At 65.9% G+C, this 54799-nt stretch carries 66 protein-coding genes and 2 tRNA genes; 19 read left to right on the top strand and 49 right to left on the bottom strand.

Annotation, left to right across the window (positions count from 1 at the left end; genetic code table 11):
* Positions 1-72: 72 nt before the first annotated feature.
* The 3 genes from JHD80_RS06105 to JHD80_RS06095 are packed head-to-tail and all read right to left on the bottom strand — an operon-like array spanning position 73 to position 1948.
* A complete protein-coding gene (locus JHD80_RS06105) occupies positions 73-531 on the bottom strand; it encodes a hypothetical protein (protein ID WP_199085491.1) in 459 nt (152 codons plus the stop codon).
* Entirely contained in the window at positions 528-878 is a 351-nt protein-coding gene (locus tag JHD80_RS06100; RefSeq protein WP_465246500.1) for a DUF2958 domain-containing protein, read from the bottom strand. Before JHD80_RS06100 ends, JHD80_RS06105 begins: the two co-directional genes overlap by 4 nt.
* Complete coding sequence (locus JHD80_RS06095; RefSeq protein ID WP_199085490.1) at positions 875-1948, bottom strand: PGN_0703 family putative restriction endonuclease; 1074 nt, start codon at positions 1946-1948, stop codon at positions 875-877. The genes JHD80_RS06100 and JHD80_RS06095 overlap by 4 nt, the downstream gene beginning before the upstream one ends.
* A gap of 231 nt (positions 1949-2179) precedes the next feature.
* Between JHD80_RS06095 and JHD80_RS06090 the strand changes: the two genes are divergently transcribed.
* Both JHD80_RS06090 and JHD80_RS06085 read left to right on the top strand, forming a co-directional pair.
* Positions 2180-2602 carry a hypothetical protein gene (locus tag JHD80_RS06090; RefSeq protein WP_199085489.1) on the top strand — a complete coding sequence of 141 codons (423 nt, stop codon included), beginning with the start codon at positions 2180-2182 and terminating at the stop codon, positions 2600-2602.
* Positions 2603-2683: 81 nt separating this feature from the next.
* Complete coding sequence (locus JHD80_RS06085; protein WP_199085488.1) at positions 2684-3724, top strand: hypothetical protein; 1041 nt, start codon at positions 2684-2686, stop codon at positions 3722-3724.
* A 585-nt stretch (positions 3725-4309) separates the two neighbouring features.
* Here the strand turns inward: JHD80_RS06085 and JHD80_RS06080 are convergent.
* Entirely contained in the window at positions 4310-6019 is a 1710-nt protein-coding gene (locus JHD80_RS06080) for a site-specific integrase (protein WP_248311413.1), read from the bottom strand.
* Positions 6020-6113: 94 nt separating this feature from the next.
* Positions 6114-6188 (bottom strand) — tRNA-Gln (locus tag JHD80_RS06075).
* Between the two features lie 148 nt (positions 6189-6336).
* On the opposite strand from JHD80_RS06075, the gene JHD80_RS06070 reads away from it, so the two are divergent.
* Positions 6337-6413: transfer RNA gene (locus tag JHD80_RS06070), tRNA-Pro, on the top strand.
* Positions 6414-6524: 111 nt separating this feature from the next.
* Here JHD80_RS06070 and JHD80_RS06065 read toward each other — a convergent pair.
* The 15 genes from JHD80_RS06065 to JHD80_RS05995 all read right to left on the bottom strand — a co-directional run bounded on the left by JHD80_RS06065 (position 6525) and on the right by JHD80_RS05995 (position 18364).
* Positions 6525-7367 (bottom strand): DNA adenine methylase, encoded by an 843-nt coding sequence (locus JHD80_RS06065; protein WP_199085486.1) that lies wholly within the window; start codon positions 7365-7367, stop codon positions 6525-6527.
* Between the two features lie 416 nt (positions 7368-7783).
* Complete coding sequence (locus JHD80_RS06060) at positions 7784-8152, bottom strand: hypothetical protein (RefSeq protein ID WP_199085485.1); 369 nt, start codon at positions 8150-8152, stop codon at positions 7784-7786.
* Entirely contained in the window at positions 8130-8504 is a 375-nt protein-coding gene (locus tag JHD80_RS06055) for a hypothetical protein (protein ID WP_199085484.1), read from the bottom strand. Before JHD80_RS06055 ends, JHD80_RS06060 begins: the two co-directional genes overlap by 23 nt.
* A gap of 186 nt (positions 8505-8690) precedes the next feature.
* Positions 8691-8933 carry a hypothetical protein gene (locus tag JHD80_RS06050; protein ID WP_199085483.1) on the bottom strand — a complete coding sequence of 81 codons (243 nt, stop codon included), beginning with the start codon at positions 8931-8933 and terminating at the stop codon, positions 8691-8693.
* Positions 8930-9577 (bottom strand): M15 family metallopeptidase, encoded by a 648-nt coding sequence (locus JHD80_RS06045; RefSeq protein WP_199085482.1) that lies wholly within the window; start codon positions 9575-9577, stop codon positions 8930-8932. The genes JHD80_RS06050 and JHD80_RS06045 overlap by 4 nt, the downstream gene beginning before the upstream one ends.
* 123 nt (positions 9578-9700) lie before the next feature.
* Entirely contained in the window at positions 9701-10876 is a 1176-nt protein-coding gene (locus JHD80_RS06040; protein WP_199085481.1) for an SGNH/GDSL hydrolase family protein, read from the bottom strand.
* Complete coding sequence (locus JHD80_RS06035; protein ID WP_199085480.1) at positions 10876-11079, bottom strand: hypothetical protein; 204 nt, start codon at positions 11077-11079, stop codon at positions 10876-10878. The genes JHD80_RS06040 and JHD80_RS06035 overlap by 1 nt, the downstream gene beginning before the upstream one ends.
* 8 nt (positions 11080-11087) lie before the next feature.
* Complete coding sequence (locus JHD80_RS06030) at positions 11088-11444, bottom strand: hypothetical protein (RefSeq protein ID WP_199085479.1); 357 nt, start codon at positions 11442-11444, stop codon at positions 11088-11090.
* A 2-nt stretch (positions 11445-11446) separates the two neighbouring features.
* Entirely contained in the window at positions 11447-11911 is a 465-nt protein-coding gene (locus tag JHD80_RS06025; RefSeq protein ID WP_199085478.1) for a hypothetical protein, read from the bottom strand.
* A gap of 11 nt (positions 11912-11922) precedes the next feature.
* Positions 11923-12471, bottom strand: a complete 549-nt coding sequence (locus JHD80_RS06020; RefSeq protein WP_199085477.1) for a hypothetical protein — start codon at positions 12469-12471, stop codon at positions 11923-11925.
* Positions 12472-12572: 101 nt separating this feature from the next.
* Positions 12573-13487: a hypothetical protein gene (locus JHD80_RS06015; RefSeq protein WP_199085476.1), complete on the bottom strand. Its 915-nt coding sequence runs from the start codon at positions 13485-13487 to the stop codon at positions 12573-12575.
* Positions 13484-17101, bottom strand: coding sequence for a TipJ family phage tail tip protein (locus JHD80_RS06010; protein WP_199085475.1), 3618 nt, complete (start codon positions 17099-17101; stop codon positions 13484-13486). Before JHD80_RS06010 ends, JHD80_RS06015 begins: the two co-directional genes overlap by 4 nt.
* A complete protein-coding gene (locus JHD80_RS06005; RefSeq protein WP_248311412.1) occupies positions 17098-17481 on the bottom strand; it encodes an NlpC/P60 family protein in 384 nt (127 codons plus the stop codon). The genes JHD80_RS06010 and JHD80_RS06005 overlap by 4 nt, the downstream gene beginning before the upstream one ends.
* A 23-nt stretch (positions 17482-17504) precedes the next feature.
* The gene (locus tag JHD80_RS06000; protein WP_199085473.1) at positions 17505-18008 is read right to left on the bottom strand and encodes a DUF1833 family protein; all 504 of its coding nucleotides are present in this window, start codon (positions 18006-18008) and stop codon (positions 17505-17507) included.
* Positions 18008-18364, bottom strand: a complete 357-nt coding sequence (locus JHD80_RS05995) for a hypothetical protein (RefSeq protein WP_199085472.1) — start codon at positions 18362-18364, stop codon at positions 18008-18010. The genes JHD80_RS06000 and JHD80_RS05995 overlap by 1 nt, the downstream gene beginning before the upstream one ends.
* 71 nt (positions 18365-18435) lie before the next feature.
* On the opposite strand from JHD80_RS05995, the gene JHD80_RS05990 reads away from it, so the two are divergent.
* Positions 18436-18834, top strand: coding sequence for a hypothetical protein (locus tag JHD80_RS05990; RefSeq protein ID WP_199085471.1), 399 nt, complete (start codon positions 18436-18438; stop codon positions 18832-18834).
* A 5-nt stretch (positions 18835-18839) separates the two neighbouring features.
* Here JHD80_RS05990 and JHD80_RS05985 read toward each other — a convergent pair whose 3' ends face one another.
* The 27 genes from JHD80_RS05985 to JHD80_RS05855 form a co-directional block, all read right to left on the bottom strand.
* Complete coding sequence (locus tag JHD80_RS05985; protein WP_210339811.1) at positions 18840-22076, bottom strand: phage tail length tape measure family protein; 3237 nt, start codon at positions 22074-22076, stop codon at positions 18840-18842.
* 71 nt (positions 22077-22147) lie between these two features.
* On the bottom strand, positions 22148-22441 hold the full coding sequence (locus JHD80_RS05980; RefSeq protein WP_199085469.1) for a phage tail assembly chaperone: 294 nt from the start codon (positions 22439-22441) through the stop codon (positions 22148-22150).
* Positions 22442-22518: 77 nt separating this feature from the next.
* Positions 22519-22986: a hypothetical protein gene (locus tag JHD80_RS05975; RefSeq protein ID WP_199085468.1), complete on the bottom strand. Its 468-nt coding sequence runs from the start codon at positions 22984-22986 to the stop codon at positions 22519-22521.
* A gap of 117 nt (positions 22987-23103) precedes the next feature.
* The gene (locus tag JHD80_RS05970) at positions 23104-23352 is read right to left on the bottom strand and encodes a hypothetical protein (protein ID WP_199085467.1); all 249 of its coding nucleotides are present in this window, start codon (positions 23350-23352) and stop codon (positions 23104-23106) included.
* Positions 23353-23381: 29 nt separating this feature from the next.
* Entirely contained in the window at positions 23382-24572 is a 1191-nt protein-coding gene (locus JHD80_RS05965) for a phage tail tube protein (RefSeq protein WP_199085466.1), read from the bottom strand.
* A 19-nt stretch (positions 24573-24591) separates the two neighbouring features.
* On the bottom strand, positions 24592-25038 hold the full coding sequence (locus JHD80_RS05960) for a phage tail terminator-like protein (protein ID WP_199085465.1): 447 nt from the start codon (positions 25036-25038) through the stop codon (positions 24592-24594).
* 1 nt (position 25039) lies between these two features.
* Positions 25040-25645 carry a hypothetical protein gene (locus JHD80_RS05955; RefSeq protein WP_199085464.1) on the bottom strand — a complete coding sequence of 202 codons (606 nt, stop codon included), beginning with the start codon at positions 25643-25645 and terminating at the stop codon, positions 25040-25042.
* On the bottom strand, positions 25645-25977 hold the full coding sequence (locus JHD80_RS05950; protein WP_199085463.1) for a hypothetical protein: 333 nt from the start codon (positions 25975-25977) through the stop codon (positions 25645-25647). Before JHD80_RS05950 ends, JHD80_RS05955 begins: the two co-directional genes overlap by 1 nt.
* On the bottom strand, positions 25974-26546 hold the full coding sequence (locus JHD80_RS05945) for a head-tail connector protein (RefSeq protein ID WP_199085462.1): 573 nt from the start codon (positions 26544-26546) through the stop codon (positions 25974-25976). Before JHD80_RS05945 ends, JHD80_RS05950 begins: the two co-directional genes overlap by 4 nt.
* Positions 26547-26594: 48 nt before the next feature.
* Positions 26595-27122 (bottom strand): hypothetical protein, encoded by a 528-nt coding sequence (locus tag JHD80_RS05940; RefSeq protein WP_199085461.1) that lies wholly within the window; start codon positions 27120-27122, stop codon positions 26595-26597.
* Between the two features lie 58 nt (positions 27123-27180).
* The gene (locus tag JHD80_RS05935; RefSeq protein WP_199085460.1) at positions 27181-27606 is read right to left on the bottom strand and encodes a hypothetical protein; all 426 of its coding nucleotides are present in this window, start codon (positions 27604-27606) and stop codon (positions 27181-27183) included.
* A gap of 91 nt (positions 27607-27697) precedes the next feature.
* Entirely contained in the window at positions 27698-28999 is a 1302-nt protein-coding gene (locus JHD80_RS05930; protein WP_199085459.1) for a phage major capsid protein, read from the bottom strand.
* Positions 29000-29087: 88 nt separating this feature from the next.
* Positions 29088-30002 carry a S49 family peptidase gene (locus JHD80_RS05925; protein WP_199085458.1) on the bottom strand — a complete coding sequence of 305 codons (915 nt, stop codon included), beginning with the start codon at positions 30000-30002 and terminating at the stop codon, positions 29088-29090.
* The gene (locus tag JHD80_RS05920) at positions 29999-31384 is read right to left on the bottom strand and encodes a phage portal protein (RefSeq protein ID WP_199085457.1); all 1386 of its coding nucleotides are present in this window, start codon (positions 31382-31384) and stop codon (positions 29999-30001) included. Before JHD80_RS05920 ends, JHD80_RS05925 begins: the two co-directional genes overlap by 4 nt.
* Entirely contained in the window at positions 31381-33192 is a 1812-nt protein-coding gene (locus JHD80_RS05915) for a terminase large subunit (RefSeq protein ID WP_349237218.1), read from the bottom strand. The genes JHD80_RS05920 and JHD80_RS05915 overlap by 4 nt, the downstream gene beginning before the upstream one ends.
* Positions 33193-33195: 3 nt before the next feature.
* On the bottom strand, positions 33196-33765 hold the full coding sequence (locus tag JHD80_RS05910; RefSeq protein ID WP_199085456.1) for a P27 family phage terminase small subunit: 570 nt from the start codon (positions 33763-33765) through the stop codon (positions 33196-33198).
* Between the two features lie 164 nt (positions 33766-33929).
* Positions 33930-34280, bottom strand: coding sequence for an HNH endonuclease (locus JHD80_RS05905; protein ID WP_199085455.1), 351 nt, complete (start codon positions 34278-34280; stop codon positions 33930-33932).
* 73 nt (positions 34281-34353) lie between these two features.
* Positions 34354-35166, bottom strand: coding sequence for a hypothetical protein (locus JHD80_RS05900; RefSeq protein WP_199085454.1), 813 nt, complete (start codon positions 35164-35166; stop codon positions 34354-34356).
* A 358-nt stretch (positions 35167-35524) separates the two neighbouring features.
* Positions 35525-37096 carry a DNA primase family protein gene (locus tag JHD80_RS05895; RefSeq protein WP_248311416.1) on the bottom strand — a complete coding sequence of 524 codons (1572 nt, stop codon included), beginning with the start codon at positions 37094-37096 and terminating at the stop codon, positions 35525-35527.
* A gap of 215 nt (positions 37097-37311) precedes the next feature.
* Entirely contained in the window at positions 37312-37530 is a 219-nt protein-coding gene (locus JHD80_RS05890; protein WP_199085452.1) for a hypothetical protein, read from the bottom strand.
* On the bottom strand, positions 37527-37931 hold the full coding sequence (locus JHD80_RS05885) for a hypothetical protein (RefSeq protein WP_199085451.1): 405 nt from the start codon (positions 37929-37931) through the stop codon (positions 37527-37529). The genes JHD80_RS05890 and JHD80_RS05885 overlap by 4 nt, the downstream gene beginning before the upstream one ends.
* Complete coding sequence (locus JHD80_RS05880; protein WP_199085450.1) at positions 37928-38386, bottom strand: hypothetical protein; 459 nt, start codon at positions 38384-38386, stop codon at positions 37928-37930. The genes JHD80_RS05885 and JHD80_RS05880 overlap by 4 nt, the downstream gene beginning before the upstream one ends.
* Entirely contained in the window at positions 38383-39696 is a 1314-nt protein-coding gene (locus JHD80_RS05875; protein ID WP_199085449.1) for a DUF7146 domain-containing protein, read from the bottom strand. The genes JHD80_RS05880 and JHD80_RS05875 overlap by 4 nt, the downstream gene beginning before the upstream one ends.
* Positions 39693-40208, bottom strand: a complete 516-nt coding sequence (locus tag JHD80_RS05870) for a hypothetical protein (RefSeq protein WP_199085448.1) — start codon at positions 40206-40208, stop codon at positions 39693-39695. The genes JHD80_RS05875 and JHD80_RS05870 overlap by 4 nt, the downstream gene beginning before the upstream one ends.
* Entirely contained in the window at positions 40205-40456 is a 252-nt protein-coding gene (locus tag JHD80_RS05865; RefSeq protein WP_199085447.1) for a hypothetical protein, read from the bottom strand. The genes JHD80_RS05870 and JHD80_RS05865 overlap by 4 nt, the downstream gene beginning before the upstream one ends.
* An 11-nt stretch (positions 40457-40467) precedes the next feature.
* A complete protein-coding gene (locus JHD80_RS05860) occupies positions 40468-41043 on the bottom strand; it encodes a GcrA family cell cycle regulator (RefSeq protein WP_199085446.1) in 576 nt (191 codons plus the stop codon).
* On the bottom strand, positions 41036-41515 hold the full coding sequence (locus JHD80_RS05855; RefSeq protein WP_199085445.1) for a phage regulatory CII family protein: 480 nt from the start codon (positions 41513-41515) through the stop codon (positions 41036-41038). Before JHD80_RS05855 ends, JHD80_RS05860 begins: the two co-directional genes overlap by 8 nt.
* A gap of 103 nt (positions 41516-41618) precedes the next feature.
* On the opposite strand from JHD80_RS05855, the gene JHD80_RS05850 reads away from it, so the two are divergent.
* Positions 41619-41855 carry a hypothetical protein gene (locus JHD80_RS05850; RefSeq protein WP_199085444.1) on the top strand — a complete coding sequence of 79 codons (237 nt, stop codon included), beginning with the start codon at positions 41619-41621 and terminating at the stop codon, positions 41853-41855.
* Between the two features lie 39 nt (positions 41856-41894).
* Here JHD80_RS05850 and JHD80_RS05845 read toward each other — a convergent pair whose 3' ends face one another.
* Positions 41895-42149 carry a carph-isopro domain-containing protein gene (locus JHD80_RS05845; protein ID WP_199085443.1) on the bottom strand — a complete coding sequence of 85 codons (255 nt, stop codon included), beginning with the start codon at positions 42147-42149 and terminating at the stop codon, positions 41895-41897.
* Between JHD80_RS05845 and JHD80_RS05840 the strand changes: the two genes are divergently transcribed.
* The 13 genes from JHD80_RS05840 to JHD80_RS05790 all read left to right on the top strand — a co-directional run bounded on the left by JHD80_RS05840 (position 42148) and on the right by JHD80_RS05790 (position 51966).
* Positions 42148-42543, top strand: coding sequence for a helix-turn-helix domain-containing protein (locus JHD80_RS05840; protein ID WP_199085442.1), 396 nt, complete (start codon positions 42148-42150; stop codon positions 42541-42543). The genes JHD80_RS05845 and JHD80_RS05840 overlap by 2 nt on opposite strands.
* A 291-nt stretch (positions 42544-42834) precedes the next feature.
* Positions 42835-43182, top strand: a complete 348-nt coding sequence (locus JHD80_RS05835) for a hypothetical protein (RefSeq protein WP_199085441.1) — start codon at positions 42835-42837, stop codon at positions 43180-43182.
* Positions 43183-43527 carry a hypothetical protein gene (locus JHD80_RS05830; protein ID WP_199085440.1) on the top strand — a complete coding sequence of 115 codons (345 nt, stop codon included), beginning with the start codon at positions 43183-43185 and terminating at the stop codon, positions 43525-43527.
* The gene (locus JHD80_RS05825) at positions 43524-43835 is read left to right on the top strand and encodes a hypothetical protein (protein ID WP_199085439.1); all 312 of its coding nucleotides are present in this window, start codon (positions 43524-43526) and stop codon (positions 43833-43835) included. The genes JHD80_RS05830 and JHD80_RS05825 overlap by 4 nt, the downstream gene beginning before the upstream one ends.
* A complete protein-coding gene (locus JHD80_RS05820) occupies positions 43832-44566 on the top strand; it encodes a hypothetical protein (RefSeq protein ID WP_199085438.1) in 735 nt (244 codons plus the stop codon). Before JHD80_RS05825 ends, JHD80_RS05820 begins: the two co-directional genes overlap by 4 nt.
* A complete protein-coding gene (locus JHD80_RS05815) occupies positions 44563-44778 on the top strand; it encodes a hypothetical protein (protein WP_199085437.1) in 216 nt (71 codons plus the stop codon). The genes JHD80_RS05820 and JHD80_RS05815 overlap by 4 nt, the downstream gene beginning before the upstream one ends.
* Positions 44775-46922: a ParB/RepB/Spo0J family partition protein gene (locus tag JHD80_RS05810; RefSeq protein WP_199085436.1), complete on the top strand. Its 2148-nt coding sequence runs from the start codon at positions 44775-44777 to the stop codon at positions 46920-46922. Before JHD80_RS05815 ends, JHD80_RS05810 begins: the two co-directional genes overlap by 4 nt.
* Positions 46922-47758 (top strand): DUF6551 family protein, encoded by an 837-nt coding sequence (locus JHD80_RS05805; protein ID WP_199085435.1) that lies wholly within the window; start codon positions 46922-46924, stop codon positions 47756-47758. Before JHD80_RS05810 ends, JHD80_RS05805 begins: the two co-directional genes overlap by 1 nt.
* Entirely contained in the window at positions 47755-47886 is a 132-nt protein-coding gene (locus JHD80_RS29080; RefSeq protein ID WP_282568363.1) for a hypothetical protein, read from the top strand. Before JHD80_RS05805 ends, JHD80_RS29080 begins: the two co-directional genes overlap by 4 nt.
* Positions 47887-47891: 5 nt before the next feature.
* Positions 47892-48980 carry a DUF5131 family protein gene (locus JHD80_RS05800; RefSeq protein WP_199085434.1) on the top strand — a complete coding sequence of 363 codons (1089 nt, stop codon included), beginning with the start codon at positions 47892-47894 and terminating at the stop codon, positions 48978-48980.
* Between the two features lie 211 nt (positions 48981-49191).
* Positions 49192-50397 (top strand): site-specific integrase, encoded by a 1206-nt coding sequence (locus JHD80_RS05795; RefSeq protein ID WP_199085433.1) that lies wholly within the window; start codon positions 49192-49194, stop codon positions 50395-50397.
* A 437-nt stretch (positions 50398-50834) separates the two neighbouring features.
* A complete protein-coding gene (locus tag JHD80_RS29075) occupies positions 50835-50966 on the top strand; it encodes a hypothetical protein (protein ID WP_282568362.1) in 132 nt (43 codons plus the stop codon).
* Positions 50967-51051: 85 nt separating this feature from the next.
* Entirely contained in the window at positions 51052-51966 is a 915-nt protein-coding gene (locus JHD80_RS05790; protein ID WP_199085432.1) for an MBL fold metallo-hydrolase, read from the top strand.
* Positions 51967-51975: 9 nt separating this feature from the next.
* Here JHD80_RS05790 and JHD80_RS05785 read toward each other — a convergent pair whose 3' ends face one another.
* Complete coding sequence (locus JHD80_RS05785) at positions 51976-52752, bottom strand: DUF1499 domain-containing protein (protein ID WP_199085431.1); 777 nt, start codon at positions 52750-52752, stop codon at positions 51976-51978.
* A gap of 162 nt (positions 52753-52914) precedes the next feature.
* Between JHD80_RS05785 and JHD80_RS29260 the strand changes: the two genes are divergently transcribed.
* Positions 52915-54799: methyl-accepting chemotaxis protein (locus JHD80_RS29260; protein ID WP_199085430.1), on the top strand; the 1885-nt coding region annotated here is incomplete at its 3' end.

Raw genomic sequence — 54799 nt, 5'->3', positions numbered from 1 at the left:
GAATTTGGATTATGGAAGCGTAACAAAGGTTCTCTGGAAATCCACCTTAAAAGTATGAGCGGCCCCAGCAGCTTAGCGAGTATCTTTGGTACTGGCGATTTGAGCTCCGCTGAGGACTGACCTGGTTGCGACCGTATTGCCAGCGATCTGCCGCAGGATGATGATGCACTCGTGCTCGCCGGCTACCGTGAGCCCCTGACGAAGCTGTCGGCAGAGCCGGTCGAGACGGACGCGCTCCCCGCCCATCGGCTCGCAGTCGAAATGCCGCCAGCGCCGATGCTCGTAGAACAGGCACAGCCAGAGCTCGATGGCGGTGCCGCCCCATGAACCGGACTGTGCGGCTTCCTCCGCGCGCTCGTTCGCCCAGGCATGGAGATCGCCGAGGCCGAGCGCACGGGAGGTGTCATAGCCATCGAGGAGATGGGCGAGCCGGGCCGATTGCAGCCAGGTCAGCTCGTGCGGGATCGCGGCGAAGTCGCCGCCACGAACCCGGTCGAGCCAATGGTCGTCCTCGATCGCGAGCGGGCTCAAGCGATGATCCTGCCCAGAGCGCGTGCCGCTGCGGCATAGGCCGAGAGCGGCTTGTCCGGCCGGAAATGCTCGTCTCGCTCGATCGACAGGCCGAGGAACCCGCGAACCCCGGCAAGCTCGGCAAAGGCGATGTAGCCGATCTCCGGTGCGCCGAGCCCGAGATCGCAGAGGCCGAAGGCGATGCCGGGATCGTCCGGGTCGAGCTCGGTCAGGAGCCAGGTCGCGTTGGCATCGGGCGTGAAGAGCTTCACGACGGGCATCGGATCGACGTCCTCGCCCGCCGCGCTAGCCCGGCCGTTGGCGAGAAGGCGCTCGCGTTCGGCCGGGAGCATGAAGGGCGCGCTCACGCACGCCCTCCCGGCAGGAGTTTGAGCGGACCGCCAGCGGTCACGGCGGTGGGCTCGCTGGCTGCCCCGATCGGGCCGTCGCCAGCCCAGAACAGGTTGAGTTCGCCGTCGACCAACTGGAAGTCGCAATACCGCCGATAGAGCCGGGTCGCGTACTCCTCCTCGCCGGCCATCGCGATGGCGATGATGGTGTCCTCCAGCGTGATGCTGGCGAAGCCGACCTGATCCTCACCAGCCGCGTTGAGTTCGGCCTTGTAGCTGGCCACGGCGCTCGCAACGAGTGTGTTGAGCTGTGGCGCGATGACGACGAATCGGCCCTCGTCGTAGTCGCCGCGCATCAGCATGGCTTGGGCGAGCAGGTGCTCGCGATACAGCTGCTGGCACGGATTAGCCTTCAGCGTCGGCTTCCGTGCATCGACGAACAGCCCGGAGACGTCGGCGAGGTCGTCATAGCGCGGCCGGATCGCCGCCACCGGCTCCTGGCAGGATTCCGAGTACTTCATCTCGATCGCGACGAAGCCCCTGCTGCCGGCTGACGTCTCATAGCGGAGAAACACGTCGAAGGCGCTGCGGTCTCCGGTCAGCGCCGGGTCGCCGCGTCCAGGCGAGTGTTCGAACAGCACGGCCTGAACCTTGGCGCCCGCGAGATCGGGGAAGAGTTCGCCGAGAACGCGGCAGGCAAAGGACAGGTCGAGCTTGAGCAGGCCGAAGACGTTGAAGGCCAGGGGCATCGAGCTGAGCAGATTGCCGTAGAGCCGCGGCTCGTCGATCATTGCGGCGGGCTCGCGATAGGCGAGTTCACGGCGCACGAGCCAGGCGATGGCCGGCAGCATGAAGTTGGCGCCGGCTCGCGCGGCGGTGGGACTGATCCGGGAGCCGAGCTTTTTGCGCTTCGTGCCGACCTTGTAGCTGCCGATCGGCAATTCGCGATCTTGCCGCCAGATGCTCTGGAGGAGACGAGCGGCCGAGCGGAAGCGGTGGTCCAGCGGCTCGAAAATATGGTGCTGACGAAGGAGTGCCTCGGGCAGCAGCGGAACGTGGGCGAAGGTGTCGGGGAAATCGGATGTCACGAAGCCTCCAAGAGCGGGATTGGACGCCGGGAGGTTCGCCGAACGGCATATTTTGTTGATAGATCAGTGGATTAAGCCAATTTGCAGTCGACCTAACGAATGTTGCTGAGTTGCAACACAAAAAGAACCTTCACGAAACTCGTGCGGTTCGGACCCCCTAAATCTCTATATTGGTAGGCAGATGGTCAAATCTGCCCGCCGGGCAGACCATTTGCGTATGGAGACATACGCATGTTTGAGTTCCTTCTCAAGTTCCCCCTTACTCCTCCCGAAGACACGGCCAAGCCGCAACCCGGCGACCCATCTGCGTCGCCACCGAGCCCTGAACGTGAGTTGACCTTCGACGAGGTGCGCGAGCTGACCCAGCCGCCCCGGCCACCTTCCACGCCGGCCAGCACCTTCGCCCATCTGACGGACCCCGATGAACTGGCGCTGTCCCTGCTCAGCTTCCTCGACAAGCTCGATCTGAGCTGCCCGGAGATCAGGGCGCTGATCGCCAGCACCGAGAAGTCTTACCAGGGCGGTATCCTGGCGGCACACCTCGCGCCGAAGACCCACGTGGGAAAGCATCGGGAACGGCGCCGGAAGGCGAAGACGAGGCCTAAACAGCCTCGGCTGGCAAGCCTCTTCGATCCGTTCCCCTCGGACGACTGATCCCCCGTCCATCCAGCCGACGAAGGCCGGCGCTCACCTGGGTGCCGCGCCCGTCGTCACGCCCATTTCCGAGGACACCCTATGACTGACCAGAGTTCGTCGAAGAAGCCGACTTCCATCCTTCTTCCCACCTACCGTACGCTGTCAGCGGCAGAGCAAGCGGAGGGCTTGGCGCTGACCGCGCCGATGCGCCGCCCTGGCGCTCACCCAAACTGGCCACATCTGTCGATCGACCCTCCCTATGTCGGACCGCCCGCTCCGCGCCATCCGCGCGTGGTGGCGTGGATCGACAAGCATCACTTCGAGCCCGTGCCGGAGAAGCCGATGAAGCGTCCGGTGCTTCGGAAGGAGGTCTTCAAGATCTACCAGGCCATCGCCTTCGCCATGCGGTATCATGGCGTTGTCCTGAACACGCATCTGACGATCGCCTGGGGTTATCTCGGCGTGTCCGACGGCGAGCAGGCGGCTTGGATGTTGACGCGCTTCAATCACGAAGCCACCAAGTGGCTGAAGGTCGGCTATGTCGAGGGCGTGCAGAAGCGGCGGTTCGGTCAGCGCGCCAGTGCCGAGAGCTCCGAGCACTTCTACGTCTATGTCCATGAATGGGGCCGGCGCTACGGCCTGCACACCCACGAACTGGCCTTCATCCCGCCCGCGAAGAGGCAGGCGTTCGAGGCATGGGCGGAGGCTTGCCTGGCTCGGCTGTGCGGGCGGAAGTATATCCCGGCGCCGGCCCTGAAGATCACGGGCCGGGTCCGGGCCGACGAGTACGAACGCGTCTGGCTCTGCTGGAAATGGTTCCGCTACATCACGAAGACGCTCGACCCGGAGTACCGCATTCGACGCGCGGATGGGTCGCCGGTCGTGGTCAGGGCGCTCTTCCACCCGAAGGCGTTCTATGAAGGGGCCATGGTCAACTGTGACCAGCTGGCCTCCGGCTCCCGGAACATCTGGACCCAGGCCCAGGTCCGGGCCGGGTTCGTGGCGCGGCTCTATCAGCCCGATGTCATCGATATCTACGACGGCGCCGAAATGGACGAACATCGCTGGGCACATATGCAGGCGGTTGAGGACGCGAAGCGGGCGGAGTCCATCCGGGGGCTTGCTACCTTGAACCTGTGACGAACGGCGGGGCGCCGGTGTGGTCGATGGTGGCTGGCCGGCGCCCACGCCTCGAACGCCTGCCTCTTCGCGGGCGGGATGAAGGCCAGTTCGTGGGTGTGCAGGCCGAGGCGCTTGCCGATCTGGAACTGCAGTTCTGGAGGCCGAGGCGTGCCGATCTGGAAGCTGGTCGCAGGAAGGCTAACGAAGCCAGGGAGATAGGAAGGGCTTCCGGGACTGCCGATTGGGGCGGCATGCCTTGTCACCGAAGAGGGCCAGCGCGTTGAGAACAATCCGACACATGAAGCCCTGAACGGAGGTGTCGAGGGTGGAGTGCCTTGCCGGTGATGGAAGGGGTATTGGATGGGATTGGAGGTAGGGAAGGAGTGTCTGCCGGCAGTGTGGCACTGCCGGAGATGGCAGAGGAGGGAGGAGTGCCGGTGGAGGTCACCGGCTGTTGTAGGGGAGTGTGCGGATGGAGATGGTGTATTGGAAGGGGGGTATACGGAATATGGCGTCGAGCGTAGCCGTCTCACAGCGATCCGGCGCCTATTGAAGCCGCACTCACAGAGCGTTTATCGAATAAGGGCGAGCGCCTCGGGCGGATCAAGTTTCGTAGAGCGCTCCGAAGTCGACTTCGATATCGATCGTATCAATCGCGGCCTTCAGCTGCCCGAGGTCGGTTTCTTTCGTGTAGCGCGCCGTCTCGCCGGGCGTCGTATGTCCCGTGAGACGATCTACAATGGAGTCCGCTACGCGACCCTGGTGCAGGAAGGTCGTCGCGCTGTGGCGGAAGGAGTGGAAGTCACGCCCCTCTTCATAAACTTCGACATCGCGCCGATAGCGCGTGAACCATTTGGTGAACCCGTGGCCGAGCCGGCCATCGGCTCCGCCGGGATGGAGATTGGGGAAGATGCGGACTTGGCCAGCCTTACGCTGTTGCTCGACATAGCCGAGCAGCCCCAGCCGAATGAGTTCGGGATGGATGGGTACAAGACGCACCGCAGATTTGTTCTTGAGCTTTCGCGGCGGCTTCATGTTGATGTCGAAGAGCCAGATGCCCTGTTCCTGCCGAATATCCTCGACATGGAGTTGGCAGATTTCTTCCTGGCGAGCACCTGAGAACACCGCGATCAACGGCAGCCAGAATTTCTCGTCGCGAATGACGAGGCCGCCGGCCGTGGAGCGGCGTCCCTCGGATTTGCAACCGCTCCAGACAGGCGTCCTGAAGAGCTTTGCCAAATCGCTGCGGCGCCACATAGGCCGCTGGTCCTGAGCTCTTTGCTGGGCGGGGAATTTGAAGCCCGCGAAAATCTTGTCGGTCGCGGCGCCCTGAGGAATACTCTCATCCCAAAGCGAGGATAACGCCGAGACATGGCGTTTGACCGTGCGGATCGACAGCCTTTCCGCTTTCCCGCCGCTGGCGGCATCGATCTCAAGGATTTCCGCTGGAGACTTCCTGGCGTAAATCGCTGCCTTGCCATAGTCCGCGGGCAGCCGTTCCAATTGATCCTTGAACCGGGCGGCGTCCTTGCGCTGATAGGCGCTCAACGGCCGATCCCCGCAAATCGCCTTGAACAGCTCGTAGCTTTTCTCGTTCTGCCCGGCAGTCTGGTTCTCCCAACGACGCAGCTGCTTCTGCTTCGTCACGAAGGCCGCTGCGACGACACCGAAAAGAGGCTGACCATCGGCGGTCGTCGTCTCTTTCGGCGGTAGCGGCGGCGGATTGAATACGGCCTCGACCTTGCGCGCGAGCAGCTTGTCGCGCGGCTCGAAATTGAAGTCGCCCGCATATCGGGCCTGGACCGCTTCGGCGAGATCGATGCCCCCACGCATCAGCGATTGTGCCAGCTGCCGGGTTTGCGTCTCGTCCAGCTGACCTTCGAGCTTGTGCTTGCGCATCATCGCCTGGGTTATGAAGGAGACGCTGCCAAATTCGTTGGCGCCGAGATCGGCTCTAGCCTGGGCGGCGATCTGCCCGAAGTGCTCGGCGCGGCTTGTGCGTACCTCTTCAGGAATCCTTCCGAGCCTTAAGCGCAACTTGTTCTCTTCGGCCAGCACATGAGCATAGAAATCCTGCACGATTGCCGCGAGTTGGTCGTCTGTCAGCATCGGGTTGTCGCGGCTTTCCTCGAAGAGCGATTCCGCCGCTAGATATAGACGGCGCGCCCTGATCCCGGCGAGGTGCAATTCCGAGGTCCGCAGCGAGCAGGTAATCTCGCGCCGCCCAAAGCGCGGGCGCAGATCGAGCGGGATTACGCGGCGAAAATGGAAGATTCTGTTGCGCTGGACGACGTTGCGAAGGAGATGCGCCAAAGCGGTGCCCTTTGTAGCAACCGGGTGGGCAAATCGCGTTGCCGCCCCGGAAAGGGCAGAGAAACCGCTGCGATGACAGTGCTTTAAGAGAAACTGGCTGGGGCGGGAGGATTCGAACCTCCGCATGGCGGTACCAAAAACCGCTGCCTTACCGCTTGGCGACGCCCCAATGTGGGGCGCCTTCTAGAACGCGGCGGCGCGGCACGCAACCGTCAAGCCGCCTCGCCCTCGCCTGCGCCGCAAGATTTCCTCCACAACCTGCAAAGAGCCTGTTGCGCCCGGGCCGCGTGCTGGCTATAAGCCGGCCACCAGCGGATCGGAGTGTGGCTCAGCCTGGTAGAGCACCTCGTTCGGGACGAGGGGGTCGCAGGTTCAAATCCTGCCACTCCGACCAAAATTTCCCGGTACATTTCAAGTATTTGAGACAATGGCCCTTCGGGGCCTTTTTCTTTGACCGACAGAAATACCGACAGTTTCGGAATCAGATCGGCCGTCCCCATCAGCCTCAGAGCAAGGAAGGCTGTCGATCGGGACGGAGCTGCAGACCGGCTGGCATGATGATCAGCTCCCGGGCCTCGGTCGCAGCGCCATCCGTGATCGTGTAGGTGAGGCTGACTTCCTCGAGCGCGAACGCCGCGAAGATCTCGCGGATGTCCGGCGTGTCGTTGATCGATAGAACGAAGGCCCCTTTCAGCCGGGCAAGCCGATTCGCCAGCCGGCGAAAGGAGGCGCGGTCGAAAACGCCGGCGCCATAGTCTCCCTCGCAGCCGTGATACGGCGGGTCGAGGTAGAACAGGACGCCAGGCCCGTCATAGCGATCGATGAAGGTCTCGAAGGGAAGATTCTCGATGATGACGCCGGCGAGCCGCTCGGCGATATCGGCCAGGAGGGGCGCGAGCTTCGTGACGTCGAAGCGCCCGGGCAGTCCCGGCGAGACGCCGAAGCTGCGACCGACGACCTTGCCGCCGAAGGCAAGGCGCTGCAGGTAGAGGAACCGCGCTGAGCGCTCAAGATCGGTCAAGGTCGACGGGTCGACCGAGAGCAGCCGCTCGAAATCCCGGCGGCTGGTGAGCTGGAAACGCAGTGTATCCATGAAGGCCACATAGTGGCGCTGCAGGATGCGGAAGAGCGTTGTGACATCGGCCGAGACGTCGTTGATGATCTCGGCCTTCGGCACGGCGCCGCGGCGGAGGAACACTCCGCCCATGCCGACGAACGGCTCGGCATAGCTCTGATGCGGGATGCGCTCGATCAGCGCGACGATGCGCGCGGCGAGCTGCTTCTTCCCGCCGATATAGGCGGCGGGCGGGCGCACCGGCATAACGGTGCGGAACTCATCGGGAGGCATTGAGAACGATCCGGGAACATGCAACCGTCTGCGTGCGCGCCGGCGCGCACGGCGGGTTGCCTTCACGGAAGTGGTCAGGCATCGCGGGACCTTCTGCCAGGTCGAGCCCGCGGCAAGTCGGCCTTGTGGCCGATGAGCCCCGCCGGCAAGGCCGGCGGAGAAAAGAGGCTTTGGCCCGGTCATGATGACCATTGCCAATATGCGTACGCACCGCGTGCGTTCGATTTCGCTGTGGTGCTCAGCCCCGTGTAATCACCATGTCGATATCTGTGTGGATGGGTGGGACGAGACCCTAGAGATCCCGCAGCTCGGCAACGGATATCGCTGCACGAAATGCGGACGCCGCAATCCTGCGAGCCGTCCCGCGTGGCATACTCGCGACGGAAAGCCATTCGGGACACTTTGAGGCGAACTCGCTAGGAGGAACGCCGCCGCGGCGCACAGCGCTCGATCGCCTCGCGGACATGCTCGAGCTCGGAGCCGTTGGCGTCCTTCAGCTCGCCGAGGCGGGAGTTGGTCTTCACCTGCTCCGTGTTGATATCGCGGAGCTCGCCGAGGACCTGCCGCAGCAGTTCGCAGGCCGTACCAAGCATGCCGACGATTTGATTGGCCTGGATCGTCAGGCCGAGCGGGTCATGCCCCTGCGGCGCAATGTGCCCGTCCTTCTTGTTGTCCTTCGCCGCCCTCAGCGTCATAAAGATCGCCAGGATGATGACGACGACGCCGGCGGCCAGCTGCAGTAGCGGGAAGGGTTTCAGTATCTCAGCGCCTGCGAAATCCGCCATCTCTCACCGCCCGGTAAACGGAGATCAGCTCTCCGAGTGTCAGCATTCCTAGGAGCGGCACGAAGATCGAAACCTTGCCCGAGAGCATGCTGTCCCAGACCAGCGGGACCATCAGCATTGCCCAGGCGAAGGCCCCGACGAAGGAGCCGGCATAGCGCATTAGCGGCCCATAGACGGGCAGCTTTCCGTTGGCGAAGAGCGCGATCGCGCGCATCGAACCGATACAGGCGAGCGTCACCGCCATGGCTTCCTCACTGGCACCATTCTCCGCGAGGAGGCGAAGCGTCCCCCGGTCGAGCGAATCGCCGGGGAGCGCTAGCGTGAAAGCCATCAGCAGCAGGCCGCCCGCCATGATCCATTCGAATAGGCGGTTCGAGCTGTAGGGGCCGGCCGACGGCCGGGCGGGCGCGATCAAGCGCCCGGCCTCCAGTCGCAGACGGCCACCCCCACCGCGTTGTTGGCCTTGTTCTGTGCGATCGTCTCGTCGGTATCCTTGATCGACCAACGTACCGGCCGGAACTGATCGCATAGGGCGGCCCTAGTCTCGCCGCCACCCGTCGTCGTCGCGCAGTTTGCCGGCAGCATGGCCAGCATCAGCAGCGCGGCGGGCACCCTCGCCTTTCGAACGGATATCGATGGCATTGCGCAGGTCCTCGGTTTCGGATTTCGATTTCTGATCGCCGCGGCCCTTGACGTAGATGCCGAGCGCGACGACCAGGCCGGCGCCGATCGCCGCGGCGACGCCGGCGAGACGGGCCCAGAGCGACGAGAGCAGGTTCATGACTTGGCCTTGCGCCAGGCGATCCACCCGGTCAGGCCGATGATCGCGAGCGCCAGCGCAATCCGGACGACGTCGCCGCTCGTCAGCTCGGCCTGCTGCGAGGTCAGCGTGTCGACCGCCTTGCCGAGCGGTTCGAGAGCCAAGGCGGCGCCGATCGCCGAGCCGCCGGCGGCCGTGGTGACGGACTTGGTCGCGGCGGCCGATTCCGTTTCGAGCGTGTAGGGCGGTGCCGATTCGACATCGGCAGCGAAACGCTGCGCCTTTGGGAACTGCGAGAAGGGCAACTGCCAATGCGGACCGTCCTTGAACGACTTCCAATCTCCGCCCCACTCGATCGGCACGCCCTCGGCCTTGGCCGCCGCCTTCATAATCGGCGCGAGCTTGCGATAGAGCGGCCAGTCCCAGGAGATCTTGCCGTTCTCGTCCGCCGGCGCGATATCGACGGCATGGCCGGTCAGGTGCCGGCTGTTCATCGTCGTCGAGGCGCCGCTGGCGACGAGCTCGCGCTGTCGCTCGATCGAGCGCAAGCCCTCAACGACGCGGAACCGCATCGGCGAGGCCTGCGCCGCGCGACGAACGACTGCGACCAGGCGCGGGTGAACACCGACGAGCTTCTGCTCATCGGCCGGGGTCAATGCAAACATGAGGATACTCCGGGCACAAAAAAGCCCGCTCGAGGCGGGCGGGTCAGTCGATAATGGGGGCGTTTTCCGCCATATCGAGGAAGGCCGCCGCGCAGGCGAGCCAGACGATGCCAAGCCAGATAATCAAAACAGCAGCGCACTCACGAGCGCCTGCGCCTCGTCGGCATAGCCGGGTTCGGTCTCGTGGATAGCGTCGCGCATCAGTCCGATCGCATTGGCGTTCGAGAAGCTGACGAAACGCGCCGCGTGGTCGACGACGACACATCCATACGTCGATCCAAGCCTGATAAGTGCTTGGCGGTAAGCCTCGCGCTGCTCATCCGTGCCGTAACCGCCCACGTTGGCGAAGGTGGCGATTTCCAGCACCACATCGGCGCCCGCGGCCTTCGCCTTCGTGATGATGTCGAGGATGTTGGCGGTATAGGTCGCGACATCGACATTGGTGTTGAGGTCGTTAGAGCCGAGCTGGATGATGACAAGATCGGGCAGGATGACCAGCAGGACATTGGCCGCTGCCCAGGAACCGTTACCGGATGTATGGAACGAAGAGACCGTGCCAAAGGCGCCCCCGTTTATAACGTCGATCGCAGGGACGGCGCTGTCATAGGTCAGCATGCCGCCGATCGAAACGAAGCTCCCCCCAGTGCGCTGGATGTTAAAGGCATGGGCGCCCTTCGCCACAGTGACCGTATTCTTCAGGTAGCCATCAGTCGGCGAATTGCCGCTCAGCGTGGCCAGAGTTGCTCCGCCATCAGCGTTGATCGTAAAGGTGCCGTCGCCCGACCGCTGCTTGTAATAGGTTTCCAGCGTGTCGCATTGCCCCTCTGGCGTGAACGTGAGGGAGTTTGTCAGGTTGGTTGCGAAGAAGTTGCCGCCGAGCGTCGCATTGCCCCCTGTCCAGTTCGCTAGGCCAGACAAGCGCGGATCATACGCGATCTTGATCGCCGGACTGGCGAAGGCGTTCGTGCCGAACCACGCCTGACGATTGGCCGGAATACCCGCTGCGTTGAGCTGCCTGACGACGTGAGCGATCTTGGACCGAGGCTCCGCCGCAGTGGACCACGTATTGGCCGAACTCGTGCCAGCGCCATTGCCCACAGTCTTGCTGTCCCCGATGAAGACCACTCTGGCTCGGCCCAAGCCGGCGCGTACCTTCGCCAGCGCAGCCTGCCATTTGCGCAGATTGCCAGGCTTGCGGAAATACACGTCAACGGGCGAGCGCGCCGCAAAGCCGTCGACGTCATGGCCCAGCCGATATGTGAGATCGCGCGTGGGCAGCAGTTCGATTTCGCCAGCCATCAGGAGGCCTTTCCAATGAGATTGGAGCGGGAGCCATCCGGGTTCAGGCCGCTCAGGATGATGTAGGGTCCGTTGGTGGTCTTCGTGCGCAGCGCGACATAGCCGCCCGGCACAGTTCTGCCCTGACGGCCCCCGTTCAGCGCTCCGGGCGTGCTGAAGACGCCGCGCCCCTGGACAGGCCCGGGTTTCGAGAAGATCCGCATCGAGCGGCCTACTCGTAGAACTCGATCGAGCCCCGGCAGATGGCCGGTGCACGCAGGACGAAATGCGTCGGCGGCGTCACGTTGTCGGGGAGCATGGGCGGAATGCGTCGCGCCGCCGGGTTGAGCGTAGAGCCGCTGCCATCGATGGTGGAGGCGGTCGGCAGTACGAGGTCGGTTACATTCGTGCCGATCTTCATACGGAAATCGCCGTCGAAGCAAAACACGGCGAAGCGCTTGCCGGCGGGGATCGGCACCCGGCGGATGACATCGGCGGCTAGGACGATATCCTCGACATAGTCGCAGACCGGCGGAGCGAAGGCGGCGCGGTTGGAGCCGTCCGGCCAGTTCTCGATGAATTTCGTCATGGTCAGGTCAGTCCTTTCGCGAAGGTGAAGAATGAAATGATCTCGGCCGCGCTCATCAGCTTCGTGCCGATCTCCATGGTCAGCGGCTGAGCAAGCGAGAATTCGGCCGCGCCGGCTACGATGATCTCGGCTTCCTCCCTTTGCGGGCCGGGAAGCTCGGCGAGCAGGTCCGCAAGGCGCTGCGGGATCGCGGTGAAGGTCACGGCCGCGAGAGCTTCGGGTTGCGTGATCAGGCCTCGCAACCAGAGCGCCCTGAAGAACTGAAGTCGCGAAACCGCGATCGGCGCCAGGTCGATATTGCGCTCTTCGGGCAGGTCGACGACGGAGAAGCCCAGCGCCCGCAGATCTTCGTCGCTATGCAAGGCGATGAAGTCAGACGGATACGTCACCTTGTCCCAGACGAATTGCGTACCCTCGCGCGCCCGCAGCACTTCGGTGCCGCCGACGGTCTTCGTGATCCCGCGCATGATGATTTGTCCTAAGAGATTGTGATCGTGGCCCAGCCGGCCGAGCCGGCCCCGGCCGAGCCGAAGATGCCGCCGTTCTGGCCGCCGGAACCGCCGTATCCGACGACGACGGTCGAGACCTGGCCGAAGAGCCGGGAGCCGATCGCGCCGTCCAAAACCGTGCGGATGACGCGGCCGCCATAGCCGCCATAGCCGCCCTGAAAAAATTGCGGAGAACCGCCGACCCCGCCGGGCGCGCCGCCAGCCGTGATATTGCTGTCACCGTTGAGGCCAGTGCCGTGCACGCCTTGTGTGCCGCCCGAATAATTGTTGGCACCGCCGCCGCCGCCGCCCGTCGCCATCAGCGTGAAGCCCGACAGGTCGATATAGCTGTTGCCGCCCTGATTGCCGTCAGTGCCGGGGAACGAATGCCCCTGATAATCCTGCGTGACCGCTCCGCCGCCACCGCCACCTGCGGCGGAGAGGTCGAACACGATCTGGTTGAATTCCGGCCAGGTGAAGCTGTAGCTGCCCGGCCCGAAACTCAGGGTCTGCGGAACGACGTTCTTCGTCGGTCGCACGCCGCGCGTGCCGGGCATATTGCACCGGACCGGATGGACGATACGACGCGACGGCGGCAGGAAAACCTCGCGCCGCCGGATGACTGCTGGTTTCGCGATCATCACAGATGCGACGCCATGAGGTGTACGAAGCCCTCGTCGCAGAAATAGTCGATGAACCACCAACCGGCATAAGCCGAAAGCGAAGGGGCGACGCCGTTCGAGAAGTAATAGCCGCCGGCATAGGCGAGAGAGCAGCCGCCCGGCTGAAAGACACGGATTCGCCCGGTCTGACCGACCGAGAAGTTTGCCGGGAAGGCGAGAACGTGAGCCCCCGTCAACTGAACCTTGAAATTGAAGCCGAGAGCGAGATCGGGCGCAATCGCGTAGTTCGCGACCAGCGGAACATAGGCCGCAGCGGCGAAAGCGGCATCCGCCTTGACCAGCTTCGCGGCCTTGCCGCGATATTCTGCGACGCTCGCATCGCGGTTGACCGGCGTCGATCCGTTCGCTCGCGTATAGGAAATGACGCGCCAGGCGCTGCCGCCGAGCGCGACGGCGACCGCGCGATCTCCGGTCGCCGTCGGTAGGTTGGCGCCTCCGGGCAGATCGATATCGGCGCTCTGGACAAGAGTGAGCGCGCCAGTGAATTGCAGGAAGCGAAGCGTCCCCGCCGTAGCGGTGCCGAAGCTGCCGATATCGGCCGTGCCGGTGATGCGGACCGAGTTGGACCTGACCTGCGCGAGGTTGATTGACGGGGCCGAAGCCGCATCGATCTCGCCCCCCAATCCCATGATCGGCGCATTCCCGGCCGGATCGAACTGCATGAAGACGATATCGTCGGCACCGTCATAAAGCTTCAGCCGCCAGGGCTCCGACGAGGTATCGAGCCAGATCATGCCGGCCTGCACATAGACCGGCCGACCGGGGCCGGAATGGTTCGTGTTCTGCGCAGTGCGAAACTGGTTCAGGCGGTCGGCGAGCTGCGTGCCGGATGTCAGCTCCGGGACGATCGTCCCGAAATCGAATTGACTCATTCCTCGACCCTTCCATAGCCTTTCGCGACGAAGTCGACCGTGCGCGCCACCGCACCGCCCGCCGCATTGAAGAAGCGCAGGGTGAATCCGGTCTCGTCTTTGTCGGTGATCTCTTCCCGGTCCCCCGACGCCCGGTCCTGCACCGCCAGCGCGACGCCCCGCAGGCTCTTGAACGGCGGCGTGAAGTCGATCCTGAGCCCGCTCGTCGTCACCAGCAGATCGTTGCCGGCCTCGACCCTGTCCGGCATGTCGACATCGACGGAGAGCCCGCGTACGACCGGCGTGATTGCGTGAGTGATCGTTCCGGTCAGCACGGCCCGGAACTCGAAGGCGCGGGCCGTCAGATCGGTGATGACCAAGGTTTCCCAAGCCGACCAGTTCCCGAGCGCGGGGTTGTCGTTGGTCATCCGGTACTCGACGCGGACGGCCCATTGTGACGGGTCCGCGCTCGCCAGCGCCTCGACCTCGACGAGCGTCGCCCAGGACGCCATGACGTCGTCGAGCGATGCACCGAAGGCATCGACCGTCGGCGTCAGCCGCGAAGTGTAGACGGCGCCGAGATCGACGCTGCCGGCGAAGGTATAGGTGCCGCTTTCGACCATGGCGCCGCCGGGCGCGGCGAGTTGCAGGAAGCTGCCCGACGCTTCGACGCCGGATTTCGCGCCGGCGAAGCCGGGCGATTCGGTGATAACCTCGACCTCGTTCACCGATGCCAGCTGCGCGATCGTCGAAGTGATGATCGCCGGCGTCGCCGAGAACTGATCCTGCCGGGTCACGGCCTTGATCAGATAGGTGCCGACCCGGTTGGGTATCTGCACCTGCGTACCGCTGGCGCGCGGCACGATCGTCCCGGCCGAGCCCCAGGTCACGCCATCGAGGAGAGGCGAAAAGCGGATCTCGAAATGACTGAGATTAAGCTGCGTGACCTGATCCCAGATCAATGTCGCAAGGTCCGCCAGCGATGAGATCCGGAAACCCGTCACGTCCGGCGGCGGAGCATTCAGTCCCTGAAACACCACGTTCAAGCGCTGCTGCCATGCCGAGGGCGGCAGGCTGACGAACAGCGCGCGGACACGGAAGCTGTAGGTGCCCGGCGCTAGCTCACCGGTGTCCGTCGCAGCCTGCGGCACCGGCACGGTGCGCAGCGGTCGCCAATCGGAATGAGCGACGCTGTCGTCGCGGATCTGGACCTCGTAGCTGGTCGCGAAGCCGGTGCGCTGGACCCGCCAGCTGACGCGCGCCTGAGCGCGGATATCGGCGCCGGTCGTGAACAGCTCCTCGGATACGACGAGGTCTGATGGGGCCAACGCCTGCACATCGACGGGCGCGCTGATCTGGCTGTCGAAGATCGGGATGGTGCCGGTGTCGGCCTGCCCGATTTCCGGGGCGTCGTCGACCATCGTCACCGTAGCCGTCATGTCCGCGCCGGGCTCGATCCGTAGGATACGAAGCACCACGCTTTCGCGGCCGATCTCGCCGAACCCGACCATAAGATCGCCGACGGCGGGCAAAACCGCGTCCGCCGAGAGCAGGATGGTCTGATGCTCACCGGGAATATGGGCGACGTTGTGCAGGACACTGCTGCCATCCGCCAGACGAAAGCGGGCGACATAGTTCTTGTCGCCTTCCATCGCGACCCATTCGTCGAGCGTCACCTCGAAGCCATGAACGGCTGTGACCCGGGCGCTGATCTGTCCCCAGAGCGGGATGTCATGGGTGACGCGCACACGATCGCCCCGCGTGCAGACCAGATTCTCGAAATCGACGGTGAGCTTGTAGAGTTCCGGCCGCAGGCGAACCTGCGCGATGTGAAATCGACCGTGTTTCCAGATCAGGTCTGGATTGGTGATGCCCGGAAACTCGATTGCTTCGAACAGCGTCGCATTAGCCTTGGTGTAACCATCGTCATAGACGACGCGCTCGTCCTGCTCGAAGTTCTTGGTCTCGTTCAGGAACTTGACCCGAAAGCCGTGCGGCATCCGCCGGTACTGACGACTGCCCGAGAAATCCCGCGAGTTGCGCGGCGAGAAATGCTGGACGATCGGCAGGTCGTCGCGATCCCAGATCACGGACCATTTTCCGTCCGTGAACACCCGAACGGCGCGTCCTGCCGCGCAGATTTCGTCGAGCAGCGAGGTCACCGAGGCCGCCTGCTCGATCACCTTGTTATAGGCGAAGCCCTTGGCCCGGCAGTATGTCGCCCAGCTCTGCAGCGCGGCCAGGTCGATCCGGCTATCGGATACAGGCCGCGCATTCGGCGCGCTTTGCAGCACATGCCGAAAGAGATCGGCCGGATTGTTTGACAAGGTGTTGCCAACCCAAGCCGCGCCATTCCAACTCGTCACATAGCTACGCACCAGGCCGTTCAAGGTATCGATGGCGCCGTTAAGCTGCGACGACGCGAGAATCCGGATGGCCGTGACGGCGATCGGCTTGCTGAAGCGGAGCGGGTACTCGTTCCGGCTCGAACGCATCGCTGTGATCAACAGCGTTTCGACGGCGCTGGAATTGACGTTCAGCCCTTTCGCCGAGGTTCGTTCGGCCATCATCTCGTACTGGCCGCGTGCGACCGGCAATCGAAATCCGCGGCGGAAAGCATCCTTGCGGTTCTCATAGGCCTGCGTATCGAGCGCGACGATCCAGCTTCCCGACCCGACAGGCCGAAAAGAGAAGCGATAGCTCACCGCCATCGGCAGCTGCGCGCCATTCTTGTTGTAGGTGGCGTAGAGGCCGCCCGGAAAGGTTACGTCCCAGCTGAGCTCGTCGACATCGGCCGCGCTCGTCCGCGTAACCGGTTTGCCGTATTCGAGCTCGACGTTGAGGGCTTCCTCGAAAGCCTCCTGCGGCATCAGCGTGATGCCGGCATCGCCGGGATAGCCGAGGCGGGTCTCGATCTCGACGCCGTTATATTGGCTCAGCGGCGTCGAGCCGATCTTGAGATCGGAAATATCGACCGGGCCATAGCCCCAGACGAACAGCATGCGCAGATACTGATCGTCGCCGATGATCTCAGTGTACGGCTTCGCCGCATAGAGCGGCTGCATGCGGTGGAAGCCAAGCGTCGCCGGCACGGTGCCATAGGGGCTCGCTCCATTGCGCCCGCCACCGATCGAGTAACGCTGCTCCGGCTCGACCTCTTTCTTCGGCTTCGGCGGCGGAAAGAGTGCCTGCACAAGAAGCGCGCCGCCGACCGAAATCGCGGCTCCCAACAGGGACGCGCCCAGCGTGCCGGCAGCAAAGGCCGACCCCAGGATTGGCGCGGCCCAGCCTGCGGTCACGACAAGAGCCAGAACCGCAACGGCGATCATCAGGATCTGACCAAGGCCGCCTTTGCCGCCTTGCGGTACGGCGACCAGCGTCACGGTATGGCCGGCCTTGGGCCGCACCCGGCCGTGCAACTCCGGCGGGATCAAATCGCCGTCGATGGTGACGTGCAGGCGGTGCGGCAGTCGCTGAACCGGCAGGGCCGCGATCATCTCCGCGATCGAGAGCCCGGCGGGCATCCGCACCTCGACGCGGGTAGAACGCAGCGGATGCAGTGCCGCGACGACACGAACGCTATCGGCATCGCCAAGCACTTCGCCATGCAGCGGGCCGGTGATGATGTGACTCACGCGCAGGCCTCGTGCCGGAAGAAGCCAGCAATGCGCCGCCGGAGCTTGCCGGTCGTGAAGGGCTCGATCACCGACTCGCGCTCCGGAACCATGTGTAGGACGAAACCCGGCGCGGCGACCAAGCCGATATGACAAGGCACGCCGCCTTCCAACATCAGCACGCCGTCGAGCGTGCAGGCCTCGCTCTGCGCGACTTCCCGCCAGGGCGATGGCCCGAGCCGGCCGTCGATCAGTTCCGCTATGGCGACCCTGTCTGCCGCGGTGACGTAGGCCTCGCTGAAGCCCGGCAGCTCGATCGTAAGGCGCTGGCGATAGACCAGCGCCAGCAAGCCCCAGCAGTCATAGCCCTGCGGGCCGCGGCCCTTATCGGCCCACGGCAATCCGACGAATTCCGAGAGGTCCATCAGAATAGGCCCGGGAAGCTCGCGGGGTCGAAGGTGCCGGACGGATACGGCTCGGTCGCGAGCGCGTCGATCGCCAGGCTGATCGTGACCGCCACGTCGTCATACTCGGCATTGACGAGGTCGAAGGGCGGGAACTCGATTTCGACGTCATCCGGCGACGACGCGAGGACGATCTCCATCGCGACTTCCGCCGGCGTCGTCGTCGACCGCAGCAAGGCCACGAGCTCTCGATCGACATTGTCGATCGAGAGCTTGGCGACGGGCGCGGCATCTTCCTTGTCGTCGGGCAGCACGGTCGTGAACGGCAGGGCGACATAGCGCAGGCCACGGCTCATCATCCCGTAGACCAGCGGCTCCTGCTGGATGCGATAGCCGCTGCTGCACAGCCGGGCCGGGCCGTCTTCCAGATCGGGATGCGTGATCGTCAACAGCACGACCGGCAGCTCGTCGGTTTCCTGAGCGTTGATGGCCCGCAAGAATTTGAGCGAGACGGTGCGTGCCATTACGGCATGACCTCCAGGCTGAGCATGATCGTCCAGGTGTCGAAACCGTAGTCGCCCTCGTCAGGCAGATTGTCGCCGAAGCGCACGAGGATGGGAGTCTCGGTCTGGGGGTCGGGGAAATAGAACGGCAGGACGCCATTCATCAGCGTCAGCTCGACGAAGTCGCGGAACACGAGCGCCTGGCCGGTCCTCATGGTGATCGCGCCGGAAAGCTTCGACGGCACCGCTGCCGAACGACGCCGCACCTTCGCCGGGCCGGTATCGTTTCGCGAGCGCAGCCGGCCATCGCCGGGCGTACGCTTGTAGCTGCCGGCATTGAAGCGCGCCGGCAGGGAAGCAGGCCAGACTGCGTACATCAGACGAACGCTCCACTAGCCAAAAGAGGCCCGTCTAGGCAGATTGAATTCCGAGGAGCCTGGGCATCATCATGAAAATCTGCGCTGCATGTTTTGTTGGAATCGTACTGGCCGGATGCGTGAGCACGCCTCCACGCGAGGAACGTGTCTGGGTTAGAACCGATGGCCAGAAGGGCTCGGAAGTGCCGGCGCTCGCGCAGCAGTTCGAAATCGACAAGACGGTTTGCCTCGGCGAGACGCAGAAGACAGCCGTAGGCATGGCGCCGATTTACTATCAAGGCGTCGCCGGCGCGATCGAAGCGAATCGCATCGAGGCCCAACGCGGCGAAGCACTGGAACAAGTAATTCAGGGATGCATGGCCCAAAAGGGTTATGTCTATGTCCCCAAATCGCAAGCCGAAGAGACCGCCAAAAGATTTCGGGCTTCGGCTGGAGCCCGGGCAAACGCCGAGGCAAAGCGCATCCGCTGACATAGTCACCGCCTCGTGAGAGCCGGCTGCATGCCGAACGTGGTGCGGGCCGCGCGGTTAGAACTGGTGCCTGGCGTGGCCAACCGATCCGCGACGGCCTCGTCGATCATCACGAGGAGATCCTTGCCGCCGCTTTCGTTCTTGCGCTCTTCCTGCCGGACCTGAGACCCAGGCGGCGCCACCACCTGCACATTGTTGACGATCGGCGCCGGGCGCTGCGCGGGCGCGTTGCTGTTGGCACTCGGGGGCAGGTAGGACTGGGGCGGCACGTAGCCTCCGCCCGCATAGCCCGGCAGGCCGCGGCGGATGCTCTCCAGCGCATGCACGCCGATCCGACTGGTCGCGGCGGCATCGAAGACGTATTCCCCCCGGTGCACGATGCCGGCCGGATCATACTTGCCACCATGGCCTGTATAGCCGCCATCAGCGTAAAGGCCGCCAGTTCCTGATGAGATGGTCGAAGTCACGCCTCCGCCGCCGATGCCGAGAGCCCTCCCGAGCAGGCCAAAGATGCCAGTGCCGAAGCCGCCGCCGGTGCCGCCGAACGCTTTTCCGAAGAGATCATTGATCGCCATGTCGATCAGCTTGTCGGCGATCCGATTCAGCGTGCTCTGGAAAGCCTCACCGGCCGATTTGCCGGCGCGCAGATCAGAGATGAACCCCTTGAGGGCATCCTTGCCGATATCGCCGATTGACCTCAGCGCGTCCTGACTATTCTTCAGCAGCTCCTGCTGGCGGGCGAGATCGCCATAGCCGGCCGCTGTCCTCTGGATCGAAGGCAGCAATTCGGACGCCAGAGCAGTGCCGCCTTGCTGAACAGCCTGATTGTAGAGCTCCTGAAACTTCTGCGCCCGCGCGATCTCCTCGGTCGACATGAACAGCGTGTCGCGGGTCGCCTCCAGCTGCTTTTGCTGGGCCGCGAGGCTGTCATTCGCCGTGAGGATGATCTCGTTATAGGCCTTGGTCGTCGCGATCTGATTATCGTTCGCGAGGATCGATGCGGCGGAGGAATTGCCGGCCCCCTGGCCGCCAAATCCGCCCATCCAGCTTCGGAGGTTGGCGTTGTAAGGCGCCCACGGCGATGCGCCGCGCTGATCATAGAGCGCCGAGGCTGCCCGGTCCTGCACCTCGCGCGGCGCGGACATCGCGTTCGGATACTGCTTGAGATCGATCCCGGCGGCCGCCGCGATATCGCGCCAGGTCGAATTCGTGATCTGGTAATAGCCCTGTGCGGTCGACGGGCCGGTTATCGTGCCGGTCGAAGGATTATAGCCGCCGTTCGGCCCGACCGCGCGCTGATAGACGTTCTGGTTGTTGCTCTCGTAGAGGCGCACAGCCGCGAGGAACTCTTCCTTCGTGAAGCTCCTCTGACTGGCGTCGACCGTCTCGCGCTGCGCGCGCAAGCCGTTTGCCATCGTGCCGGCAGTCGGAATGGAGACCGAGCCGCCGAACCGCTCCAGATTGTCGCGATAGCGGAACTGAGCCTCAAGGCGCTCGCGCTGGTAGGGCCGCAGTCCGGCAAGGGCGACCTGATCCTGAGACGAGCGAAGGGCGTCGCGGGCCTCTCGATTGGCCTGCGCCTGCATCTCGTTGATCTTGCCGACGATGAGCAGCTCGCGCTCCTTCATCTTCACGGCGTCGCCGGCGACATCGAGGTTGATGCGGGCGATCTCGACCGCAGTCCGCTCCGCGAGCGTGCGAGCGCCGATCGCGCGCACGGTCAGATCATTGGTCTGGCGCTGGCGCTCGCCCGTCGTCAGCATCGTCTTGCTGGCGTCTTCGAGCAGCTTCGACCACTGGCGCCATTCGTCGAGATCCTGCACGCCCGGATTGAGCTTGATTGCCTCGTCGAGCTTCGCCCGCTGTGCCACGATCTCGCGCATCGTCTTCAGGTACGGGTCGAGGCCTTCGACGATCAGCCCGGCCGCCAGCGAGGCGCTATCCGCCTTCGCGCGACGCAAAATGATCTCGCTGCGTTGACGCTCAAGCTCGACGATCGCCTCGAGGGGCCGGATCTGCTGCTCCAGCAGTCGCAGCTGATTGTTGACGCCGAGGCCGGTCGAAGCCTGCAGGCGGTCGCGCTGCTGCTGCAGGGAGGCGAGCCGCTCCGCGTCGGTCGGGCCGTTCAAGGCACGCCCGACCGCCCCCGCGGCATTCGAGGCGCTCCGCGTCACCGCATCAAAAGCGCGGGCGAAAAGATTGGTGCGCTCAGTCGCACCCTCGACCTGTGGCGCGAAGGTGCGCAACAGCGCCGTCTGCGCGCCGAGCATGTTGCCCGCCGCCTGCTGGTCCGCGATCCAGCGACGGGAGGATTCCGACAGCCCACCGAGCTTGCCTGCGAGCGTTTCGGCGCCGCGCGCGGGGTCAGAAAAGGCAGCGGCCAGCTCCTTCGCCGCATCAGCGTTGCCGATCCCCTGAAAGGCCGCGTATTGGCGGGAGAAGTCCGTCAGCCCGGGCAGGCGCGTCGGATCAACCTTGCCGGTCGCAGCATAGGCTGAGAGCATCTCGCGCGCACTGGCGACGCTGACCTTCGCGGCAGCGGCCTCCGCATCGGCTACACGGTTGATGCCCGCAACCGTGGCGCCAGAGGCCGCGCCCACTCCGAGGAGGGCCTTCTGCACTTCCTTCTGGGATTCGGCATAGGAATAGGCGGCATAGGCCGCACCGGCGCCGATCGCCGCCCCGGCCGTCGCCACGCCAGCACCCGACAAGGCGAAGCGCAGCGCGCCGCCGCCAACCTGGCGCAGGAAGCCGCCGATCGAGCCTTCCGTCGACATGAAGATATCGGCGACTTGCGCGGCCTGAGCCGCGAAGACCTGCATGGGCGCCTGGCCCATGGCGAGCTGCGTGCCAATGTCCTGAACCTGCCGGCCGAGATTGATGAGCTCGTGCCGGGCAAGGCCGGTCTGCTTGTTCACGTTCGCGGCGGAGGTCGCGAAATTGTCGTTCGCGTTCGCTGCGGTCTGATAGCGCGCCTTGACCAGGTCGACGACGCGCGCCGCTTCCTCCTGCGTCGCCAACCCGCGACGGAACGCGGCATCGGCAGCCAGGGTAGCGCGCTCGATCTCTTTCTGTTGAGCGATGACGGGATCGGTCGAGGCGCGCAGCTTCTCCCATGCACGCGCCGTCTTCGACATCCCGTCCTGCTGCGTCGTCATGATCCCGAGGCTGCGCTCGCGCGCCGCGGTCGCACGGTCTTCGGCATCCCGAATCCGGTCGACGGCAGCCTGCGCCGCCTGCATCGAGCGCACATAGACCGCAGAGCCGGCTTCGGCTCCGCGTGCGTCGATCGTCAGGAGGGAAACAACCTGGCTCATGCCGAGGGGTCGCTTTCGGGGTTGGGGTTGGCCATGGTCTTCAGGAACAGGTGATCAAGCATCTCAAGGATCTCGATCTCCCACGGAGCGAGGCCGGCGCGGGTCAGACGCTGAAAGGCGTCGATCTCCGGCCAGCTGATGGCGAGGGGCCCGAAACCGGAGGAGCCGCGACGGCCCGACAGGCGCCGGAATGCCGACCACAGATAGAGCCCCTCCGGCGGCAGCTCCGGAACCGCGAGATCGTCCTCGATCTGGCGCCGCCGCTCTGCCGTGCGCGCCCGCGCGAGCAATCCCTCAAGATGCTCGCGCTCGGAAACGCCTTCCTTGTCGCGAACATCGAGGCGGAAGGTCGCCTCCGCGAAGGCCGTCAGGCCTTGGCGGAGGTCCGCGTAAAACTCTGCTCAGAGACCAGAAAATCGAGGCACTGCGCGTAGACCCAGCCGAGATCGGGATCGACGAAGATGTCGATCGCGGCCTTTTCGCTATAGGCGATCGGCGCCTCGCCGGGCTTCAGCGTGACAGGTGTCCAGTCGACGATACGCGCCGCGACCCATTGCACGTTCTCGCGTCGCGCTTCGTCGACGGAGCGTTCCTCGGGCTTGTATTTCCGCCCGTTGATCTGGGCCATTTCGATCTGGCGATTGCGATGCAGCGTCTCGCGGTTCTTCGCCTCGTTGAAGGCGATCGTCTTCGGGTGGCCAGGGCCGGCGAAAGTGATGCGCCAGCCGATCGGCGTCGCCGAACCGGGAGCGAGGATATCGAGCACGGCCGTATCGGCTGGGATGAAAGCCGAAAGGGCGACGGGCGCCGCGGCGCCGGGTTCCTTGGTGGTCATGGTCGTGATCCTTGTCGGAGGATGGCGGGGCGGCGCCGACACACCGCCCGCCTGTCGCGCGACACTCGCCGGGGCGAGCTTGGCCGCTGTCGGGCGGGATAGGCGCCAAGGGGGCGATCAGGCCTTGTCGACGACCTTTTCGGCAGCCTTCTGCGCCGCCGCGGAGGCGCGGGCGGCGGTCGACGGATCGACGTCCGCCGAGACCGTGACATCGATCTTCGGGCGGCCGGTCTCGCTGATGGCGATGGCCGGAAGGTCGTCGACACGCGACGGCCAAGTGACCGCGAGGCCGTTCTGCCGCGCAGCGACGACGGCCTCGTGCAGGCGCGTTGCAGCGCCCCGCACGTTCTCTTCGTGGTTGGTCATGCAAAGCTCTCCTTCGGGTTGTGCAGCGATCAGGCCGCGGAGGTCTGGTAGACGACCGTCGAGTCGGAATAGGCGCCGCCGCGCTCATCCTTGCCGATCAGCAGGTTGATCTGCTGCGTCCGGCCGCCATCGGCGCCGAGCTCCGATTTCGCCATGCTGGCGAGCGTCAGGTTGCCGACGAAGAAGGAGCAGAAGTCCTTCGGCTCGCCCTCGTTCTCGGTGAAGAGCAGATGCAGCGAGAGCTGATCCTCGTTCAGGAACTGCTGCACGCGGCTGATGTCTTTCTTCAGGGCCGTGATCGAGCCCTCGACCGTCGCCTGATTGGTGAAGACGTCCGGCGTCACCACCGAGCCGACGACCGGCACGCCGGCGGCGTTCAGGTTGATGTTGAGGTTGAGGGAGGTCACTTCGAGGATGTCCTCGGAGCCCAGGCGGATCAGCGCCTCGACCGCGGTCATGCCGATCGACGTCGTCGCGACCGGCGCGGTGAAATAGGGCGACTGCGCTCCCGTCATCGCCTGCATGTCGCGCCCGACGATGCCGAAGGTGAGCTGCGCCATGCCGTTCGGGCTCATCTGCAGCTGCATCGAGCCGACCCGGTTGCCGAGGAAGACCTCGGAGCCGTCGATATCGATCTCGCGCTCCTCGATCGCGAAGGAGCGCGGCGTCGTGCCCATGATCAGCTTCTTCGGCCGCGCGAAGGTGATGTTGGTCTGCTGCGCGACGGTGGTGACAGCATCGGCGACAGTCATCACCGTGGCTGTGAGGCCGACGACACGAACGTTGCGGCCGTTATTGTCGACGCCGCCCGCGGTGAAACCGCCGAAACGTCCGACATCGCCGATCCGGACGCCATCCGTGATCCACGAACCAGTGCTGCGCGTGAAGGTCTTGCCGGCCGAGTCGGCAGCGACACTGAGCCCGGCCAACGCAAGCGGGGCATCGAAGGTGCCGCGAAAAGCCGCTTCGATAAAGTCGTCATAGCTCCCGAGGGAGAGGTCCGCGACATATTGGCCGGCGACCGAGCGCGAGCCATGACGCCCGCGTGTGATCTGGCCGTCCCGCCGGACCTCGTTGGAGCGGATCGGCTCCTTCGTCAGGTTGATGCCGCCGCTGTTGGGGCGGAACACCTTGGAACCGGAAGCGCCATCGGGAAGCACCCCGAAGTTCGTCTCCGGCTTATAGGCCACAAGGATATTGCGGCCGGACTGATAGGCCATGGGAAATCTCCTCTGAGGTTCAGGCGCGGCGCCAGAATTGGAACGGGATCGAGACGGTGACGGCGAACCACATGCCGTCGTCGCTGCTGGAATCCCCGCCCGAGATGCGCGGGGTCCAGGTGCGGATGCAGACGCCGGGCTCGGCGTCGTAGAACTGCTGGACGCGGAAGATCTCGCCGAGCTGCCCGGCGAGGCTGTAGGCCGTCGCCGTGCCTTCGCCGTCCGGCACGAAGACGGTCATCATGATGATGCCCTCCTCGACCACGACATGATCGCCGGGAACACCGACACCTCGAATTTCGGCGCCGGTCGAGGACACCTCGGCATAAGCCCAGGGCGCCGGGTTGCCGCCGACGCCGATGACGTCGGGCCGGGCCTCGTTCGGCCAGCCGATCGGCAGTTCAACGGGGCGCATGGCCGCAACCCGCGACCGGATCGCGGCGACAGCACCGGCAAAATTCGCCATGTCAGTAAGCTCGGATGACCAGCGCCGGCCGGCGCATGTCGGAGGCCGCGGCGCGCTTCGAGACCTTCACCGAAGCTCCCGCGACAGGGCGATAGGTGAACTTGATGGAAGCGACATTGCCGAAGCGGCGCCGCACGACCTGCTCGGCCTGCTGGTAGACCTTGTCCGAGCCGGGCAAGCGCATCTTCTGCTTTCCCATCTCGATCTTCCGCGCATAGGGCAGGGGGTTGAGGATCACGACCTCACCATCGGACGGCTGCCAGGTCCGGAGATCCCGGACCGGCGCGCCGTCGACGAAGAGCGTGTGCGAGAGGCGGTATTCGCCGGAGAGCACAGGCGAGAACGCAAAGAGCGATTCCATCGCGAACTGCACGACCTCGGCCAAGCGCTGATAGTGGTATTCGATGACGCCGAAGGGCTTCACCGCATCTTCCGGCGCGCCTTCCTTGCCGTCGACGAAGCGACGGAAGCTCGACGGGCGCGGCTCGTCCCGCATGACCCTGGCGTGCTCGCGCCGGGCAAAGGCCGCAAGGTCTGCGGAGGTGGCCGCGACCGCGCGCACGATCTCGGCGCCAAACTCGACGCTTACGGAGCGAATGCGCGCCATCACATGCCCCGCAGGTGCAGCTCGACGCGCACGACGGTATCGTTGAGCTCGATCAGGTCCGGCGCCTGCACGCGGTACCAGCGCTGGCCGAAATTGACGCGGTCGCCCGCCTTGACGGCGAGCCAGCCGATCGGGCCAAGCCAGGTCGGTGACAGGATCGCGAGCCGATCGCCCTGCTGGATCGAGCCGACCAGTTCCTCCGGCTTGAAGTCGCGGGCGAAGCCTCGGCCGACGCCATCGGCGAGACCGCCGCCGGCGCGCACGAGGCGCATCGTCCGGCCGTGCTGCGCGAGCTGCCGATCGAGGGCGGCAATAGCCTCCTCCGGTGTCACGGATACACTCGAAGCGGCAGAAGCAGCGCCGTCACCGCCCGGTTCGAGCGATCATTGAAAGCGGTCGAAGCTTCCCATTCGGTCGACCCGATGCCTTCGACGACCTCCTTCCGGATTCCGGTACCAGCCCGGGCAGCGCTCCAGAGATCACCCAGCATCAGCTTCAGCGCTGGGACCACTTGGGGAGGCAGGTCCTCGGCCGCGTGGCCCGCTTTGTACCGAATGCGGACCGCGCCTGGTCGACAGGCCGATCGCGGCCAATGGAAACCTTCACGAGGATAGAGCGACGTCTCATGCAGCTCGACATCGGCGAGGCTGACCGAAGCTGAAACTCCGGAGGCATCGAGATAGTTGATGCTCTGCACCTCCGAGACCGGACCGCACAGCAGCTCAATGGGCCAGCCGTCTGGAAAAGCGTTCCCTTGCCATTCCAGGACCTGCTGGCCGAGCGAAAGCCCGAGCCAGCCGTCCGGCCCGTCAATCTGCGCCGTCACCGCCGCGATCAGTCCCTTGATATCGTCGTCGCGGCCGGCTCCGGAGATGATGAGGTGGCGTTTGGCCTCCTCCAAAGTCAGGACCGGCTCCGGCCGCTCGACGACGATAGTCCTGGGCATCGATCAGGCCTTCTTCGCCGGCCTCTTCGCGAGCTCGGCCTCGGCCGCGGCGATCTGCTGCTCGAGGTCCTGCAGCTTCGCCTCAGCATCGGCAGCCTTGGCATTGGCTTCGCCCTCTCGCGCCGCGGCCGCTGCAATCTCGCCGGCGATAGCCTGCAAATCCGCTTGCATCTCGGCCAGCCGCGCGGTGTGCTTCGCCTCGAGCTCCTCGGCCGTGGCAAGGGCCTCGTCCCGCCGCTTCTCGGCCGCGGCGATCTCGTCCGAGATGACGCGGGCCCGCTCGGCTTCGACCCGGGCGGCTTCGGCTCGCTGGCGCTCTTCAGCCTTCACGACCGCCCGCGCGCCGGCCTGGGCGGCTTCGTACTCCGCCCGGGCCTTCTTGGCCTCCCAGGTGCCTTCGGGCAGCAGGCAGTTGGCCTTCGTCAGACGCTCGATCTGCGCCTGGTCGTCGCCCGGGAAATATTCGCCACGCGCCAGCGCAGCGCCCCCGACCGTGGCCCGGCAGGGGGAAATCACCACATGTTTCGTCATGGAAGAATCCTCGTGAGAGGCGCCGGCGCAGCCGGCGCGCTGATGCTGCGGACGGGGCTCAGACCGGCGGATTGGGCGTCGGCGCGTAGCGGGCGCTGGCGAGGATGGCGACGGCCGAGACGAAGGCATTGCCGGTGTTGTTGGCCGGCGTGATCGTCAGGCGGACGTAGCGCTTCGGCCCGACATAGCCGATCTTGCGGACCTTATCGTCATCGTCGAACTTGAAGCCCGCCAGCGCCTCGGTGCCGGTGAGCTGCGCGTCCGGCACGTCGGCGGCATCCGACAGGTTGGCCTGGTCGCCATGCTGGACGAGCACGGCGAAGGTGGCGTCCGCGTCGACCAGCTGGCCGAGCAGGATGGCGAACATCAGCTGCTCGTAGCCGAGCCGGTCGATGATCTGCGAAACGATCGGCGTATTGTCGGCGATCGCCGCGGCCGGGCTGATCGCCCGCTTCAGGTGGACGTTGTTGGCGAGAGAGCGCATCGGCTCTTCCTCCTCGATCGAGATTGCGGGAAAGGCAGGGACGCCGGGCGGGCCCGGCGCCAGGCGCGGCGAAAGCGCGGGCGCCGGCCGATCAGGCCGGGATATCGAGGCCGACGAAGGGCGAGACCTCGTAGCCGTTCTCTTCCTTGATCGGCGCCTTCATCCAGGGCGCGCCGTCGACGTTCCAGAAGATCTTGATGACCGTCTTGTTCGAGGTGAACTTGACGTGCTCCGAGGCCGCGACGAAGGGGCCGGCGCCGTCCTTGATCAGGTAGTAGGTCCAGTCGACGAGGATGATGTCGCCCTTGATGCCGAGCAGCGGGGCCCGGTTGTTCCAGCGCACCGGATAGCCGAGGAGCGTGCCGGCGAAGCCGTCGACCGCCCCGGGCTTCCAGATGTAGTGGCCCTCGGGATCGGTCATCGTCGCCAGTTTGGGCAGAGCGCCTTGCGGGATCGACCAGACCGGCGTGCCACCACGCATCAGCAACACTGACACCATGTTGAGCAGGTCGGCATAGGTGACGGTGTTGGCATTTGCCCGGTTGATGAACTTCATCGCGCCGGAGTTGATCGCGCCCAGCGGCTGATTGACGCCGGTGCCGCGCAGGAAAGCCCAGTCCTCGGCGGCGTCGACCGCGCCGGAAAGCAGGTTGCGGATGAAGGTGTCGGAAGCCTGCCAGTTGCGCAGCAGCTTGTCGGTGACGGTGACGAAGCCCGCGACCTCGTGCGGCGTCAGCGTGATCTCGCTGAGCTTGGCATCAGTCTCCGGCTTATCGTCACCCTCGCCGATCCATTTGACCTCGACGCCGCCGAACATGTTCGACGGATTGGCGCCGGATTGATCGAGCGCCGGCAGGGTGACGGACGCATCGGGCGGGCTGCCGGCCGGGATGACCTGGGCGCGCGGGCGCACCAGCGCATCCTGCGGCGCGACGCGCATGATCTGGTCGCGGAACTGGCGGGGCACCATGAAGCCGCCCTGCGTGTCGTTGTCCATGCGCATCTCGGCGCGCAGCATGCCGTTGTCGTCATGCTCGGCGCCGACCCCCTGGACGAAGGTCAGGCGCTGGTCGTCGCGGTTGAACCGGACGGAGGCCATGAACTCGCCGAAGCTCTCGAATTCCTTCTTCGCTTCGTTCGGCCGGCGCGCCGGCGGCTGCACGACATTGCCGCGGGCGGCGGCCGGAATGACGGCCTCGAGCGCGGTTTCGGTCTCCTCGAGACCAGCGAGCCGGTCGATCCGCGCGTCGAGCGCCTTCTTCTCCGCCTCGAAAGCGTCGAATTTCTCCTGCTCCGCGGCGGTGAGATCGCGATCCTCATTCTCCGCCGTCTCGATGATCGCGCGCATGTCCGCGACCAGCTGGTTGCGCTTGCCGCGCAGTGCCTTCAGCATGGTTAGCTCCTGGTGCTGAATACCGGACACAAAAAGGCCCCGCCCGCGCCGGCACGCGAACAGAGCCGTGACCGCCGGTCGGCGGGTATTACGAAGTGGCGAGCGCGCGCTTGCGCTGCTGCAGGGCCGAGCGCCCGGACGGCGCCGGCGGCTTCTCGACGCCATAGAGCGAGGCGCCGAAGCGCTGCAGGGTTTCCTCGAGCGTGCCAATGCGATCGGCCATGCCCTCGGCGACGGCCGCCTCGGCATCGACCATGTCGCCCTGGCCGAAGCCATCGCGGACGCGCTTGGCGCTGACGTTGCGGTTGCGGCCGACTGCCGCGACGAAGCGATCGTAGGACGCGTCCACCTTGGCTTGGATGCGAGCCCGGGCATCATCATCGAGCGGCCCATAAGGGCTGGCCGCCGTCTTGAATTTGCCGGCCGAGATCAGCGTCTTCTTCACGCCCGCCTTCTCCATAGCGGCACTGACATCGTCGTGGACGCCGAGGATACCGATCGAGCCGACGGAGCCCGACGGCGTCACCACGATCTCGTCAGCCGAAGAAATCGACCAGTAGGCCGCGCTCGCCGCTGTGGCGTTGACGTGCGCGACGATCGGTTTGATGCCGCGGGCGGCGTGGATCATGCTCGACAGCTCGTCCGTGCCGCTGACCATCCCGCCGGGCGAATCGACGTCGAAGACGACCGCCTTCACATCCGGATCGCGCATCGCGGCCTGGAACGACGAGGCCAGCGCCTCGTTCGAGACGCCGCCGGAGATATCACCCATCAGGCTCATGCGGTTGGCGATGACGCCGCGGACCGGGATCAGCGCGACGCGGCCGACCTTGCGGGCAACCTCGCGTTCGGCCTTGACCGGAATGCGCGCCGCGACCTCGTCGACGGAGAATTTCTCGCCGGCGGCTTGCCGCGCCAGGAAATCGAGGATCGCCTGGAGCTTGGCTTCCTGCAAAGCCCAGCGCTCTTCCCAGACCGCCATCAGAATATGAGCGTATCTCATTGCGCGGCCTCCTTTGGCGGGACATCCAGCGGCGGCGGCGCAGCCGGCGGCGGATCGGGCGGGTTGATCGCGCGCTCGATCGACTGGACGTTGTTCGAGACGAAATAGGTGTCGCCAGCCGGTCCGATGCCGGGCATGTCCTCGAGCTTGGCGATGCCGTTCGGGTTGATCGCGCCGAGCTCGAAAATCGCCTTGTAAAAGGCAGCGCGCGCGGCCATGTCGCCGCGCAGCAGGGCGTTCAGGTTGAACTTGACGTAGTAGCCCTGGCCGAGCTCTTCCTCGGTGAAGAGCTTCCAGTTGAGCTCCTGCTCCCAGCAATCGATCCAGGGATGGATTGTCTGCTGAACGAAGCCGATCATCAGCTGCTCGACGCCAGTCCCCCAGCTGGTGGACTTCTCATGGCTCTGCAGCAGGACGAGCGGCACGTCGTAGATGCGCGCAAGTTCGGCGATCTGGAACTCGCGCGAGCCGAGGAACTGGGCATCCTCCGGCGGGATCGTCGTCGAGACGTATTTCATCCCCTCCTCGAGGACCTTGACCCTGTGCGCGTTCTCCAGTCCGCCCTGCTTTTCCAGCGTCGCGCCGGCATCGCTCCGGCGATCCGAGCCGCCGGCGGGCACGTTCGGCACACTGCCCTTCCGGGCCGCCAGATTGCCTTGGGCATTTGACGACAGCCGGCCCGGATGCATCAGGAAGCCGCCTGATTTGGCGTCGTTTGCGAAGAATTTCGCGCCGAATTCCTCCATGGCCAAACCCATGCCGACAGCCTGCCGCGCCAGCGCGATCTGCGAATGGCCACGATACCCGTCCTGCGAAAGGTCCATCAGGTGGATGACGTTGTCGTGCGGCAGCTCGTAGCGGCGGCCGTTGATCGTCGTGTCGTAGACCAGCGAGCCGCCGGATCGCCGCGGCGTCGTCATGTTCGGCATCAGCGGCCAGATATTGACTGCCTGGCCGCGGCCATTGCGCTCGATCTCGGCATAGCCGTTACCCCAGAGCAGCGCGTGGCCTTGCAGGGTCTTCCGCAGCGTGCGCGACGACATCAAGTCGTTGGGCCGCAACCGGATGCGATGCGAGAGCGGATGATCGTCGACCGGGATCGCCTCCCCATCCTCCCCCTTCCGGAATATGCCGACGGGCACATGCGCGATCGGGTTCGCGATACGATTGACGCAGGCGTAGACCACCGGCAGATGAAGCGCCGTCAGCTCCGAAACGGTGACGCCGGCCTTCGTCTTCGCGCCGAGCATGCGGACGAACCAGCCGTCCCCCCGGCTGACTTCATCGGCCGGGCCGTAGCGATCGGATGCGGCCGACAGCCCCGAGCCCAGGCCGATCGCCGCGCGCAGATGCTGCCAGCGGGACAGGCCGGCTTCAGTCATGGCGCATAGTCCTCGACCTCGATTTCAACGATTCCGCGATCCTCGTAGACGGACGGGCCCTCGCCAGGCTCTTCCATCGTGAGGTATGTCGCCATGACGGAGGCGATCACGCCGTCGATCTTGTCCTTCGACCCGTCCTTGTCCGGGACATAATTCAGGTTCGCGTCGAAGCGGATGCCGCAATGGCGCACCATCCAGTCCAGGACCGGGTGGCCGCCATGGTCGAGCAGCTTCTGATAGACGCGCCGCTCGAATTCCTTGGTTGGCTCGCCGAGCGTCCGGTGTCCCTGTCGCAGGTTCACCAGGAACGGCTCGCCATCGATCTCGACCGGGACGCCATCCTCCTGCAGCATGATCTGCAGCTGGTTGACGCCCCAGGCGTCGAAGGCCAGGCGCGTGACATCGAACATCGCCATGCCCTCGAGCACGGCGTCGGCGATATAGCGTAGGTCGATGACAGCGCCCGGAATCGTCCGAAGCGCGCTCTGCTCGACCCACGATTTCCAATTGACACGCCGGTCCTGCTCCTGGCGCTCCGCGAGGGTGTCCTCGGGAATCCAGAAGAGCGGCAACAGCTCATAGGCGCCGCCCTCGACGAGCGGCTCGAACAGCCAGACCAGCGAGCTCAAGTCCCGTACCGACGAGACGTCGATCGCGCCGACGCAGCGCCGGCCGCGGAAGCGCTCAGCACCTTTTCGCCAGGCATCCCGATCGGGAGCGCAGGCGCGCCAGACCTTCGCGGAGATCCAGCTCGAGATGTGATCCACCCACTGGTTGAGGTGGTAGCACTTGAACTTCGCCTCGAGATGCGGCTTGCCCCTCGCCTTCGCCGCCTCGATCCGCATGTAATCCAGCGTCGGCGTCATGCCGAGCGAGGGATTGGCCTTGCGCCAGGTCGCCTCCTGCTGCCAGTCGTCCTCCGGATCGGCGCCGAAGAACACGATCAGCGCGTAAGGATCGTCCTTCACGCCGTCGAGGATTTCCATGCTCTCCTCGAACCAGTCGTAGCCGACCTTGGCGCTCTTCACGCCGGCGGTCGACGCGTAAAGCTCGATCGGCTGCAGGCGGGTGCCTGTGCCTTCGCGCAGCGTGTCGGCGAGATCGCGCGAAATCCATTCGTGGATCTCGTCGCCGAGGATCACGGTCGGCGAGCGGCCATGCTTGCCGTCCGGCTTGCCCGAGAGCAGCTCGCAGAGGCCGCCGGTCTCGGGCACGAAGATCGACTTCGCCTGGTTGATGACCCGGCGCGAACCGTCCGCGCCGACCATCACGCCGCGCGAGACCTCGATCATGTTCTTCATCTTCTTGAACGGGACGCGACCCTGATTCTCGTCGCGTCCGAAGACGAAGGCCTGCGCCCCGTGCACCTTCTCGAGCACGAAGAACAGGACGCCCAGGCCGGCCAGGAACTCGGATTTCCCGTTCTTGCGGGGAATCCAGAGATCGAGCCGCCGAAAGATGCGGACCCAGGCAAGCCGCGGCTCGGCCGTCGTCTCGTCCAGGATCTCGACCGGCTTCTTCCAGCCGACCAGCAGCCGGACCGTGATGGCCTGCCACTTGAGCAGGTTGAACGGCTTGCCGTGGAAGCGGTCTTCCGTCAGCCGGAAGATTGTCGGCCAAGCGGCGACAATCTTGTCGGCCTTTGCTGCGTCGAACCAGGCCCCCGGTACCGAGGCAGCCCTTCGCCATCCCGAGATGGCCCAGCGATAGGCCGGATCGTCCGCGACGGCGAGAAGCCAATCGGGAAGAGGATGCAGGGCCTCCGGAGCGCCGACGGCGATCGCGGCGGCCGAGGCGGCGGCTTCCACGGCCTAGTTCAGTTTCCCGGGCGGCGCCGAGTCGGCCCTGTTCATCAGGTCCATCGGGTCTTCCATCGCTGGCCGCGGCGGTGCCTCGGCACCCGATTCCGACGGCGCGCCCGGCTCCTCCTGGAACAGATCGCCCTGCTGCTGCGACCGATTGAACGACTGGACGCGCAACAGGTCCTGATCGAAGAGCGGCGACAGGCCGAACTCTCGAGCCTTGTCCCTGATCGTCGATTCCGCCGCGGATCGAACGTCCAGCATCGGGTTCGGCCGCAGCCAGGTGTCGCCGGTCGTACGCTTCACCTTCATCGTGAAGCCGTTCTGCCGGATATGCTTGCAGGCCGCTTCCCACTCCTGAACGGCGACGCAGTAGATCGCGATCGAGGGCGAGTAGCGGGAATCGAGGCGGCCCATGATCCGAAGGCCGCGGATCGTATCGGACCAGACCTCAAGGGCCCGGGCATAGTACGCCGGCGCGCTCCGGAACATCGACGGCGCTGCGAACGGGTCGCGAGCGGTGGCGACCTGGTCAGCCGCCGGCTGCGCTTTCTCGGCGAGATCGGCCGCGGCCTTCATCACCTGCTTCCGCCGTTTGCCCGGAAAGCCCTTGGCTGCCTGCAAGGCGGGTGCGTCCTTTCTACGACCCACCTCGATCCTCCAAAAAAAAACCTGCAGCGAAAATTTCGCGCAGCAAAACGCCCGTTTCCCCGACCGGTGCAGGGTCCATCGGGCCCAAACTTTCACCCACCCCCCCGCCCGGCCCGATCGGCGGCCTCTTCCGCCTGCTTCGCGCTCGAATGGCACGAGGTGCAGAGCGATTGCCGTGCATTGGTCCAAAAGGCCACCACGTCGCCTCGGTGCGGCTCGACGTGGTCGCAGACCGTGGCGGGCGTAACCCTGTCCTCGACCAAGCAGGTGGCGCAGAGCGGCTCGCGTGCGAGCTGATCCTTGGCGATGGCGCGCCAGCGCGCAGTCCAATAGAGCCTGCGGGTTTCGCTCTCGACCGTCCGCCGCTGCTCGTATTCCCGCTTGGCCTGGTCCGCAGCCGCACGCTCAGACCGGGTGCGGAAATAGGGAATGCGGGCCGCCACGCTGCTCCAAAAGCAAACGCCGCCTCGGTTGGGACCGGGCGGCGTCGGGATACCTGAATTACCGTGGCAAGGGTTATGTCAAGCGACTGCCGCACGCAAGCACTGTTTGAGCCGGCATCCAAGGGCGTGCCGGCCGGTTCGTCGGGCGCACCTCATGGGCGCTCAGTTCACCGGAAGACCGGAGCGACTCGACCAGCAGGCCGAGCGCCGCATGCCAGACCTCGTACTCGGCACGGTCGATCACGGCGAGGGCCGGATCGGGATCGAGCTCCGTCTTGCGATAGGCGCCGACATAGGGCCGCTTGGCCTTGGGGTTATAGCCATCGACCTCCTGCTCATAGAGTTGGCCGAAGGCGCCTTCGACCGGCACCTTGCGGAACCAGGCCGGCTTTCCATGCAGCATCACGAACCGGGCCTTGGGCCGCTCGAACTCCCATGACGGCGCCGAGCGCAGGATGGCGAAGCGCCGGAGCAGCTCGACGGGCTTGAAGCGCAGCCGCAGCCGATCGCCCTGCAGCGTGGACAGGCGCGGCATGGCGCGGGCCACCGCATCGGCCTGTTCTTCCTCGGACAGCGCGAGCCCGTCCAGGGGCGACCAACCGTCGGGCAAATCAAGGTCCATCCCGGCGAGCTGATGCACATGGTCATGCAGCACGAAGGCGTCCGGGTGCGGCGGCGCGCCATAGGAAGCCGAGAGCGGCACCACGCCATAGCTGTTGAGGCGGCCATCGCTGACCATTTCGGCCATCAGCTCGCCCTGCCGCGAGACGGCATCCCAGCTGCTGCCCATGACGGCCGAGCCGATCTCGACGGTCGTGGCCTCCGCCTTCGGCAGTTCCTCGCAATAGGCCCAGGACAGGAAGGCCTCGATCCCGATCGTTTTCATCCAAAACCCTGAATTTGGGAGGCTAGGGAGGCAAGCAAAACCGGAAATCGCTTGCCTCCCAAAACCTCAAACCCTCTATCTCTTTGTATTCTTTAAGCTTCTTCACTCGTTTGGGAGTGTAGGGAGGATAGGGAAGGTAGATGGCTATGAGGCCTAGAGACGATTTCCCGTTGCCACCGTCGCCGCGCCACTCCCCCTAATACCCCCGCACACACGCGCGTGCGGGCATGCACGCCTAGCCTCCCTAGCCTCCCTACGCTCCCGCGCCATCTGCAACCCTTTGAAAATACGCGGTTTCCCCGCACCCCTTTGCGGGAGGCTAGCGAGAGAGCGACCCGCTACCCTCCCTAGCCTCCCGTCAATCGTCGTCGCGGGTGCGAGAGGGCCAGCGCTCAGTCTCGGCCGGCGGCTGGAATTCGGGCTTGATCTGGACGCCGATGTAGATCGAGTCCGAGGACTTCCCCTTCTCGAACCCGAAATCATGCGCGGTCTTCGGCAGCCGGCGCGTGAAGGTGGTCGGCTTGAACGGCGTGCGCGCGGCCTGCTTGCACCAGAGCTCGAAGGCGCGGAACAGATCGCCGGCCTTCACGCTGTCGGATGGCTCGCGCGTCACGATCAGCGCGTCGCGGACGAAGGCGCCCATCTGGTCGCTCTCGTCGCGATACTCCTGGCTCGCCGCCTTGATCTCGCCGGGAGGGGAGAGGGAACCCAGCATCAGGAAGTCCTCGAGCCCTTCCAGGAGCCGGTTGAGGATGCCGGCGCGTTCGGCCCAGAGCTTCTCGGGCAGGCTCTTGTCCTTGTGCTCTTCGGCGATCTGGACCTCGAACGGCACCAGCACGACGCGGCGCCAGATGCCGTCGTCATTGCCCTTGATGACCGGCTTGCGGTTCGCGGAGATGGCCAGCTTGAACTTGGGATAGACCTCGTTGAACTCGTGGTTCAGCCGGCGCACCAGGATGGGCTCGCCCGAGGTCAGCGACTTAATGAGGCTCTCGTCGAAGGGCATGCCCTCCTTCGGCTCGGCCGAGCGCACCAGGCGCGCGCCGGGCGTCCGAACCAGGTCGGGCGTGGCCTCGGCACCCTTGCGCCGGTCCTCGCCCGTCAGCGTCGCGATCGGCAGCGACGTCGCGTAATCGCCCATCAATCGCGAGATCACGTCGACGAGCGTCGACTTGCCGTTCGAGCCCTCGCCATGCAGCAGCACGAAGACCTGCTCGGTCGTCAGCGCGGTCAGGGCATAGCCGAAATAGCGCAGCACATAGGCGCGGATCTGCGGGTGCGGCAGGATGCGCTCGAGGAAGGCGTCGAAGATCGGGCACGTCGCCTTCGGATCATAGGCGACGGGCGCGAGCTTGCAGATCCAGTCCTCGCGCCGATGCTTGTCGAGCTTGATCGTCACCGTCGTGCGGAAGCGCGGTTCGGCCGGGTCCGATTCCTCGTCCTCGACCGTGGCCTTGGATATCCGCAGCGTGCCGTTCTCGAGGTTGAGCACCAGCGGGTCCGTGTCGAAATCGGCCAGGGCCTTCGACAGGAACCCGACCGCCTGCTTCAGCATGCCGTCGATCTTGCCGGTATTGCAGGACGAGTTGGCGAAGCGCCGGCGCTGAGCCTTGCGGTTGGCCACGGCCTTCCGGGCGCGGCTGGCCGCGGCGATCGCGCGGTTGAGCTCGGGCAGCTTGCTCTTCTGCTCGTCCGACGCCTTCGACCAGTCGATCGAATCCTTCTCGACCTCGGCCGCCTCTCCGATCTCGATCCGGGCCGCCTCCTGCTCGGTCGGCTCGATCAGATACGCCTCGAGCGCGATCGCCTCGACAGTCGCATGCGTCAGCGGGGAAACATGGACGCCGTCGATATCCTCGATCCAGCGCTGCCCGTCATAGACGTGCCAGCCGACATTCTGGATATGGATCACGGCCGTGCCGCAGCGCAGCCGGAACCGGCGCGAGTTGCCGATATCGTGGCAGCCATGCTGGACGGCCTCGCGGATCAGCTTCCATTCGGATGGCGTCAGCTCCGGCCGGTCGCCCTCGCCATCATCGATCCCGTCATCGTCGGGTTCTGCGGCAGGAGGGGTGGGAACCGGCTGGGCGGCATGGACGGCGCCAAGGATCGGATCGTCCGGAGGCGTATCGTCGTTCGAGGGTGTCAGAGCGGGATCTCCGACACAGCCGGATCGAGGTAGCGCAAGCTCCAGGTCGGATGGAACGGCATGCTGTGCGGAATGCCGTCGAGCTGAATCATCAGCCGGCCGCCGCGCGCGCTGCGGATCGTTCCGAACTCGGGCCGGCCTTCGCCGGTATATTCAACCCGGCCGCCGCGTTTCGCCGGCACGCGATAGCTCTTGCGGACCCAGGCCATCGTCATGACGCCGCCTCGGTCGCGGGCGCTAGGGCGGCGCGGAGAAACCGCTCGCACTCGGAACGCCGCATCGGCGGGTGGAGGTTCTTCATCTCAACCATTGCCGCGTCGATCATGGCTGTCGTGACGCCGCCCATCTCCACCGTGGCGGCCGCTTGCATCGCTGCGATCACCCGCCACTCGAACGCGATGTAGCAACCGGCCAACATGCGATCGATCTCGGCGGCGTCGCGACGTTTCTCCCAGCCAACGGCCTTCATGAAGATGACGTTCGACGCGCCGCGCATCGTGTCCGGATAGGCGTAAAACCACCCGGCTCGCGGGATGCCGGCCACGCGCGCGAACGTCTCGGCTGCCGCCTTTGTGTGCGCGATGATCCCAATGCGCAGATCGAGCGTGACCTTCATGACGCCACCTGCACGAAGCTTCGGGTGGCAGCGTCGAACCGGAACGGCGTGCGATCGGACCAATACCAGTAGGTGATCCAGTAGCCCTCGCCCGCCTCAAAATCCCCGGAATCGTGCCCGCGGAAGCATTCCTTGGACTCTGCCACGAGCGCCGCGACGCTGCTGCCGGCCATCTCGTTGTCGGGGCAGTAGATGTGGTTGGCACCTTCGGGCAGGTCGCGATCGACCGACCAGGTGCCATCCGCCGCGAATGTCAGCGTGGCGCCGCCGAAAGCTCGGACCTCGTAGAAATCCAGGCGCTCGCCGTCTTGTAACGCTCGCTCCGCCACCTTGCCGTCGAAATCGAGCAGGGCGGGCGCTCCATCATCGAGCGCGCCAATCCAGTCGGTCGGGGAAGCCTTGGGCTCGGGCACGACCTCGTCGAAATACGGTTCGGGAATCCATCCGTCGCTCATGCTGCCTCCCTTTCGCGCACCAGGCGCATCCGCATGTCGTTGAAGTCGCCGCCCTCTTCGGGCCACACGTCCCGGATCGTTCGGCCCGGCTTGGTCCAGCGCGTGGCGCCGCGGGCGATCGTGCACTCGACGACGATGCGATCGCTGTCGCCATCGGCGAGCAGAAGCAGCTCCTGGACGCTGTCGGGTATCGCGATCGCGCGGAGCGGGTCGCTCATGTCCGGCACCGGGCCCGGGATGTTGACGGGCATCGAACGCCCGGCCTTGTCTGTCTTCCGCAAGGTCGGATGGCGGATCGAGGCCGCGGCCTTGCCGCCGAGATTGCCCATGTCGATCGCCGACCAGAACGCGGTATCGTCCAGGTCCTCGCCGGCCTCGACCATGGAGGCCCAGACCGAGAGCGTCGTCTCGATGCCTTCGCCCATGACAAGGCGGCGGATATGCCCGGCGCGCGCCGGCACCAGCAGCAGATGACCGCCCTGCTTCGAGCCGCGCGAGCGCTTCACGTCGATCAGCTGAGCCCCGGGCGATGAGCGCTCCAGCAGCTCGCCGTCGGTCGTGATCAGCAGCTTGCCCTTCTGATCGGCGGGAACGGCGCCGCTCGCGAGGCGCGGATCGAGCCAGGTCATGTGCAGCCCGGCGAATTGGTCTTCCCGGATGATCGGCGCGACCATCGCCGGCCCGGTCCAGATGATCTTGCCGTTCGGGCCCGAAGGCTCGCGCAGATGCATGCGCGGATGGAAGCGCAGGCGGGCGCCAGGCGGCACGTCGGGAATGCCCCGATGGCGCAGATAGAGCTCGACCATCGAGCCAGGCGCGGGCTGGGCATCGCGCCAGAGCGCATGCAGCCGCCGGCGCTCGTCCTCGCGAAACTGATTGTGCTCGCGCTGCTGCTTCGCCTGCGCCGCCTCGTCATCGGCCTTGCGCTTGGCGGCCAGCGCCTCGCGCGCCTGGCGCTCGGCATCCGTCTCGGGCTTGCTGTGCGGCTTCGCTTCGCCGGTCAGCGCCTCGACCGCCTCGAGGAAGGACGCGTCGCGCATCAGGTAGCTGGCGAGACCGATCGCCCCATATCCGCCCTTGCCGGCCCCGCGGCAGTTCCAGGCGCCCTTGCTCGGATTGACCGAGAACCGGTCATGCCCCCCGCAGCGCGGACACGGCCCGACGAGCTCGCCCGTCGCGCGCGCCCCGCCCAGCTTCGTCCCGCCATTGCGGGGCTGGAAGCCGAACTTCAGCGCCACGGTCAGGACCGAGATCGCCCTGGCCTTTTCGACCCAGGCGTCGAAGGCAGGATCGGGCGCGCGCTCGGTCAATCGTCGACTCCTGCCGCGGCCTGCAGGGTCCAGGCCTCGGCCCGGGTGATGGTCGGATAGGCGCGGTGACCGGCTCCGAAGAGATCGCCGAGCGCGAGGAAGTTGATCGCGACCTCGGGTCGGCAACGCTCGGCTGCCTTGTTGAGCAGGTTGACGGCGCCGGGCAGGTTACCGGACCGGACGCAGGCCTCGGCCCGGCGCAGGATCGCAGCATGCACCAGGCGCTCGTCCATCTCCGGCAGAGCCTGGGCGCCCGTGGCCGGAAGGGGCTCGGGCGGAACCTCGATCTTCACCTCGCGATCGAGCAGCATGACCAGCTTCGATTGGGGATGGACCGCGACGGCTCCGATGCCGACGAGATGCTCGATCGCGCGGCTCAGCGTGCCTCGGTTGCAGTCGAGATGACGTTGCATGGCGGTGACCGACATGGGCCGTTGCCAAGTCGCCAGCATCTCCAGCGTCCTGCCCGCGAGCCGGCCGACGATACGGCGGCTGGTCAAGGTCGTACTCAAGAGAGCACCTCCGCCGGCGGCAGCAGCCCGAGGCCGATCGCGATCTCGGGATGCTTCGCCAACGCCAGCGCGATCTCGCTGGCCTTGGCCAATGCCTGCGCCTGGCGGAGGGTCTCGCCGATCGTCAGCTCGCGCAGGGCCGGGTCTTCGCCTGGTGCCTTGGCGACCATAAGCTCGAGCTGATTGAGGCCGAAGGTTTCGCTACGCGCGGCCGTGCGCAGCCGGGCGGCGATCTCATCGAATGTCATCGGGAGCGCGCTCATGCGAAGGCCCCGCTGCGCGCCTGCTGGCGCACCTGCTTCAGGGCGTGAGCCTCGGCCTCTTCCCGGGCCCGGATCGGCCGGACCTCATAGACGAGCTGACGGCACGCGGCGCACCAGCTTGAGCCTTCCGCCGAGACCGGCTTGCCGCAATAGAGGCCGCCACGGTGGAAGTCGCTCCAGAGCGGCATGCGGCAGGTCCGCGAAGACAGCGCCTCGATGGCGATGGCTTCGGGGCCTTCCGGTTTAGGCCAGCGCTTCGGCGTCGGATCGACCACGGGCGCCATAGTCACCGGCGGCAGGACGGGCTTCGCCACGGGCGCCGGTTTCGGCCGCGGGGCTTTCGGTGTTGCCGGCGCACGGCTGACGCCGGCGCGGGCCTCACGCGCGGCGGCCACGCCGCCACCTCCGGGGGCGAGCTTCAACTGTAGGCCGAGCCGGTGAACCTTGCCCATCACGGCATTGCGGCCACAACCCATCGCATCGGCGATCGCCTGGGCGCTGCCGCCCTCGTCGACCATCGTGCGCAACCGCGCGACATTCTCGTCAGTCCAGGAAAACGCCGCCTCAGTCATGCTTCAGCCCTCCGGCGAGGGCGAGCAGCTGCGCCGCGGCGAGACGCGCGGTGTCCAGGACCCGCGACAGCGTGTTGAACTCGGCCATCAGGCGATGCGCTTCGGCCGGCGTGATCTTGCCGTCCTTCACGGCCTCAGCGAAGACACCCATCACATCCGACGCCTCCGACACGACGGCAGCGGTCGCGACATGCAGATTGACCTTACGATCAGGCCTCTCGGCATTCTGCATCAACGACCAGCCCTGCAGCTCGAGCTCGGCCTTCGTCACCACCGGGAAGCCGGCATCCACCTCAAGGCGGGCCTTAACCCGCGCCGACATGAGGTCGGGCTCGTTCGGATTATTGAGCCGGCCCATCTGCGCGATCGAGACCTCGCCGATATCGGCCGCCCGCGCGATGCCGCCGCAGCGTGCGATCAGGTCGCGCTGCGCCGCTTTGATCCGATGATGCCAGGCATCCTGCTCGCTCATGTCGCGCCTCTTCGACCGGGAGAATGGGGCCGCGCTTTTCTCGGCAGCGCGGCGGGCCGATCTGGGCTAGGAAAAGCTGGAGAAACCCGAGGGGCAGCAGCCGATGACTGAAAAGAACATCACCGTTTTCCCGCTTGCCGGCTGGAATCTCGCGACGCTGCCAGGGAAGAATGTCCTCCTGGATCTCCAGTTGGTGCCGTCGGAAGCCGCGCTTCATACAGAGAGACGATCTCTTCCGGTCGGAATGACCGCTGATGCAGCAGACGAGCTTGCGGAAGCGCTTCGTCGAGCTGCTCAGGCAGCGCGCATGGGGCAGGCGCCGAACACGAGCCGGAGCTGATCAGCTCGCGGATGGTTGCGGCGAGTTTCCTCAGCGACATCATGCCGACATCTCCTCCGCCATCATCGACGGCGGCAGACGGCCCTTGGCTTTCGCGTGGATGCGCGCGATCAGCTCGTAGCTGATCTCCTCGCACCCGACGCTCCGGGCGTGCTCCACGAGCTGTGCCCAATATTCGCCGGGGATTGCGCCGCGGCGCTTCATTTCCGAAGCCGTCGAGGGCTTCACATCGAGGGCCCGCGCGATCGCCGCCGGCCCGTTGAGCGCATCGAAGATGTCAGAGACCGTGTCCATGTCCGCCGTTTACACGGATCGTGTTCATTCAGTCAACATGATTTCTGTTCACACAATATGTGAGCATGCGCTGATGAGCGATATGTCCGACCGCCTGAAGGAAGCCCGCGCCAAGGCGGGCTATGCGTCTGCCCGATCGGCAGCGCTCAAGTTCGGCTGGCCAGTTTCCACCTACGGCGCCCATGAGAACGGCCAGAACGACTATGATGCCGAGGCTGCAGCCAAGTACGCTAAAGCGTATCGGGTTTCACCGGCCTACCTGCTGACGGGTGAGAACCCTCCGCTGTCCGCTGAGGATCGCGAAGATTTGGCGCTTCTGCGCGAGGCTCGCGACCGCGGGATTCTTGGCGAAGTGATGAAGTACGTTCGGTTTCGGCTATCAGAAACCGAGTAAGGCGGCGCGCCTGGGCGCGACGTTCGGGGTCAAGAGCCTGCAGTTCTGCAAGAGCGGCAATAAGCTCCGTATCCTGCCTCAATGTCCCCCCCCTTTACACAACTGTTCTTTCTTCGTTCACGGTGCACGCCCGTTAACAGATCGTCAATGCGTAATCGAGCCGGCCTGACAGGCTACTGACTCCTGACGTCGGTAGCGACGCCGCGCTCCACTGATAAACACGCTTTGTGTTGACAGCTTTCGTGTTTATCCGTACCCCTGTCTCCGTCGCAACCCGATGGAGGCATTTCGATGCGCCACGAACGCCCGCTCCCCGGCCAGCCGTCCCCGATCGAGGAGGTCAACGCCGAGATCTTCACCCGCCGCATGCGCGGCGCCCAGGCCGTCCGCACCCGCAATGATATCGGCGACGGCCGCCAGCTCGACGGAGACCTGAAGGCCGCCGTCATCGCCGACATGGTCAGGGTCCTCAACGAGAACCGCCTCGATCGCGGCTATGCCGACATCTACGACCTGAAGCGCGCCGGCTACCACGAGGAGGCCGCGGCCTATCTCGGCCCGATGGCCGCCAAGGAAATGGCCCGCGAGATCGCCGAGAATGGCGCCCGCTACGGCCTCGACCGGACGGAGGCGGCCTAGATGGACGCCGCCACCATGGAGCGGCGTCATGCCGCGATCGAGCGTCTGCAGGCGGTTGCCGGCCAGATGCACGAAGTCACGCGCCGGATGGGTGAGAATATCCGCGAGCCCAGCCTTGCGCTCGGCAAGCTTGCGATCGCTTCCCGCACAGCCTGGGCTTGCTCGCAATACGCGCTGGCACATGCCGAGGCGGGACTGATGCCGGAGCAGCTCGTCGACATGATCGCCGATCAACACCCGGGCGGCAGTTCTCCCGGGCTGCAGCGCCTGCGCCTCACCACATTGGAATCGGCCAACCGCCGGCTGCGCCGCGCGCCTTGGCCGGGACAGGCGGTGCCGGCATGATCCGCGGCGGTGATCCACACGGGATCGTCCCGCGCGACAAGCCGGACGATCGCGGCCTCTCGGCCGCCCTGCAGCGCGCAGACGATCGCGGCGCCGAGGAAGCCAGCGCTGCCGCCGCGGTCGCGACGGCAGCCGCCGACGCCGAAGAGCGCATCCGCAAGACGACGCGGGCCATCTTCATCGACGCCCTCTATCGCGCCAAAGCCCTGAATGGCGACGCGGCTTTCGATACCGACGACGTCGAGGACCTCGACGCCATCGAGGGCATGGCCTATCGCCTCGGCCGCCGCCGACAGGCACGCTCATGAAGCCGGCCGACACCGTTTCAGCGCAAGAGGCGGTCTGGGAACAGACCGCCAGCGGCCGGGCGCTACCGCTCGGCCGCGCGATCGAACCCGGCGCGATCGACGTCGCGCGGGATATCGCCGCTCCTCTCGGCAATACCGGCCGCTTCGCCAACCAGATGCCGTCCGGCATCATCTATTCGGTCGCCCAGCATTGCTGCATCGGCGCTGACTATCTCTGGTCGCAGACGCAGGACCCGGTCTTCGCCATGGCCTTCCTGCTTCATGACGGGCACGAAGCGATCCTGACCGATACCCCCTCGCCCGTGCTCGACGCGATGCAGCAGGTCCTCGACGACATGCGCCGCGAGGTAGGCGCCGACGTCGTGCCGCGGATCTCGATCAAGCGGATCAAGCAGCGCCTGGCCGAGCCGATCGACCGATACCTGCATGCCGAGGCCGGCCTGCCCTGGCCGCTCCCGGCCGAGGTGCGCGACCGCGTCCATTTGCTCGACATGCAGTTGCTCATGACCGAGCGCGAACACCTGCTCGCCCGGGCGCCGCGGCGCTGGCACGAAAACCTCGAGCGGCTGCCACATCTCAAGCTGAAGCAGAGGATCAAGCCGCTCTCGCCGGCGCGCGCCAGCGAGGCATGGCTCACCCGGTTTCAACGCTGGAGCCAGCAGCTTCACGCCCAGCGCGCGCAGCTTTCTCTCCCTGCGATCGCCGAGCGCATCCAGGAAGCGGCGCGATGACGCCGCGCACCCTCGTCATTGCGATCGACGTGCCCGACGCGATTCCTGATCCGGACCTCGCGCGCCGCGTCCAGCAGGTCCTGCGCGAGGCCTGCATCGCCACTCCCGATCAGTCCGATCTGCTCTGGCCGGACCGCGCCTCGATCGAGGTCACCGTCTTCCGCTTCCCCGCCTCCGCCGTCCTGTCCATCGTCATCGGAGATCATTCATGACCGAAGTCATTGCCTACCGGCTGAACGAACTCGTCGCCGGCGAGAGCGTCAACGTCCGCCCCCGCGACGAGGACGTCGCCGAGCTTGTCGCCTCGATCCGGGCTCACGGCCTGCTGCAGCCGCTCGTCGGCCGCGATCGGGGCGATGGCAAGGTCGAGATCGTCGACGGCAATCGCCGCCTGAAGGCGATGCAGCTGATCGACGCAGTGGATGATGCCGCCGACGTCAGCACCATCGAGTGGGTCCATGTCGTGCTGCGCCCGGCCGAGGCTGAGGCCGACGCCTTCGAGATCTCGCTGGCGGCCAACGTGCTGCGCAAGCCGCTGCACCCGGTCCGCGAGTTCGAGGCCTTTGCCGACCTGATCGACAAGGGCAAGGACAAGCAGGCGATCGCCGATCATTTCGGCATCCCGCTGCGCGCCGTCGAGCAACGCCTGGCGCTCGGCCGGCTGCACGAAGACGTCCGCGCCGCCTGGCTCGAGGGGCGGATCACCGGCGAGGCCGCGCGCGCCTTCACGCTGGCGGCCCCTGCGGACCAGGCGGCGTATCTGGCGAAGGTGCAGCCCGGATGGCAGTTGAACGCTCGCTCGATCCGCGAGGCCTTCACGGCCGACACCATGGAAGCGTCGAATTACAAGGCGCGCTTTGTCGGACGGGAGGCGTACCTTGCCGCCGGCGGCGCCTTCATCCTCGACCTGTTCACCGATGAGCCGGACTATGCTGACGGTGCGCTGGTCCAGCGGCTCGCGAATGAAAAGCTGGCGGCAGAAGCGCAGCGCATTCGCGAAGCAGAAGGCTGGGCTGAAGTCCTGTTCGGGGAGGCTGCGAACCAAAGCTATCTTTGGGACCGCATAACCAAGCCGACGCTTCCCGACGCCGAGAAGCCCGCCCGAGCCATCGAGATCGAACAGCGGCTGCAGGCGATCGCGGCGCGGCGCCAGGAGATCGAGGACGCCCTGGACGGGCTGGAGTGGGACGAGGACGCGGAGCCGCCCGAGGTCACCGCGCAGCTCCGTGAGGATGACGACTTGGCGGCCGAACAGCCGTTGCTGGAGCGCGAGCTCAAGTTGCTGACCGAGCAGGCGACCTGGATGGTGCTCCCCGAGAGCAAGCGCGCCAAGGCTGTCGCGATCGTCAAGATCGACAATTACGACGGCACCCTGTCCGTGGTCCGTGGCTTTCTGAAGGACCAGAAGCCGAAGCCCGCGCCGAAGCCGACCGCGATCCCGGCGCCGGCACCGAAGCCCTCGGCCGACGGCGAAGAAGCGCCCGAGCCGACACGCCTGTCAGCCGCGCTGATGGACGAGCTCGCGCTGACGGCAACCCGGGCCGCGGCCCATGTCGTGGCGGCGGAACCCCGGCTGGCGCTGGCGCTCTTCGTCGCCACGGCCGCCACCCTCGGGAGCCCTGTCCGATTCAAGAGCGAAGGCCGCAGCGAGGGCCCCGGCCTTCCCTGGAACGGACGCGATTACAATTCGAAGACGAGGTTCGTCGACGTGCTCAAGAGCACGGTGCTGCTGTCGATCGACGAGCTGCAGCACCATGCGGCGAAATGCGTCGCTCATATGCTGGACTTCACCAGCAAGGCGATCGTCAACCACAGCATGGACGCCCTGAAGCCCGAGGCGGCGCAGGCAGTGCGCGCGGCGCTCCCGCTGGTCGACCATCGCGCCGCTCTCGTTCAGGCCTTCGACGCTGCCGATTACTTTTCGAAGGCACCCAAGCAGGAAGCCATCACGGCGATCGCCGAATGCGGCGACGACCCCGGGAAATACGCCAAGCTGAAGAAGGCGGACTTGGGCGCCACGGCCGCACGGCTGGCCAACGCCCGCGGCTGGCTTCCGGCCACGCTCCGCGGCGAAATCTTCGATGCCGTTCTGCCGGAAGAGCCGGAGGCCGAGGACCAGGGCGAGCAAGCTGGCGAGCATGAAGGCTCGGCCGAGCCCGAGACGGCCGAGAGCGCGGCCGAGGCCGCGCAGCGCATCTGGCAGGACCAGGAGCGCGCCCGTCTCGGCGTGATGAAAACGCCCGACGTCCGCGCCGAGTTCACGGCGCGCGGCATCAAGGTCCCCTTCGGCAAGAGCAAGAACCAGATGATCGAGATGCTGCTGGCACAGCCGGCCGAGACCGAGGAGGCCGCGTGATGGATCATCTTCGCCCGATCGTTGTCGAGGACTTCACCAACGTCGTCTATGCGACGCAGCCGGGCCCGGCACCGCAGACGCAGTGGATCGAGCTCGACTTCCTGCGCATCGACGATCGCTATCAGCGGCCGATCGGGAAGCGCGGCAAGATGCAGATCCGCCGCATCGCCGAGCGCTTCCGCTGGTCTCGTTTCGCGCCGGTGATCGTCGCGCCGATCGAGGGCGGGCTCTATGCCGTCATCGACGGGCAGCACCGCTGCCATGCCGCACGCCTGCGCAGCATCAAGTCCGTGCCCTGCATGATCTCCATGGTCGACGAGGTCGAGCAGGCTGAGGCCTTCGCCGAGATCAACACGCGGCAGCTCGCCGTCACGCCGGCGGTGCTGCACAAGTCCCGCGTCGCCTCGCGCGATCCCAAGGCGCTGGAGCTCGAGCAGGTCCTTACCGCCGCTGGCGCACGCATCGTTACGCCCCGGCACCAGAAGGAGCTGAAGCGCGGCGACACGTTCGCGGTGGCCATCCTCTACAAGCTGAAGGAGGATTACGGCGAGGCCACGCTGCAGCGCGCCTGCGAGGCGATCGTCCAGGTCGGCGACGGCAATGTCGGCATGATGCGGGCGGCGGTGCTGCAGGCCTATTGCGCGACCTTCGAAGCCACGCCGGCGTTTCGGGATCACCCCGATTTGCTCGACGCGCTCGACAGCTTCGACCTGCCGGCCGCATTCCAGCGAATGAATGGCGCGATCGTCGCGAAGGGCGAGCTGCGCTGGCGCCGCCTGTCGACGGATCTCGAACTGCATCTGCGCCGCTCGCTCAAGATCGCGGAGGCGGCATGAGTCAGCACCGTACCGACTGGCCCGGCCGGGCCGAGTACTTGGCCGAGCAGCGGCGAATCCGCCGTTTGCTCTGGGCCCTCGCCGTCGCCAGCCTCGCGCTGCCGGCGGCCGTCGTGCTGTGGTGGTGAGCGCGATGGCAGCGGTAAGCGCGATCGAGTGGACGGACGCGACTGTCAATTTCTGGTGGGGCTGCACGAAGGTCGGGCCGGGCTGCGACCATTGCTATGCCGAGACGCATAGCAACCGATTCCAACCAGGCCTTTGGGGCACCGGCACGCCGCGACGGAAGATCAAGGGCGCGGCGAAGCTGCTGAACCGGCTCGACAACGACTATGCGTGGTGGGCGGCCGACGCAGAGATTGGCAGGTTTCACCCCAATTCGCGCCGCCGCGTCTTCATCCAGTCGATGTCCGACCTGTTCGACCTCGAGGTGCCCCTGGAATGGTTCGCCGAGGCATGGGGCAAGATCGTCCAGTGCAATCGGATCGACATCCAGATCGTGACCAAGCGCATCAGCGCGGTCGAGAAACGCCTCGCGGCCATCGGCGTCACGACTTGGCCAAAGCACGCCGGGCTAATCGTCACCGTTGTGAACCAGGCGGAGGCAGACCGAGATATTCCGCGACTTCTCGCCCTTAAGGCGACACTCGGCATTCCGTGGGTTGGCGTCAGCGCAGAGCCGCTGCTCGGACCGATCGACTTCGAGCCATGGCTTGCATGGCCGCACCTCGACGTTGAGGTAAACGGCCGGTCATGGGGCTGCCAAGGGTGCGACAGCGATTGCCCATCCTGTCCAAAGGGCAAAGCGCACTACGATTACGAAGAAGGCCCGGCCGATCAGGATGGCATGCCAGAATGGATTGCGGAGCGCCGCGCGACGCTCGAGTGGATTATCGTCGGCGGCGAGAGCGGGAAGGATGCCCGGCCTTTGCATCCAGAGTGGGCACGGAGCATCCGCGATCAGTGCGCCGCCTCAGGAACGGCCTTTTTCTTCAAACAGTGGGGAGAATGGCAGCCGCGGGAGTGGTGCCGGGACGGCGGAACTCACGCGCTAAACAGATGGCCGGGGCATTCCTTTCAGAAGATTCAGTCATCCCCCGATTCAATCGAGCGGGTCGGTGCTGGACCCGATTGGCAAGCTTTCGCGAAGGTCGGCAAGAAGGCTGCTGGCCACTTCCTGGATGGCGCCGAGCATCGCGCCTGGCCGAAGGCTTCGCGATAATGCCAATCCGTCGACTGGGTCTCCCCGACAGATCGCAGGTCTCGCTGGCCACGCCGCTTCGTCTGGAAGCTGCCGCCGCGCTCGCCTTCCCCGACGGCTCGATGAAAGTTTCGGGGCTTCGTCGGGAGCGGGACGCTGGACGCCTTGAAACTTGGATCACGGCGGGCAAGGAATACACCTCGCTCGCCGCGATCGAGGAGATGACGGAAAAATGCCGCGCCATTCGAAAGGTCCGCGCCTCTGGCTCCAGCCCGAGCGATTCGACGAACGACGCGGCATGCGAAATGAAGCCGTCTGGGTCATCCGAGACCGAGGACGCAAGATTAGCACTGGCTGCGGCGCTCATGCGCTGTCAGCAGCCGAAGACGCCCTCCGGGATTATCTTGTCCAAAAGCGCGATCCCGAAGCTGCCGCCAAGGCCCGCTCAGACGATCCGCTGATCGCCGATATCCTCGCGATCTACCTGGACCACAAGGCTGATAAGCAGAAACGACCGGCCGAAGTGCGCGCCCGCGTTGCCAGGCTGCTGGCATGGTGGGGTACGCGTCGCTGCTCCGAGGTTCGCCCCAGTACTTGCCAGGCCTATGCGAAGGAGCGCGGCGACGGGGCAGCCCGACGCGAGCTCGAGGATCTGCGCGCAGCGCTCCGGCACGGCTGGAAGGAGCGCATCCTTGCCAATCCGATTCCTGTCGAATTGCCGCAAGCCGGCCCTCCCCGCGAGCGCTGGTTGACGCGCTCCGAGGTGGCCCGCCTGCTCTGGGCGGCCTGGACCCTGCGCGAGAAGCAGAAGCGCCACCGCGGCGACAACAGTGGCCCAGCCCTGGAGACCGATCGAAGGACTGCCCGGCACGTCGCCCGTTTCATCCTGGTCGCGCTCTATACCGGCACGCGCGCCGGCGCCGTCTGCTCGGCCGCGATCCGGCCGACAGTTGGTCACGGCTTCGTCGACACCGAGCGCGGCGTGTTTTACCGCCGCCCGCCGGGCACGCGGGAAACGAAGAAGCGCACGCCGCCGGTCGGGCTCGACGCGCGGCTGTTGGCCCATCTGCGCCGCTGGGAAGCCAAGGGCCTTTCGAAGAGCTTCGTGGTCGAATGGAACGGCAAGCCCGTCGAGCGGGTCCACAAGGCCTTTCGGGCAGTGCGTGAGGCGGCCGGCCTTGGCGCCGACGTGACGCCGCATATCCTCCGGCACACGGCAGCAACCTGGGGCATGCAGAACCGGGCCGATCCCTATGCTCTGTCGGGCATGCTCGGCATGACGCTGGAGACGCTTCAGAACGTCTACGGCCACCATCACCCGGACCATAACCGCGCCGCGGCGGCGGCCATCGCGCTAAGGCCGAAACGCGAACGACCGACAGATACCGACAGAAACGGAAGAACCGAGCAGGAACGCCCTTCCGCGAAAGCCCAGTAAACAAGGCGATCCCGCGCACCCTTTTTCAGCCGGCGAGCGTTCGGGACGAGGGGGTCGCAGGTTCAAATCCTGCCACTCCGACCAAAATTTCCCGCGTTATTCGAATAAGCTAGAAAAACGGCCCTCACGGGCCTTTTTTCGTTTTCGGGCTGTGTGCGGACCGACTGCGCTCTTTCCCAAGCCGCCTTGCGGGAATCGTCACCCAACCGTCAAACGGCACGACTATTGCGTCGCCTCCCGCAACGGAGACGACCATGCTGCGCGACTGCCCGACCGACGCGAAAGCCACCCTCGCCCTGATCGCGCTTTCGGCGATCTGTATTTTGGGCTGGCTCGCCGATCTCGGCCTCTGAGCGCAGAGCCCCTGCCGGGCTGCCCCTGTCATCCGCCTCGATCAGCGACTACAGTGCCGCCTCATCGAATCGAACGGTCGGGCCATGAAGCGCATCACCCTCCTTGCCGGCATCCTCGGATTGGCCGTGTTCCTGTCCGGCTGCGACAAATGCGGCAATTTCGGCCCGCTCTTCGGCCTGGACACGAAGAGCTGCGGCGGCAAATCGGCGAACTAGAGCGCGGCGCCGCCAGATCCAGCCGGCGCGACCTCCGCGTGGGTGGAAGGGGCGCGGCAACGGCGCAGACCGACCGAGACAAGAGATGGCTGACGAGATCGAGTTCGACAGAAGCGCGCCGACCGAGGCTGGCATCGTCGCGACGCTGTCGCCGCTGGTGCGCCGGATCATCGCCGGAAATGGCGGGCCGATGACCTTCACCGGCACCTGCTCCTATATCGTCGGCCGCGGCACCGTCGCGATCATCGACCCCGGCCCGGACGATCCCGCCCATGTCGAGCGCCTGCTGGCGGCGGTCCGCGGCGAGACCGTCAGCCATATCGTCGTGACGCATACCCATCGCGACCATTCCCCGGCCGTGCCGGCGCTGAAAGCTGCGACCGGCGCGACCGTGGTGGGCTGCGGGCCGCACCGCCCCTCGCGGGAGCTCGGGCCGGGCGAGGGCCGTGTGCTGGATGCCGCCGCCGATACCGATTTCAAGCCGGACCACGAAATGCGCGACGGCGATACCGTCTCCGGGCCGGGCTGGAGTCTCGCCGCCGTGGAGACGCCCGGCCATACCGCCAATCACCTCGCCTTCACGCTGGCCGAGGAAGCCACGCTGTTCTCCGGCGACCATGTCATGGCCTGGTCGACCTCGGTGGTCGCGCCGCCGGACGGGTCGATGGCCGCCTATATGGCCTCGATCGAGAAGCTGCGCGGGCTGGAGCATGCCCGCTACTGGCCGGGCCATGGCGGGCCGGTCACCGAGCCGCAGCGCTTCCTGCGCGGGCTCGTCCAGCATCGCCGCCAGCGCGAGGCCGCGATCCTGAACCGGCTCGGCGCGGGCGACGAGACGATCGCCGCGATGGTGCCGGTGATCTACCAGGGCCTGGCCCCCGCCCTGCACGGGGCGGCCGCGCTCTCGGTGCTGGCCCAGCTCGAAGACCTCGTCCTGCGCGGCACCGTCGCGGCCAGCGACGCCATTCCGGCGCTCGCCAGCCGCTACAGGCTCGCCTGACGCGCGTCGTCAGCGATTGTCCATCAGCAGCTCGATCTCGTCGGCGAAGGCCGCGACGCGCTCCGCATTGGCGCCGAGATCGTGGCTGCCGAGCCGCGAGGCCGAGCGGATGTCGATGCGGCTGCCATCGACGCGCGGCCGGACGCGGATGGTGATGTCCTCGGAAAAGCGCAGGATCCGGCCGCGCGCGACGGCCTCGACCCGCCCCGCCCCGCTGCGCCCGCCCGGCCGCGCCGTCTCCAGCACCTGCCAGCCGAGGCCGAGCGCAGCGCGCCTGGCGAGGTCGAAGGCGGCGTCCGCCGGCAGTTCCAGCAGGATCGGCACCGCCTTGGGATAGGCCTGCCGCTGCAGGCGCCGCCGCTCCGCCGGCACATCGGGCGGGACCCGTCCGGCACGGGCGGTCAGCGCGGCCTGCGAGCGGCTGAAGGCGGGCGGATCGTCGATATCGGTCGAGACATCGGCGAGCGCCGGCCGAGTCACGAGCTTCAGCGCGACGTAACCGGCAGGTGCGAGCAGGACGAGCGAGAGCAGCATCGCGCCCGCGGCCATGCCGACGCCGCGATGACCGGACTGCCAGATGCGGATGAAGGCGAGGATGGCGAGGCCGAGCGCCGCGAGCACGAGGACATAAGCCCCCGCGACCGGCGCGAGCCCCTCGATGCTCGGCTCCCGCAAGCGGACCAGCAGCAGCGAGAGCAGCAGGACCGCGCAGGAAAACCAGGCCAGCCGCCGGCTCCAGACGGCCGCGCGCGAAACCGGTTCCTCGAAGACGAGACGGCGGTGCATCGCCCTTTCGTGCCTCCCGCCGCGCCGGAACGCAAGCCGCGGAATGGGTTAAGCGCAATGTTAATTAAATCGGCAATAAAAGGGCATGACGAGGTTTGGCCGCAGCCTGCCTCGCGGCCTTCGCCACCGCCTTATTGCCGCATGTCAGGCTCGAGTCCCGCCGTGAAATTCTTCCCCTCGTCGATCCAGAACTACCTCGTCGCCACCATGGCCTGCCTGTGCGTGCCCGGCATCGGCGCGCTCGGCTACATGGCGGAGCAGTCCATCATGGAAGTCCGCAGCAACATGCAGTTGGCCGAGTTGGTCCAGGCCGACAAAGCCCTGCTGCTCGCCGGCAACGCGATCCGCACCGCGCGCGGACAGGCGCAGACCAGCATCCAGGTCGCGGACGATCCGGCACCCGTGCTGAAGCAGATCGAGGAAAGCAATCGCAGCCGCATCAACGAGGCGATCGCGCAGCTCGGCGAGACCGACCTGCCCGGCCGCAAGGAGCTGATCGCCGGCATCCAGCAACAGCAGAAGCAGACCGACGCCAGGATAGCCGATCTCTATGCCGAGGCCGCCAAGCCGAAGGCGCAGCGCAGCCTCGCCGCCACCATGCCCTGGTATAACGGCATCGGCGCGATCGAAGGCGCGATCGTCAAGGCATCGGACGAGACCTCCAATGCGGCCCGCCTCGCCGACCCGATCCTCGCCGACCTGCAGAGCTTCAAGTCGTCCGGCTGGGACGTCCGTTCGAATTACGGCACGCAATGCTCGGTGCTGCGCCCGGTCTTCGGTTCGGGCAAGGCGTTGGATGCCACCCAGATCCGCAAGCTCGGCGAATTGCGCGGCGTTTCCAACGCCGCCGGCGACACGCTGAAGCAGCTCGCCTCGCGCTCGGGCGTCGGCAGCGAGCTCGTCCAGAAGGTCGGCGTCATGTCGGCCGAGGTCGAAGCCGCGAACCGCAAGATGGACGAGCTGATCGGCAAGCTCGGCCAGGGCGCCGGCCCGGTCATCGCGGCGGAGGAATGGACCAAGCAGTGCAACGGGCCGTTCACGGCCATCGTCTCCGCCGTCACCCAGTCGCTCGACGACATGGTCGTTCGGACGGACAAGAAGCTCAACGCCGCCTGGGTGAAGCTCGGCATCGTCAGCGCGCTGCTGGCGGCCCTGCTGGTCATCTGCGTGATGAGCTGGCGCGGCGTGCAGCGCCGCGTCGCGCGGCCGCTGGTCTCGCTGAAATCGGCGCTGGACGAGATGCAGAAGGGTGATTTCACCCGGGCCATCCCCGCCGCTCCCTCGCCGGACGAGATCGGCTCGCTCAGCGGCGCGCTCGAGATCTATCGCGAGAACGCGCTCGCGCTCGAACAGAACCGGCGCGACCGCGAACTTGCCATGCTCGCCGATGCCGAGCAGGCCGCCCATGTCCAGAAGCTGCTCGGCGAGGTCGCCAATATCGTCGCCGATGCCCGCGAGGGCAATTTCTCGGGCAAGGCTCAGGTCGGCGGCATGGAAGGCCCGCTGAAGGAGCTCGTCGAGGGCATCAACGAGATCAACGCGGTTGTCGACGGTGCGACGACGGAGTTCGCGGAGATCCTGCAGGGGATCGCGGGCGGGGACCTGACGAGCCGGGTCGAGACGGCCTATCGCGGCCGCTTCGCCGATCTCAAGGGCGCGATCAACGAGACGGTCGATCGCCTCTCCGACACGGTCGCGACGATCCAGACCACCTCGGCCGATGTCGGGCTCGCTGCACGCGAGATCAACATGGGTGCCGACGATCTGTCGAAGCGCACCGAGGAACAGGCTTCCTCGCTGGAGGAGACCGCCGCCACGACCGAGGAGCTCGCAGCCTCGGTCAAGGCCTCGGCCCAGGCCTCGAAGGATGCAGCCCGCATCGCCGACGAGGCGATGCAGGCGGCCGAGAACGGCGGCGCCATCGCCGGCCAGGCGGTCGACGCCATGGCGAGGATCGAGACCGCCTCGCAGAAGATCTCCGACATCATCCGGGTGATCGACGACATCGCCTTCCAGACCAACCTCCTGGCGCTCAACGCCGCGGTCG

This window comes from Allobosea sp. ASV33, assembly GCF_016428755.1.
Taxonomy (GTDB): Bacteria; Pseudomonadota; Alphaproteobacteria; order Rhizobiales; family Beijerinckiaceae; genus Allobosea.
Note: the sequence above shows the minus strand (reverse complement) of the source record. Positions and strands in the feature narration are given on the sequence as shown.

Coding starts and splice junctions, on each gene's coding strand:
- JHD80_RS29080 (WP_282568363.1), top strand. CDS start 47,755: ATGAGTCAGCACCGTACCGACTGGCCCGGCCGGGCCGAGTACTTGGCC.
- JHD80_RS05845 (WP_199085443.1), bottom strand. CDS start 42,149: ATGGACACGGTCTCTGACATCTTCGATGCGCTCAACGGGCCGGCGGCG.
- JHD80_RS05965 (WP_199085466.1), bottom strand. CDS start 24,572: ATGGCCTATCAGTCCGGCCGCAATATCCTTGTGGCCTATAAGCCGGAG.
- JHD80_RS05840 (WP_199085442.1), top strand. CDS start 42,148: ATGTCCGCCGTTTACACGGATCGTGTTCATTCAGTCAACATGATTTCT.
- JHD80_RS05890 (WP_199085452.1), bottom strand. CDS start 37,530: ATGACGATGGCCTGGGTCCGCAAGAGCTATCGCGTGCCGGCGAAACGC.
- JHD80_RS06035 (WP_199085480.1), bottom strand. CDS start 11,079: ATGCGGATCTTCTCGAAACCCGGGCCTGTCCAGGGGCGCGGCGTCTTC.
- JHD80_RS05880 (WP_199085450.1), bottom strand. CDS start 38,386: ATGAGCGACGGATGGATTCCCGAACCGTATTTCGACGAGGTCGTGCCC.
- JHD80_RS05790 (WP_199085432.1), top strand. CDS start 51,052: ATGGCTGACGAGATCGAGTTCGACAGAAGCGCGCCGACCGAGGCTGGC.
- JHD80_RS05925 (WP_199085458.1), bottom strand. CDS start 30,002: ATGAGATACGCTCATATTCTGATGGCGGTCTGGGAAGAGCGCTGGGCT.
- JHD80_RS05830 (WP_199085440.1), top strand. CDS start 43,183: ATGGACGCCGCCACCATGGAGCGGCGTCATGCCGCGATCGAGCGTCTG.
- JHD80_RS05960 (WP_199085465.1), bottom strand. CDS start 25,038: ATGGCGAATTTTGCCGGTGCTGTCGCCGCGATCCGGTCGCGGGTTGCG.
- JHD80_RS05930 (WP_199085459.1), bottom strand. CDS start 28,999: ATGCTGAAGGCACTGCGCGGCAAGCGCAACCAGCTGGTCGCGGACATG.
- JHD80_RS05810 (WP_199085436.1), top strand. CDS start 44,775: ATGACCGAAGTCATTGCCTACCGGCTGAACGAACTCGTCGCCGGCGAG.
- JHD80_RS05855 (WP_199085445.1), bottom strand. CDS start 41,515: ATGAGCGAGCAGGATGCCTGGCATCATCGGATCAAAGCGGCGCAGCGC.
- JHD80_RS05990 (WP_199085471.1), top strand. CDS start 18,436: ATGAAAATCTGCGCTGCATGTTTTGTTGGAATCGTACTGGCCGGATGC.
- JHD80_RS06015 (WP_199085476.1), bottom strand. CDS start 13,487: ATGAGTCAATTCGATTTCGGGACGATCGTCCCGGAGCTGACATCCGGC.
- JHD80_RS05975 (WP_199085468.1), bottom strand. CDS start 22,986: ATGACCACCAAGGAACCCGGCGCCGCGGCGCCCGTCGCCCTTTCGGCT.
- JHD80_RS05800 (WP_199085434.1), top strand. CDS start 47,892: ATGGCAGCGGTAAGCGCGATCGAGTGGACGGACGCGACTGTCAATTTC.
- JHD80_RS05860 (WP_199085446.1), bottom strand. CDS start 41,043: ATGACTGAGGCGGCGTTTTCCTGGACTGACGAGAATGTCGCGCGGTTG.
- JHD80_RS05805 (WP_199085435.1), top strand. CDS start 46,922: ATGGATCATCTTCGCCCGATCGTTGTCGAGGACTTCACCAACGTCGTC.
- JHD80_RS06060 (WP_199085485.1), bottom strand. CDS start 8,152: ATGGCGGATTTCGCAGGCGCTGAGATACTGAAACCCTTCCCGCTACTG.
- JHD80_RS05920 (WP_199085457.1), bottom strand. CDS start 31,384: ATGACTGAAGCCGGCCTGTCCCGCTGGCAGCATCTGCGCGCGGCGATC.
- JHD80_RS06065 (WP_199085486.1), bottom strand. CDS start 7,367: ATGCCTCCCGATGAGTTCCGCACCGTTATGCCGGTGCGCCCGCCCGCC.
- JHD80_RS05850 (WP_199085444.1), top strand. CDS start 41,619: ATGACTGAAAAGAACATCACCGTTTTCCCGCTTGCCGGCTGGAATCTC.
- JHD80_RS06050 (WP_199085483.1), bottom strand. CDS start 8,933: ATGAACCTGCTCTCGTCGCTCTGGGCCCGTCTCGCCGGCGTCGCCGCG.
- JHD80_RS05995 (WP_199085472.1), bottom strand. CDS start 18,364: ATGTACGCAGTCTGGCCTGCTTCCCTGCCGGCGCGCTTCAATGCCGGC.
- JHD80_RS06045 (WP_199085482.1), bottom strand. CDS start 9,577: ATGTTTGCATTGACCCCGGCCGATGAGCAGAAGCTCGTCGGTGTTCAC.
- JHD80_RS06085 (WP_199085488.1), top strand. CDS start 2,684: ATGACTGACCAGAGTTCGTCGAAGAAGCCGACTTCCATCCTTCTTCCC.
- JHD80_RS05825 (WP_199085439.1), top strand. CDS start 43,524: ATGATCCGCGGCGGTGATCCACACGGGATCGTCCCGCGCGACAAGCCG.
- JHD80_RS06040 (WP_199085481.1), bottom strand. CDS start 10,876: ATGGCTGGCGAAATCGAACTGCTGCCCACGCGCGATCTCACATATCGG.
- JHD80_RS05865 (WP_199085447.1), bottom strand. CDS start 40,456: ATGACATTCGATGAGATCGCCGCCCGGCTGCGCACGGCCGCGCGTAGC.
- JHD80_RS05795 (WP_199085433.1), top strand. CDS start 49,192: ATGCCGCGCCATTCGAAAGGTCCGCGCCTCTGGCTCCAGCCCGAGCGA.
- JHD80_RS06090 (WP_199085489.1), top strand. CDS start 2,180: ATGTTTGAGTTCCTTCTCAAGTTCCCCCTTACTCCTCCCGAAGACACG.
- JHD80_RS05820 (WP_199085438.1), top strand. CDS start 43,832: ATGAAGCCGGCCGACACCGTTTCAGCGCAAGAGGCGGTCTGGGAACAG.
- JHD80_RS06030 (WP_199085479.1), bottom strand. CDS start 11,444: ATGACGAAATTCATCGAGAACTGGCCGGACGGCTCCAACCGCGCCGCC.
- JHD80_RS05785 (WP_199085431.1), bottom strand. CDS start 52,752: ATGCACCGCCGTCTCGTCTTCGAGGAACCGGTTTCGCGCGCGGCCGTC.
- JHD80_RS29075 (WP_282568362.1), top strand. CDS start 50,835: ATGAAGCGCATCACCCTCCTTGCCGGCATCCTCGGATTGGCCGTGTTC.
- JHD80_RS05835 (WP_199085441.1), top strand. CDS start 42,835: ATGCGCCACGAACGCCCGCTCCCCGGCCAGCCGTCCCCGATCGAGGAG.
- JHD80_RS05885 (WP_199085451.1), bottom strand. CDS start 37,931: ATGAAGGTCACGCTCGATCTGCGCATTGGGATCATCGCGCACACAAAG.
- JHD80_RS05955 (WP_199085464.1), bottom strand. CDS start 25,645: ATGGCGCGCATTCGCTCCGTAAGCGTCGAGTTTGGCGCCGAGATCGTG.
- JHD80_RS05900 (WP_199085454.1), bottom strand. CDS start 35,166: ATGAAAACGATCGGGATCGAGGCCTTCCTGTCCTGGGCCTATTGCGAG.
- JHD80_RS05815 (WP_199085437.1), top strand. CDS start 44,563: ATGACGCCGCGCACCCTCGTCATTGCGATCGACGTGCCCGACGCGATT.
- JHD80_RS05910 (WP_199085456.1), bottom strand. CDS start 33,765: ATGAAGGCCGCGGCCGATCTCGCCGAGAAAGCGCAGCCGGCGGCTGAC.
- JHD80_RS06025 (WP_199085478.1), bottom strand. CDS start 11,911: ATGCGCGGGATCACGAAGACCGTCGGCGGCACCGAAGTGCTGCGGGCG.
- JHD80_RS05940 (WP_199085461.1), bottom strand. CDS start 27,122: ATGACGAAACATGTGGTGATTTCCCCCTGCCGGGCCACGGTCGGGGGC.
- JHD80_RS06000 (WP_199085473.1), bottom strand. CDS start 18,008: ATGGCACGCACCGTCTCGCTCAAATTCTTGCGGGCCATCAACGCTCAG.
- JHD80_RS05985 (WP_210339811.1), bottom strand. CDS start 22,076: ATGCAGGCGGCGCAGGCTGCCGTCGACCGGATTCGGGATGCCGAAGAC.
- JHD80_RS05935 (WP_199085460.1), bottom strand. CDS start 27,606: ATGCGCTCTCTCGCCAACAACGTCCACCTGAAGCGGGCGATCAGCCCG.
- JHD80_RS06055 (WP_199085484.1), bottom strand. CDS start 8,504: ATGGCGGGCGGCCTGCTGCTGATGGCTTTCACGCTAGCGCTCCCCGGC.
- JHD80_RS05970 (WP_199085467.1), bottom strand. CDS start 23,352: ATGACCAACCACGAAGAGAACGTGCGGGGCGCTGCAACGCGCCTGCAC.